Source organism: Actinoallomurus iriomotensis (assembly GCF_030269445.1).
GTDB classification, from domain to species: domain Bacteria; phylum Actinomycetota; class Actinomycetes; order Streptosporangiales; family Streptosporangiaceae; genus Actinoallomurus; species Actinoallomurus iriomotensis.
Map to the genome: position 1 here is coordinate 113,635 of NZ_BSTJ01000014.1, position 57,671 is coordinate 171,305.

The 57,671-nt window shown below is 71.9% G+C and carries 23 protein-coding genes (1 of these 23 running past the window's edge); 7 read left to right on the top strand and 16 right to left on the bottom strand.

From position 1 onward, the window contains the following. The 9 genes from QSK37_RS42735 to eccD all read right to left on the bottom strand — a co-directional run. Positions 1-34,676, bottom strand: partial view of a scabin-related ADP-ribosyltransferase gene (locus tag QSK37_RS42735; RefSeq protein ID WP_285633098.1) — the 5' end (the start) only. 41,854 nt of this gene lie to the left of the window's left edge; 34,676 of the gene's 76,530 nt are visible here — the first part of the coding sequence; its start codon is at positions 34,674-34,676; its stop codon lies beyond the left edge, outside the window. A gap of 16 nt (positions 34,677-34,692) precedes the next feature. Next, positions 34,693-35,055 carry a hypothetical protein gene (locus tag QSK37_RS42740; protein ID WP_285633099.1) on the bottom strand — a complete coding sequence of 121 codons (363 nt, stop codon included), beginning with the start codon at positions 35,053-35,055 and terminating at the stop codon, positions 34,693-34,695. Then, positions 35,048-35,509, bottom strand: coding sequence for a YbaB/EbfC family nucleoid-associated protein (locus tag QSK37_RS42745; protein WP_285633100.1), 462 nt, complete (start codon positions 35,507-35,509; stop codon positions 35,048-35,050). Before QSK37_RS42745 ends, QSK37_RS42740 begins: the two co-directional genes overlap by 8 nt. A gap of 37 nt (positions 35,510-35,546) precedes the next feature. After that, positions 35,547-38,831 carry an AAWKG family protein gene (locus QSK37_RS42750; protein WP_285633101.1) on the bottom strand — a complete coding sequence of 1,095 codons (3,285 nt, stop codon included), beginning with the start codon at positions 38,829-38,831 and terminating at the stop codon, positions 35,547-35,549. Between the two features lie 50 nt (positions 38,832-38,881). After that, positions 38,882-39,349, bottom strand: coding sequence for a type VII secretion system-associated protein (locus QSK37_RS42755; protein WP_285633103.1), 468 nt, complete (start codon positions 39,347-39,349; stop codon positions 38,882-38,884). Between the two features lie 86 nt (positions 39,350-39,435). Next, entirely contained in the window at positions 39,436-39,759 is a 324-nt protein-coding gene (locus tag QSK37_RS42760) for a WXG100 family type VII secretion target (protein WP_285633105.1), read from the bottom strand. A 42-nt stretch (positions 39,760-39,801) separates the two neighbouring features. Continuing rightward, positions 39,802-40,143: a hypothetical protein gene (locus QSK37_RS42765; RefSeq protein WP_285633107.1), complete on the bottom strand. Its 342-nt coding sequence runs from the start codon at positions 40,141-40,143 to the stop codon at positions 39,802-39,804. Between the two features lie 108 nt (positions 40,144-40,251). Beyond that, the gene (eccB, locus tag QSK37_RS42770; RefSeq protein ID WP_285633108.1) at positions 40,252-41,739 is read right to left on the bottom strand and encodes a type VII secretion protein EccB; all 1,488 of its coding nucleotides are present in this window, start codon (positions 41,737-41,739) and stop codon (positions 40,252-40,254) included. Between the two features lie 30 nt (positions 41,740-41,769). After that, on the bottom strand, positions 41,770-43,167 hold the full coding sequence (gene eccD / locus QSK37_RS42775) for a type VII secretion integral membrane protein EccD (RefSeq protein ID WP_285633109.1): 1,398 nt from the start codon (positions 43,165-43,167) through the stop codon (positions 41,770-41,772). 228 nt (positions 43,168-43,395) lie between these two features. Between eccD and eccCa the strand changes: the two genes are divergently transcribed. Further along, positions 43,396-47,346 carry a type VII secretion protein EccCa gene (eccCa, locus tag QSK37_RS42780; protein ID WP_285633110.1) on the top strand — a complete coding sequence of 1,317 codons (3,951 nt, stop codon included), beginning with the start codon at positions 43,396-43,398 and terminating at the stop codon, positions 47,344-47,346. A 23-nt stretch (positions 47,347-47,369) separates the two neighbouring features. Here eccCa and QSK37_RS42785 read toward each other — a convergent pair whose 3' ends face one another. Beyond that, positions 47,370-47,870 (bottom strand): MarR family winged helix-turn-helix transcriptional regulator, encoded by a 501-nt coding sequence (locus QSK37_RS42785; RefSeq protein ID WP_285633111.1) that lies wholly within the window; start codon positions 47,868-47,870, stop codon positions 47,370-47,372. A 110-nt stretch (positions 47,871-47,980) separates the two neighbouring features. Here QSK37_RS42785 and QSK37_RS42790 point away from each other — a divergent pair, with 110 nt between their 5' ends. Both QSK37_RS42790 and QSK37_RS42795 read left to right on the top strand, forming a co-directional pair. Further along, a complete protein-coding gene (locus QSK37_RS42790; RefSeq protein ID WP_285633112.1) occupies positions 47,981-48,901 on the top strand; it encodes an EamA family transporter in 921 nt (306 codons plus the stop codon). An 11-nt stretch (positions 48,902-48,912) separates the two neighbouring features. Then, the gene (locus tag QSK37_RS42795) at positions 48,913-49,341 is read left to right on the top strand and encodes an NAD(P)-dependent oxidoreductase (RefSeq protein WP_285633113.1); all 429 of its coding nucleotides are present in this window, start codon (positions 48,913-48,915) and stop codon (positions 49,339-49,341) included. 5 nt (positions 49,342-49,346) lie between these two features. Here the strand turns inward: QSK37_RS42795 and QSK37_RS42800 are convergent, their stop codons facing one another. After that, positions 49,347-49,682, bottom strand: a complete 336-nt coding sequence (locus QSK37_RS42800; RefSeq protein WP_285633114.1) for a MerR family DNA-binding transcriptional regulator — start codon at positions 49,680-49,682, stop codon at positions 49,347-49,349. Continuing rightward, entirely contained in the window at positions 49,675-50,046 is a 372-nt protein-coding gene (locus QSK37_RS42805) for an ATP-binding protein (protein ID WP_285633115.1), read from the bottom strand. Before QSK37_RS42805 ends, QSK37_RS42800 begins: the two co-directional genes overlap by 8 nt. Positions 50,047-50,214: 168 nt before the next feature. On the opposite strand from QSK37_RS42805, the gene QSK37_RS42810 reads away from it, so the two are divergent. From QSK37_RS42810 to QSK37_RS51940, 3 genes are read left to right on the top strand one after another with little or no spacing between them, the layout of a single operon-like run. After that, positions 50,215-51,024: a helix-turn-helix domain-containing protein gene (locus QSK37_RS42810; RefSeq protein WP_285633116.1), complete on the top strand. Its 810-nt coding sequence runs from the start codon at positions 50,215-50,217 to the stop codon at positions 51,022-51,024. Next, complete coding sequence (locus QSK37_RS42815; RefSeq protein ID WP_285633117.1) at positions 51,021-51,113, top strand: DUF397 domain-containing protein; 93 nt, start codon at positions 51,021-51,023, stop codon at positions 51,111-51,113. Before QSK37_RS42810 ends, QSK37_RS42815 begins: the two co-directional genes overlap by 4 nt. Before the next feature lie 11 nt (positions 51,114-51,124). Then, positions 51,125-51,217, top strand: a complete 93-nt coding sequence (locus tag QSK37_RS51940; protein ID WP_432705655.1) for a DUF397 domain-containing protein — start codon at positions 51,125-51,127, stop codon at positions 51,215-51,217. A gap of 51 nt (positions 51,218-51,268) precedes the next feature. Here the strand turns inward: QSK37_RS51940 and QSK37_RS42820 are convergent, their stop codons facing one another. After that, positions 51,269-52,174 (bottom strand): SDR family oxidoreductase, encoded by a 906-nt coding sequence (locus tag QSK37_RS42820; protein ID WP_285633118.1) that lies wholly within the window; start codon positions 52,172-52,174, stop codon positions 51,269-51,271. An 89-nt stretch (positions 52,175-52,263) separates the two neighbouring features. Between QSK37_RS42820 and QSK37_RS42825 the strand changes: the two genes are divergently transcribed. Continuing rightward, on the top strand, positions 52,264-52,830 hold the full coding sequence (locus tag QSK37_RS42825) for a TetR family transcriptional regulator (RefSeq protein WP_285633120.1): 567 nt from the start codon (positions 52,264-52,266) through the stop codon (positions 52,828-52,830). 218 nt (positions 52,831-53,048) lie between these two features. Here QSK37_RS42825 and QSK37_RS42830 read toward each other — a convergent pair whose 3' ends face one another. The 3 genes from QSK37_RS42830 to QSK37_RS42840 all read right to left on the bottom strand — a co-directional run bounded on the left by QSK37_RS42830 (position 53,049) and on the right by QSK37_RS42840 (position 57,514). Continuing rightward, positions 53,049-53,279 carry a hypothetical protein gene (locus tag QSK37_RS42830; protein ID WP_285575224.1) on the bottom strand — a complete coding sequence of 77 codons (231 nt, stop codon included), beginning with the start codon at positions 53,277-53,279 and terminating at the stop codon, positions 53,049-53,051. A 78-nt stretch (positions 53,280-53,357) separates the two neighbouring features. Then, positions 53,358-54,044, bottom strand: a complete 687-nt coding sequence (locus QSK37_RS42835) for a sigma-70 family RNA polymerase sigma factor (RefSeq protein WP_285633122.1) — start codon at positions 54,042-54,044, stop codon at positions 53,358-53,360. A 155-nt stretch (positions 54,045-54,199) separates the two neighbouring features. After that, positions 54,200-57,514 carry a right-handed parallel beta-helix repeat-containing protein gene (locus QSK37_RS42840; RefSeq protein WP_285633124.1) on the bottom strand — a complete coding sequence of 1,105 codons (3,315 nt, stop codon included), beginning with the start codon at positions 57,512-57,514 and terminating at the stop codon, positions 54,200-54,202. Positions 57,515-57,671: the final 157 nt, after the last annotated feature.

A 57,671-nucleotide genomic window follows, 5' to 3' on the forward strand; every position in this document is an offset into this window, starting at 1 on the left:
GCCTTCAGGTCGCCGGAGCCGGCGCCCTTGCCTCCGCCCGAGGAGAGCTTGGCGAACATCCACGCCTGCGACCCGTCGCGGGACCGGGACTCCGCGCTGCCGATGTACCCGTGGGAGTAGACCTCCAGACCGCGGTTCCGCCGGTAGTCGAGCACCTCGGGCACCGAGACCAGTTCGTCCCGCAGGTTGATCTCCACCACGTCGGTCAGGAGCCAGCCGACCGGGTTGACCAGGTAGAAGGAGTAGCCCTCCTCGCCGAGCAGCTCTCCCCAGATCGCCTGGTCGCGCCCGTGCGCGAAGATCCCCTCCAGCGCGTCCACGCCGCCCTGCATCCGGCCGATCACGCGGCCCTTGCGGTCCCAGACCTCCGCGCCGGCCGCCAGCATGCCCGGCGCCACCTGCTCGACCAGCCGCCGGACGTTCTCGTAGGTGGTCCGACCGTTGTCGTAGGTGAGGTCGTCGATGCCGGCGTGACCGAGGTGCCGCCCGCCCGGGTCGTCCCGGGTGAGGTACTCCGGCAGCACCATCCGGTCGAAGGGCAGCCTCGGATGCGAGAGCTTCTGCTTGAAGGCCGTGTTGAACTGCTCGCGGACCGACAGGGAGGTGATCGGCGTCGCGCCCTCCCCGTGCCGTTCGACCAGGGCGACGACCAGCGGCGCGCGTCGTATCGGCAGCCCGGCGGGCGTCTCGGGGACCTCGTCGTACCAGCGCATCAGGGCCAGCGCGACCACGTTCCCGCTCAGCCGGCGGTCGCCGGCGCGCCACTCCTGGAGCAGCTCGGCCAGCCGTTCGTTCGTCAGCGTGCCCCGGCCCTCGGTGTACGCGAGCAGGTCCGACGGCATCACCGGGGTCTCGAACGGGTCGAACGGGTCGCCGAGGTGCTGCCCGAACGCGTTGTCGAAGTTCGTCCGGACCGTCGGGTCCATGATCTGGGCCTCGCCCGTACGGTGCAGCCGCGCGAGGCTGCGGGCGAACGTCGCCGGGCGGACCCGCACCTCGGGGGTCTCCTCATGACGTCGGATGAGAACGCGCGCCATCAGGTCGTCGCTCAGCGGGAGCCGGCCGCTCTGCCAGCCGTTCAGCACCTCGGTCAGCCGCTGGTTCGTGAGCCGGGCGCCGCCCTCCGCGTACGCCTTGACGTCCGCCGGCGGGGCGGGCGGCGCGGGCGGGGTGTCCGGGACGGTGGCGTGGGCGAGCCCGGTGCCGAAGGCGGCGTTGAACTCGTGCCGCAGCCGGCCGTTCAGGATCGGGGCCACGCCGTCGCCGTGCAGGCGGGCCAGGGTGCGCACCGCCCGCGCCCGCCAGACCTGGAGCTCCTTCGATGGCGCCGGCCGGTCCCGGAACGAGCGCAGCAGCACGCGCGCCACCACGTCTCCGCGCATCCGCAGGTCGCCGTCCAGCCACTGCCGCAGCACCGTGGCGACCTGCTGCTCCGACAGCGGGCGGCGGCCCCGGGTGTACGCGGTGACGTGGGCGGGCGGCCGGGACCACGTGGACGGCTCGTGGGCCGCGCCGAGGTCGTGGCCGAAGACCCGGTTGAAGTCGGCGAGGACCTGGTCGTCCTGGATGCGGGCCGCGCCCAGGCGGTGCCGGCGGGCCAGCGTCTGGGCGAACTTGGCGGTGCGCACCTGGTGTGTCAGGTCCCCCTGCCAGCGCGTCAGCACACTGGCGGCGAGGTTCCCGCTCAGCTTGAGGCTGCCGGTCTGCACGCGGCGGAACATGTCCCGCAGGTAGCGGTCGGACAGCGGCAGGTGCCCCTGGGCGTAGAGCGCGAGCGCCTCGGTCTCGGGCAGCGCGAACGCCATCAGCCGCGGGGTCATGCGCTCCGTGTGGTGCTGCCGGCCGGTGGGCAGCAGCTTGGCGTGCTTCTCCAGGCGGCTGCGGACCTCGAAGTTCACCGTGGTGATGAAGGCCAGCTCGCGCTCGAAGCTGAGCTGGAGGCGCTCGTCGCCGCCGACGCGCCCGCTGGAGCGCGAAAGGTTGTGCTGCCAGTGCCGGTTGAGGTCGTTCTCGCCGGTCAACGAGGCGTTCCCCACCTCGCCGCCCCCGGCGAGGTCGAGCTGGTCCCAGGTCAGGCCGTGGGAGCCGGTGTCGGTGATCTTGGACTCGGCCAGCCCCAGCTTGATCAGGCCCAGGACGGCCGGGTCGTCGGAGATGCCGGCGAACGTGATGTCGCCGAGCGTGCCCCGGATGTCCATCGCGCCGAGCCGGTCGCGGAGGATACCCGACTCGAACGGGCGGTCCGTGGTGTACTCGCCCTTCAGGATCTCCTTCATGTGCGCGCGCATCTCGATGTTGCCCGCGAAGGTGTTCCGGTCGGCCGCGGCCGACCCGGCCGGGTCGGTCAGCCGGCCGAGCGCCTGCACCGCCTCGCGGGCGCCCGTGGTGTCCAGGAAGAAGACGACGCCCTGGTCGAGCACGCTCGCCGGGATGGGGCCCTTCAGCGTGTCGCCGATGTCGGTGCCGAGCGGCAGCACGTACAGCTCGGCGGTGCCGCCCTTGACCTCGATCGGCGCCGGATCGCGCCGGCCCTGGCGGACCCGGCCCTGCCGCCCCGAGTGCTGGAACTTCAGGTGGACCGTGTAGTCGTTGGTGACGCGGGCCACCCGGACGCGTTCGCCGGTCTCCCGCAGGTCGGGCATGTTGGTGAGGTAGTTCAGCGCGTCCGTGGCGCCGACGCTCCGCTGGTACTCGATGCCCATGACGGCGGCCTTGAGCGCCTGGAACAGCCCCCGCGCCTTGAACCCGACGGAGATCTTCCGCGAGTGGCTGAAGGCCATCCCGGCGCTGTCCATGCCCATCGCCAGGTTGACCGTGTGGAAGTTCTTCGTCGTGCGCAGGAAGACCGGCGGGCGCTCGGCGTCCGGCCTCCCCTTGATCGTGATCTCGACGGTGTCGGTGTCCCAGTCGATGCCCACGCCGCCCCGCCGCTTGCGGAGCGTGAAGGTCATGCCGTCCTGCTGGGTCTCGTCATAGTGGGAGTCCAGGCCGCGACTGGAGACCATCTTGTCGAACAGCCCGAGGTTGTCGACCTGGCTGTCGGTCTTGTTGCCGTGGGCGTACCAGGTGTAGTCGGCGAAGGGGTCGTCGTCGTCCTTCGGCAGGAAGCCCTCGCGGCGCAGGATGGGTGAGATCGCGTCCCGGATCCGCTGGACGGTCTCCGGGGACACCATCACCAGGCCGGTGCCGACGCCCTTGCCCTCGTTGACCCACTGCGGGAACCGCCGCTTCAGCGGGTCGCTCTCCGGCCGGTCGGAGCTGCGGACGGCGTCGTCGACGAACGGGACGGTGGTCTCGCCCTTCTTGGGCGCCTGCTTCAGCGCCGAGCGGTCGATGGGGAAGCCGTACTCGAAGGCCGTCCGCTCCGGCATCCGGACCAGCGCGTGCCCCCGTACGGGCCTGGTCGTCCGCGCCGCCCGCGTCTTGGTGCCGCCGCGCACGCTCACGGTGGCGCGGTGGGAGAACCAGACCCGGTACGCGGAGGTCTGCGTGACGTCACGCGGCACGAGGACGTTCAGGCCGGTCCGCGCCCCGGAGATCGTGTTGGTGTTCGTGGAGGTGTAGGTCAGCCCGCCCGAGAAGCCGAGACCGACATCCGGGTTGCCGGGGATCGGCGCCAGGTCGAACTCCACGTACGGCAGGGTCAGGCTGCTCGTGTTGGTGATCGTGTGGCTGCCGCTGATGCCGTCGATGGCGGTCCGGACGTTCTCGATGTGCGACTTGTCGCTGGTCGTGCCGACGCGCCGTACGTCGGCCAGGCGCTCGGACCGGATGGTGATCTTCGCGACCGGCCGCCCGAACCGGTTGTGCAGGTCGAAGTGGTAGCCGGACTTGTTGTTCACGGCCGCGTCCAGATGCATGTTCAGGTTCCACAGCTTCTGGAGCAGCTCGCGGCGCGTCAGGCTGCCGAGCGGTAGCCTCATCCCGCTTGTGCGGAGCGACGCGACGATCTCGTCGAACAGCCGGGGCAGGTTCGTCATCCCGGAGGCGAAGTAGTACGCCGGGATCTCCTTGTCCCGTACGCGCGGTCCGGTCGCGGTGACCTGGTCGGGCGCCTTGTCCAGGTAGTGGTCGGGGATCCACAGCAGCAGCCGCTCGTCGGTCTCGTCGACGGCGAGCTTGTGGACCGGCGTCTTGGTCCAGCTCTGGTCCGGATCGGTCCGTACCTTGAACGACCAGCGCGCGGTGTAGGCGATCAGCTTCGACTCGGACCGGTTGTCCTCGACGTGGCCGCCTTCGGCGTCGGTGATGAGGGTGCTGGAGCGGTTCGACTGGTTGGCGGTCCCGGTCAGCGTGGCGCCGATCTTGACCATCTGCAGCACGAAGGGCGTCGCGCCGATGCCGAAGGTCAGCGCCAGCGCGCCGCGCGTCGCGCCCGTCTGCCCGGACTGGGTCTGGGTGTGCGCGCCGGTCGCGAACACCGAGTTGATCGTGCCGGTGGCCTTGTGGTCGCCCTCGACCAGCGGCAGGTCCGACGCCGCCATCGTGGAGCCCGCCGGGTTGGTCAGCGTGTGCGGGTCCTGGGGGTCGAGGCTGAACAGCAGCTCGGCGTCGCCGATCGGCACCTGCAGGCCCCGCGTGCCGGTGTCGGAGTCGGTGCCGATCAGGTACGGGTAGTTCGACAGCAGCCGGTGCGGGAGCAGGTTGAACTGGCTCTCGGTGTAGTGCGCGCCGGCCTGGTCCAGCTCCTGCCGGACCAGCTTCATCAGCTCGTCCATCTGCGGCAGGCCCGTGCGCGGCACGCCGATCGAGCGGATCATCGGGTCCAGGTCGGCCGGCGTCATCACCGGCAGCGTGCCGGTCTCCGGGGGCTGCGGCGGCTCCTCCGGCTCGGGCGGGCCCTCCGGCTCCAGCTTCTTGGGCGTCGGGTCCGGCACCTTGATCGTCGGCTCGGTCTCCGGGGCGGGCCGCCCTTCCTCCTGGGAGGACCTCTCCTGTTCTCCGGCGAACAGCCCCGGCGAGAACGGCTTGGTCTCCTCCCCGAGGGCGAAGAGCTGGAACCACTCCTCCTGCTCCAGTCGGTCGCCGGGCTCGCCGTCCGGGCGGCGCGGCACCAGGTCGCCGGTCTTCTCGTCCAGCTTCGCCTCGTACCGGGAGGCGATGACCGGCTCGTTCGTGACGTCCGACAGCTCCCTGGCCATCGTCGTGCCGTCCTTCATCAGCAGGAACGGCGACAGACCCGGGGCCTTCTGCATGATCGCCAACGCCACCGCGACGACCGGAACCTCCTGGCCGTCGTGCACGATCCGGCCGTCCTCCATGCTGCCGAAGACGAAGACCGTGTCGTCGAGGCGGAGCTTCGCGAGCCGGGCGAGCGTCTTGGCCTCGAACTCCGGCACACCCGGCAGCCGGATCGCGACGACGCCGCCCTCGTGCGTCTCCGCCGTGGTCTGGTCGATCACTTCGTCGATCGGCATGACCGGCGGGCCGCCGGGCTTCGGGGTGATCTGAGGCGCCTTCTCGGCGAACGAGTCCCCGATGGAGCCGTACGCCGGGAGTTCCTCGCCCTCGGTGACGGGACCGAGGTCGTCGGGTTCGAACTCCTCGAGGACGGACTCGCCCTCCTCGGGGCCGTAGGAGCCGGCTTCGTAGGCGGGCGGGCGCTCGGTCTCGACCTCCGGCAGCGGCTCTGGCTCGGTCTGGAGCGCGGTCGGGGGTTCGGTCTGGTTCTCGGTCGGGAGCTCGACGGTCTCGACAGACCGCTCCTCGTCGGCGAACCGCACCCGCTTCGGCGTCGCCCGGCGAGGCGGGGGCGGCAGAGGAGCGTCCGCGACCAGGCCGCGCGCGAACCTCTCGCCCGCCACCGAGCCGGACCGGGCGATCTCGGCGGCGACGAGCAGCCGCCACTCACGCGGCGCCCGCCCGCGGGCCGGCCCGCTCGACGGATGGGTGATCGCCGTCCGGATGATGTGGTCGGTCTCCTCCAGGAGCTGCCCCACGCGGCCCTCGGAGAGCAGGTCCAGCGTCTGCCGGGCCCGTTCGGGGTCGTGCCGGGCGGCGTTCGCGAGACCGCGCACGAGCCGCGTCGCGGCGCGCGGCCGGAGCGCGCGGGGGATGCCGAGGACGTCGGCGGCGAGCCGCCGGGCCGCCGCGTGCCCGGCCCAGGGGATCTCCGCGGCGATCAACAGCATGGTCGCGGTCAGCAGCCGGGACTGCCCGCGCAGGGCGGTCTGGGACGGGAACGCCCCGGCCAGCTCCTGGACGATCAGCCGGGCCTCGTTGAGCAGCTGCGCGTGGCGCTGCTCGGAGTCCTTCCGGATCGCCGTCAGCGTGGAGCGTGCGACGTCGATCCGGTTCTGGTCGGCGAAGACACGCACGTCCGGCTGGAACGGAACCGTCAGCGTGTCCAGGCGCGGCGCCATGCGGCGTGCGAGCGCCTCACCGGCGGCCCGGCCGGAGTCGGCGATCTCGGCCGCGACCAGCGTCCTGAGCCGCGCCTCCGGCGTGACGTGCTCCCCGTCCCCCTCGGCCGGCCGGGGAAGCCCGATCAGGTCGCCGACCACCGCGTCGGCCTCGTCCAGGACCTGGGCGCGACGGTCGTCCGGCAGCCCGTCCAGGCGTGTCCGGGCGCGGTCGACCGCGGCGTCCGGCCCGAGCCGCAGCACCGGCGCGGCCGGAGCCGGACCGCGCACCGCCGGATCCCGCGCCAACCGCCGCGCCAGGGACTCACCCGCCGCGCGCCCCGCCACCGCCGACTCCGCCGCCACCAGCACCCGCGCCCGCCCCAACGGCGAACCCAGCAGCCCACCCGGCTCCTGCGAAGGCACCCGACCGACCAGTTCCCCCAGCAGCACATCCGCCTGCGCCAGCGCCTCGGCGCGGCGATCCTCCGGCAGCTCGTCCAGCCGCGCCTGAGCCCGGCCGATCATGTCCTCCGGATGGAGTCGCAGCACCGGCGCGGCCGGAGCCGGACCCCGCACCGCCGGATCCCGCGCCAACCGCCGCGCCAGGGACTCGCCCGCCGCGCGCCCCGCCACCGCCGACTCCGCCGCCACCAGCACCCGCGCCCGCCCCAACGGCGAACCCAGCAGCCCACCCGGCTCCTGCGAAGGCACCCGACCGACCAGATCCCCCAGCAGCACATCCGCCTGCGCCAACGCCTCGGCGCGCCGATCCTCCGGCAGGCCGTCCAGCCGCGCCTGCGCCCGCCCGACCGCCGCCTCCGGTCCGAGCCGCAGCACCGGCAGTGACCGCGCGCTGGCCGGGTCCCGTACCGCCGGGTCACGCGCCAGCCACTCCGCCTCCCGGTACCCGGCCGCCCGGCCCGAGCGGGCGATCTCGGCGGCCACCAGCACCCGCGCCCGGCCCAGCGGCGTGTTCATCAGCCCGCCCGGCTCCTGCGAGGGCGCCCGCCCGGTGATGTGGCGCAGGAGGATGTCCGCGTCGCGCATCGCCTGGGTACGGCGCTCCTCCGGCAGCGCGTCCAGCTCGGTACGGGCCCGGCGCAGCGCGTCCGCCGGCCGGGGCCGCACGCGAGGCGCCGGAGCGGGCGGCGCCGTTTCGGGAGGCGCGGTCTCGGGTGCCGCGGTTTCGGAAGGCGCGATGCCGTCCTCGTCCGCACCGTGCGGCTCGGTGACGGACGTCGTGTCCTCCGGCTGCCGGACCGGCTCGGTGACCGACGGCTCGGTGACCGGTGGCTCGGTGAGCGGCCGCTCGACGGCGGGCGTGTGGTCGCCGGGCTCGACGGCCGGTTCGGCGAGGAGGGACTCGGCCGGCCGGGACGTGTCGGTGGGCGGCTCCGTACGGGTCTCGGCGGGAGTGGCGCCGTCGGTGTGCCGTACGGGCTGTTCGAGCAGTGTCGTGCTGCCGCTGCCGGAACGGTTCTGGAGCGTCCCCCCGGACCGGCGGTCGCCTCCACCCGTCCCCGTCGTCGTCTCGGTGACGTCGCGCAGGAAGGTGATCTTGGGCGGGGTCTGCGCCCGGACCGGCTTGACCGCCGGATTCCCGAGCGCCAGACGTTTCGCCCTGGCCGTCGCGCGGTCCTCGTTGCTCAGCCCAGGGATGCCCTGGCCTCGCCCGTCACCGGCGCCGAGCGCCTGCCCGTTCCCGTCGAACGGATGGGTGACCTTCGCCGGTCGCTCGGGGGTCGGCGGGTCGTGGATGGTCATCGGGTCGCTGCCGGTGCCCATGCCCGGCCGTACGCTCGGCGCCTCTCCCTCGGGCAGGTCGTGGATGGTCATGGGGTCGCCGCCGGTACCGACGCCCGGACGCCGCGCCGGGCCCTCGGACTCCCCCTCGGGCAGGTCGTGGATGGTCATCGGCTCGCCGCCGAAGCCCTTGCCGGTGCGCCGCGCCACCGCGGGCGGCACCCGGAACCCGTTCGTGCTGTTCGCGCCGTTCGCCAGAATGCGCTGGCCGTTCTCCGACCAGCGCCACGCGATGCGCGCGGCCGTGGCGGCGGCCGGGTCCGCCAGTGGGAGGTGGACCGCCGGCTCGCCCTCCGCCCAGGTGGGTTTCAGGTAGATGCCCGACTCACCGGCGGCGACCGTGTACGGCACGGTCTCGAGGTCCGGCGACTCCAGCAGGGCCAGCAGCTCGTCGGCGTTGGCCACCTGGCCGATCCAGCCGCTGTCGCCGCGTAGGAACGCGCCGGTCGGGGTGTGCACGAAGTCGTCGCCGAACCGCACCCAGCCGTCGGCGGACAGGAACCGGCCGTCCGGGAGGCTGATCAGCCCCGTCTCGCTGACCTGGTAGCGCAGCGGCGCGGAGCGCCCCGCGGACGTACGCGTGTAGGTGTGCCAGCGCTCGGCGGCCTTGCCGGTGTACGTCGGGACCTCGCTGGCGGACCGGAGGGAGAGGCCGCCGTGGCGGGGTTCCCCGACGGTCAGCTCGTAGCCGATCGGCCGGTTCGCCTCGATCGGGTCGATCCCGGTGTCACGCGACCCGCCGCGCAGCCCACCGCCCCGCAGCCGCAGCGGCTCGGGCTGTCCGTGCAGGAGGGCGGCGGCGATCTGATGGACGGTGTAGCCGCCGTTGAAGAGCGCATGGAGGTTGTCGCTGATCACGGGGTGGAAACCGTGCCGCAGGAGCAGGTCCGGCAACAACACGTAGAGGTTGAGCCGGCCGTTTCCGTCGGCGTACGGGTGCAGGACGTGCAGGGTGCGGACCGTCCGGCTGATCGCGATCAGCCGATCGAGATCCGTGGTCGCCGAGGAGATCTCCGCGCGGTACCGGTCGAAGACCTCGTTGACCAGGGCCGGTGTCTCGGCGGAGTCGTAGAGCGTGTAGATGTACGTCCGACCGGTGAGGTGGCGCTGGTAGACGGTCAGGGCATCGACGTCCTCACCCGCGTCGATCCTCGCCCGGACCTCGTCGTAGGAGGCCATGAGCGGCCGGCCGCCGATGACCTCGTCGTACATGTCCGGCGCGGGCCGGACGGCGCTCAGGGGGAAGCGCCCCATGCTGGTGCCGACGCCGTTGAGCTGGAACTCCCCCCGCACTCCTCCCGTGACCAGGGCGTGCAGGTCGTTGTAGGTGTTCCAGTCGAGGTGAAGCGGGACTTCGCGGTTGAAGACCTCGTTGAACGTGCGATACATCGCCGCCCGGTAGCCGGGCGACCGATCATTGTCATAGAGAGACCCGGGATCCGATGGGTGCAGGGCGAGTGCCTCGGCGTGATGCCGCGCTTCGATGACGTACTTCCATACGTCGTCCGCCGCCACGACGTCGACGAACCGGAGCGGGGGACGCGGCGGCCTCGACCGGACCGCGGACGGATAGCGGGCCGCCAGTTCGGCGACGGGGTCGGTGAGAGGCGAGCGTGCGGCGGTTCGGCGGCCCGGTGTGCCGCTCTCGGCGGCGTACCGGTGTCCGGGGTCCGGAGGGTCGATGACGATTTCCGGCAACCCGCTGGCCAGACGCCTCGAAGGAGCGCCGTGGCGTGTGCTCCGGGACACCGGGAAGGGATCGTCGCCTTCACCGGTGGTCAGGTCCCACTGCCGCAGAGTCCGGTCCTCGTCCGGCACCGTACGGACCTCGCCGACCTCGAACGCCTGCGGCGTGAGGTAGTACAGCCCGTCCTGCCCGGTCTCCTCGGCGAACGCGCCCGGGTCCCGTACGCGGGCGGTCGTGTGGAACACCTCGAACCAGCCGGGGCCGTCGCCCTCATCGGTCTGCGCCAGCGCCTCCTCCGCCGATCCCCACGTGTGCAGGATGTGCGGTACGGCCAGGGCTTCTCCCCGTACGGGCGAGGACAGCGTCTCCTCCTCGCCCGGACGCCAGACCGCCCACCACACCTCCCGGCGCACCTCGGGCAGCCGCTCGATCGCCCGGCGGGCCATCTCCCGGTGGACGATGAACGTCGCGTCCTGGTCCGGGTCGGACTCGTCGTTCTCCCGCGTGGCCTCCAGCTCCGTGTCCCGGATGTCCCGCAGGATCATCAGGGCCGTGGCGTCTCTCGGCGTCAGGCCCTGCTCGGCGGCGGCGCGAAGCTGGTCCTCGCTCAGGGTGGTGTCCAGGAGCCGGTCGTAGCCGCGCAGGTGGGGCGGGGTCAGCGCGTCGTCCGGCCCGCGCTCACCGGGGGGCGCCAGCGACCGGTCGATCCAGTCGTACATGCCGGCCGCTTCGTCGCCGAAGACCGTGTGCGGCGTCTCATCGGCGAGCCCGGCCTCGTGCCAGGCGAGAAGGCTGTCGTACGCCCGCTGCCCCACGTGCTCGCCCGTGGCGAGCACCGCCCGGAGGAACGCCCGCCCGTCACTCCCGGATGACAGTTCCCGGTAGGCCGCGAAGAGCGTTCCGGCGCGGTCGGAGGGCAGGGCGGAGGCGAGGTACCCGCCGATCGTCCGGACCCGTTCGCGCCACTCGTCGTCGCGCGCGCCGTCGTCGCGGGTCGCGACGCCCGTCAGGGTGTTCCAGTGCCGGACCCCGTTCTCGGCCGCCGCCATCGTGGCGAACAGGTCCCACTCCGAGCCGTCCGTGAGGAGGCGGTCCAGCTCCGCCGCCGCGCCGTCCCGGCGGCCGCCGGTGAGGACCGCGGCGGCGGCGTCCTCGTCCATCAGGGTGGAGAGCCGCCCGTGCACAAGCCGCGCGAAGTCGCGGGCGGCGCCCCACGTGGCCGGGTCCGCGGCCAGCGCCCGGGCCAGCGCGGACTCGTACGAGTCGACGAGCCGGGGCCAGTCGGGGCCGTAGACGACGCGGAACGCGGACGGCCGGACCGACCCGGGCGCCTCGGGCGGCGGTGCCAGGCTCCGCAGCTCGGCTCCCGCCGCCTCGACGCTCGCGAGATCCTCGGGGGGCGGCGTGAGCAGGCGCTCGGCGCGGGAGCGCAGCGTGTGCATCGTGTCGGCGAGGACCGCCCGGTGGGCCTGCGCGCTCTCCGCGCTGACCTGCGACTCGCCGTACGCGCGGATCTCCGCCACGGTCATGCCGTCGTGCAGCCCGGGCAGGGCGGTCATCGTGGTCGCGTCGTTCAGCCGTACCTTCGGCGCCCCGGCGACCAGGCCGGAACGCAGGAAGTCCGCGACGGTCCAGCGGAGGTCCTGCACCCGGTACGCGAGCGGCCCCGCCGCAGGCCGGCCCTGCCGGTCCCGGAACCGCTGGTCGGCGTCCGGTATCCGGTCCAGGAACGAGCGCTCGAACATCCCCAGGAACGCGTCGGCGTCGGCGCGCAGGAAGTCCTGCACGTCCTTCGGCAGGGCTGCCAGCAGCACGTCCGGGTCGAGGCGTTCGAGCAGGGCCGCGTTGGACTTGTCCCAGCCGCCGCGGAGCCGGCCGTTGGCCAGCATCGCCCCCTCGACGTACAGCACGGCGGCGTGGTGGCGGAGCTCCTGCACCGCGCGGTCGGGCAGGTCGAGGTAGCGGTTCGCGACCGCCGGGTCCGCCGGGACGTACCCGAGGAAACGCCGGCCGATGTAGCGCGCCGTGACCCGGTCGGCGAAGTTCAGCGCGTCGCCCAGGTGGTCCTTGGTGAAGTACCCGAAGCTCTGGTCGCGCCAGGTGTGTTCGAGCACGTGCGCGAAGAGCGCGTGCCCGACGACCGGGTGGAAGTCGATGTTGAGGTGGTCGTGCGACCCGGCCGGCGCGCCGACCGGCCGTGGCCCGGCGGACCAGCCCCGCCCGAGTTCGGTGAGCGACCAGCCCTCCGGCAGGACGCTTTCGAGCGGGACCTCGGCGGTCAGGCCGTCGAGCGTGGCCCCGAAGCTCCGCTCCACCTCGTGCCCGTGGTCGGGGTCGGCGTGACCCGTCTCGTCCTCGAAGACGCGCAGGATCCCGAACGTGGCCTCGATGACCGCGATCGTCCGCTGCTCGCCCGTGCCGCCGGCCCGGATCGCCTCGTCCCGGTCGACGTACAGGCGGCCGTTCGGGCCGAGGGGGGCGTCCTTGGTCTCGATGGCCAGCCAGGCGCCGTCCGGACCGGTCGCCAGCGCCTTCCCTCGTACGACGGTGAGGTTCGGCGGCGGGTTCGGGTGCGACAGGGTGGCCCAGTACTCCTTCTCCGCAGCCATGCCTCCGCCGCGGACCCGCGGCGCGGATTCGGTGCCGGGCAACCGGGGCGCGCCGTGCGCCGACGAGAGCGCGTTCGGGTCCGGCGCCGAGAGCGAGAGCGGCGAGGGCGGGTCCAGCTCGGCCGCGTCGTCGGCCGTCAGCCCCTCAGGCCCGGAGACCGGGGACGGGTCCGGCGACTGGCCGCCGGTCATCGCCCGGTGCGGCGGCACCAGGTCGGCGAGCACGGCCGGGTCGCCGGTCAGGTCGCGCGGGGCGAAGGTCGTGTCGATCCAGTCGTACAGGTCGGCGGCCTCGCCGTCGAAGATCTCCTCGGGCACCGGGTGGGCGGGATCGTCGCCGAACCCGGTGAACCGCCACGCGGCGAGGGTCTCGTACAAGGTCCCCGAGGTGGCGAGCGCCGCGCGCAGCAACGAGGCGCGGTCGTCCGGCCCGAGGTCGAGGTAGCGGAAGACCCGGAACAGGAACTCCAGCTGCTCGGACCTGCGACGCCCGGGCCGGTAACCGCGGTCGATCATCTCGTCGATCCAGCGCTCCTCGCGGAGCGGCGGGCGCTGGATCAGGTCCCAGCCGAGCCGGTCGCGGTTGGAACCAACGGCCGAGCGGAACGCGGACATGAGGTCGGCGAGGTTCCATCCGGCGTCGTCGTCGATCCGCTGCTCCCACTCCGCGTCGGACAGCTTCCCGAGCGGGTCCAGGTGACTCCGGATGGCCGACTTGTCGGGGGTGGCGACGTTGAGCAGGCGGTCCAGCTTGCGCAGGGCCCGGCGGACGGGGCCGACCAGGCGCGGGTCGCCGGCCAGCGCGGCGGTCAGCGCGCTCTGGTAGCGGCTGACCAGGCGGTCCCAGCTGAGCTCGGCGTACGCCGCGGCGTGCCGGACCCGCCCGCCGTCGGCGAGCAACCGCTCGAACGAGCGCAACCCCTGGTAGGCGTCGTTCTCCGTCTGGGTCCGATTGAACGGGCTGCCGTCGAGCAGGCCCTCCTTCACCGACCCGAAGTACTCCTCCATGAGCTGCACGATCTTCGGGTCGTGCGCGCGGAGCTCCTCCGCGGTGTGGAGGCGCTCCAGCTTGGTGATCACGTCGACGCCGGCGTTCACCTCGAAGAAGACGGCGACCGCCTGCGCGAAGTACTCGTAGGCGTTGCGAGAGGAGTAGTTCTGCCGGTCCGGCCGCTTCGGGTCGAACAGGTCACCGTCGGGCCACTTGCCCGTCCCAGACGTTTTCCGCTCGTCGTAGTACTTCTGGACCCGATCCCAATCTCTGTCGGACAGCCCGTGTTCGTGCAAGAGATGCGCGAACTCGTGCACCACGACGCTGAAGCCGTTTGTGGGGTCGTCGGCGATGAGCGACCTCTCGCCGGTGATGTCCTCCTCGGGCGTCACGGCGACCGTGCCGTCCATCAGCCCCAGGTGGGTCTCAGCGATCCTGCCGCTGATCAGGTGACCGGCCTCTCCCGACCAGGGCGCCCGGACGGTCAGGCTCTCCCCCCTCGGGATGATCACCAGCCGGGCGCCGCGGTCGAGCATCCGCATGGCCGCGTCCGGCGCGAATTTCAGCATCCGGGTCATGACCTTCACGGCCACCTCCCGGATCACCGCCGCCTGCTCGGCCTCCGGCGGCACCTGGAGCATTAGCCGCGCCGCCGCTTCCGCGAACTCCGGGCTGCTGTCCTTCAGCCGGTCGGACAGCCGGAGCACGAACTCCCGGCTCGAGGCCAGCGTCTCCCGCTGCGGCTGCGACAGTGTGTTCAGCTCGTTCGCCCGCTCCTCCGGCGTGAGATCCGCGAGCCGGTTCGCCTCGTCCACGAACGACGCCGGCCAGTCCGGCACCGTCGGGAACCGGTACTGCGGGTTCGCGTGCGTCGACCCCGGCGGGCCGGTCGGCGGAGTCCGCTGCGCCGGTGCGTTGGCGGTCGGCGCGAGCGCTCTGCCGTCGGAGCGCAGGCGCGACGCGTCGGCCGTCGAATCGTCCAGCGGGATGTGGACCGCCTCGGTGGCACCCTCGGTCCGCGTCAGGTAAATGCCGGAGGAGTCCGCGACCAGCGTGTACGGCGCGGCCTCGGTCTCCGGCAGGGCCAGCAGGGCCCGCAGCTCGTCGGCGTTGGCGACCTGGCCGATCCAGCCGCTGTCGCCGCGCAGGAACGCGCCGCTCGGCACGTGCACGAAGTCGTCGCCGAACCGCACCCAGCCCTCGGGGGACAGCAGGCGTCCGTCCGGGAGCCGGATCGTGCCCGAGTCGCCGACCTCGTACCGCAGCGGTTCCGAGGTCGACGCGAGCGAGCGCTGGAAGGAGTGCCACCGCTCGGCGCCCTTGCCGGTGTGCACCGGCACCTCGCCGGCCGGGCGCGTCGTCAGCCCGCCGGACCGGGGCTCGCCGACCGTCAGCTCGTGGCCGATCGGCCAGTGCGCCACCAGCGGATCGATCCCGGTGTCCCGCGACCCGCCGAGCAGACCGCCCTGCTCGCGGTGCGGCGGGAGCAGGTCGGCCAGCACCGCCGGGTCGCTCGTCAGGTCACGCGGCCGGAACGTCGCGTCGACCCAGTCGTACAGGTCGGCCGCCTCGCCGTCGAGGATCTCCTCGGGCACCTCGTGCGCGGGGTCGTCGCCGAGCCCGACGTACCGCCACGCGGCGAGGGTGTCGTACAGGGAGCCGCCGGTGGCCAGCGCCGCGCGCAGGAACAGCGCGCGGTCCTGCGGCCCGAACCCGAAGTAGTGGAAGACCCGGAACACGAACTCCGTCCGGTCGGACAGACGACGGCCGGGCCGGTAGCCGCGGTCGATCATCTCGTCGACCCAGCGGTTCTCGTACAGCGGGAAGGGACGCTTGATCATGTCCCAGCCGAGCAGGTCACGGTTGTTGTTGACGGCCGAGCGGAACGCGGTCATGACGGTGGCGAGCGTCCAGCCGGCGTCGTCGTCGAGCCGCTGCCGGTACTCGGCGTCGGAGAGCTGCTGACCCGGGGCCACGAAGCTGCGGACCGGAGACTTGCCGGGCGCGCTGACCGAGAGCCTGCGATCCAGCTCGCGGAGGGCCCGGCGGACGGGGGCGATCAGACGGGTGTCGTTCCCGAGCGCGGTGCTCAGCGCGTTCTGGTAGTGGCGGATCGCGATGTCCCACTTGGGCTCCGCGTACTTCGCGGCGTGCCGGACCACGCCGCCGTCCGCGAGGTACCGCTCGAACGACCGGAGCGTCGTGAAGCCCGCGTTGTCGAGCTGGGTCCGCGTCAGCGGGCTGCCCTCGAGCCGGTCCCCGGCCTTCCCGAAGTACTTCTCCATCAGCGTCACGATCGTCGGATCGTGCGCGCGCAGTTCCTCGGCGGTGTGGAGGCGCTCCAGCCCGGTGGTCGGGTCCTTGCCCGGGTTGATCTCGAAGAAGGCGGACACCGCCTGCGCGAAGTACTCGTAGACGTTGAAGGAGGAGTAGTTCTGCCGGTGCGGCCGCTTCGGGTCGAACAGGTCGCCGTCGGGCCACTTGCCCGTCCCGGAGTGCTTCCGCTGGTCGAAGTGGGCCTGGAGCAGGTCCCGGTCGGCGTCGGTCAGCCCGTAGACGTGCATGAGATGGGCGAACTCGTGCGCCACGACGTTGCTGCCGCCGGGGTGGTCGGTGTTGAACAGCGCCGGCTCACCGGTGAGGCTCTCCTCCGCGGCCGAGGCGACCGTGCCGTACTGCGCGCCCCGCTGGACCTCCATGGGCGAGCGGTGCATCAGCACGCCGGCGTCCGTCGTCCAGGGTTCGCGTTGGATGATGCTCTCACCGCGCGGGGTGATCAGCAGCCGCGCGCCCCCGTCGAGCATCCGCACCGCCGTGTCCGGCGAGTTCCGCAGCATCCGGGTCATGGTCCGGATGGCCAGGTCCCGGCTCGTCCCCGCCTCGTCGACCTCCGGCGGCACCTGGAGCATCAGCCGGGCCGCCGCCTCCGCGAACTCCTCGTTCTGGTTGCTCAGCCCGTCCTTCAGGCGGAGCACGAAGTCCTGGTTCGAGGCGAGCGTCTCCCGCTCCGGCTGGGTGAAGGCCTCCAGCGTGTTCCGGCGCTCCTGCGGCGTCATGCCCGCGAGCCGGTCGGCCTCGTCCTGGAACGACGCCGGCCAGCCCGACACGGTCGGCAGCCGGTAATTCGGGTTCGCGGGCGTCGACCCCGGCGGCCCGGCGTGAATCTTCGGCTGCTGCGTCGACCCGCCACCCGCGGTCGGAGCGCCCAGGGCGCCTTCGTGACCGCCGCCCACGGCCCAGGCCGGCGCCCGGGAGACGACCGTGAGGTCGGGCCCGAACTCCTCCAGCAGTTCCTCGATCGTGGTGAGCTGCAACGCGCCGGGTGCCTCGGCGCCGGCGTTCGCCTCTCGTTGCGCCGCCAGGTACTGGGAGTGGCTGAGCACCTGCTGACGGCCGAACGCGTCAAGCGTCCCCGTCGCGAGGGCCACATGGTGCGCGTCACCGAACGACACCCAGTGCCCGCGCGGAACCACCGGCCCGACCCTCCCGTCGGCGCCCAGCATGTGCCGGGTGGTGGCGCCCGAGCCGACCAGCTCCATGATCGTGCTGGTGTGGGCCTCGTACGCCTGACCGATCGCGTCCTCCTCGGAGAACCCGGAGGCCATGGCCCGGTCGAACGTCCGGACGGCCGCGTCGGTCGCGGCGTCGTGCACGCCGACCAGCCACTCCTTGTTCACGGCGCCGGCCTGGTGGGCGAGGAGGAGGATCACCTGCCAGCAGTTCATCGACCCGGATGTCGTCGGCTCCGGCCCGGTGCCACGGATCCAGCGGGCGAAGTCGTTGGGCAGCCCGAACATGCCGGTCTCCGACAGGCGGAACCCGTCGTCGGCGTCCGGCCCGGAGTTGCCCCACCACTCGTAGGAGCCGACGGAGTCCTGCCCGAGCCGCACCACCTCATCCACCGGATCGCGGAAGTCGTGCGACGGCGCCATGCCCATCATCGCCGAGCTCGTCTGCGGCCGGCCGTCCTGCCGCGGCTCCGCCATGGCGCCGAAGCCGTTCGGACCGTCCACGTACACCGGCGCGGGGTGGCGGGACGGGTCGGTGGGCCGCCACTCGGCGACCTGGTCCGCCGGCCGCAGGACCGTACCGTCGGGCAGGTACGTCGTCCAGGGCGACGTCCGGCCGTCCGGGCGGACCGGCAGGTGGAGCAGCGCCGGCCCGCCGTCGGCCCCCGGCCCGGGCGCGAACAGCGCGGTGTGGATGCGGATGCCGTGCTCCTGGGCCAGGGACCGCAGGGTCGCCGCCGCCTGCTCGGAGTACTCGGCGCCGGCCAGCATGAGCAGGTCGGTGACCCCGGCCTCGGCCAGCTCCGGCACGGAGCCGGCCGCGAAGAGCTCCGGTGCGCCGACCATGTCGTGGTGGCCCGCGAAGACGAATGTGGTCTCCGGGTCGGCCAGCGGCACGGGGAAGCGCGCCGTGGCCAGGGCGCCGGTCGCCGGGTCCCGGCGCCACGCCACGACTTCTTCGGGAACCTGCTTGAACAGCGGTTCCCACCGCCGCCAATCCGCGTCACGGAAGTACCCGACGCCGTAGGGGGCCTCGTGGCCGGAGCGGTAGATCTCTTGGGGCAGGACGGTCCGCGAGGACCGGACGATGCCGCTGTCCGGGAGGACCGACAGCTCGACATGGCGCGCGCCTGTGGCCGGGTCGGTGACGGTACGGACCGCGCCGACGCCGTACGTTCCGTCCTCGGGCACGAAGGACAGCGTGCCGTGGCCGGACGCCGGCCCGAACCTGCCGGTGGATCTGACCTCCCCGTCGAAGTCGGCCACCACGACCCAGCCCGGCTCCGCGCCCGGTTCGACGCTCGCCATGGCCTCCTCGGCCGAACCCCAGAGGCGCCGCCCCGCGGACAGCGGAATCCGCGTGCCCGCCGCCGTGCCGGGCAGCGCGTGCGGCTCGCCCGGCTGCCACCATGCCGTCCAGACCCGGGCCGTCACCTCGGGAAGGCGAGCGAGACCCCGGTACGCGAACCGCCGTTGCAGATCGGCCAGCGGGTCCGCGCCCTCCGGCGGCAGGTCGTGCAGCGCCAGCAGGGCGGCGGCCTCCTGGGGCATGAGGCCGATCTCCTCCGCGGCGGCCGTGGCGTCCGCGGAGAGAGACCACGAGACCAGGCGGTCGTACACGTCACGGTGCGGCGGCGTCAGCCGGGCCAGCCACAGCGGGTCGGTCACTCCCCTGCGGAGCGCGAACGTACGGCCGACCCACTCGTACAGCTCGAACGCCTCGCTGCTCAGCGCCTGCCGCGCCGTGTCCCGGCCGAACCCGGCGCGATGCCAGGCCTGCACGATGTCGTACAGCGGCTGCCCCAGCGGGACCCGCCACGCGATCATCGCGGCGAGAAGGCCCCGGCCGCTCTCCTCCGGGTTCGCCAGCCACCGATAGTGGGCGAATATCCGCTCCACGTCGGCGGCCGGCTGCTCGGCCAGGCGATAACCCCGTGCCTCCATCCGCGTGCGCCACCAGGCGCTGCGCGGCCCGGGGTCGTGGAAGCCGATCCGGTTCGTCCACGTCTGGGGCAGCCTGCGGGCCGCGCCTTCGAGGGTCCGCATCAGCGCGGCCAGGTCCATGTTCCCGGGGTCGGCCGAGTGCGGGCTCCGGGGCAGCCGGCGGACCGCGGCGCGGGCGGCGGACAGCGTGGCCTCGCGCTGTCCCAGCACGCTCGCGGCGGCCTGCTCGTACTGGGCCCGCTCGTCCGGGAGCTTTCCGGCGTACAGCAGGCCGAAGCGCGGGGGCGGGCCGGGCGGAAGGGGCTCGCCGGGCGGATCCAGGGCTCGCAGCTCCGCGAGATCGTGGTCGAGGCGCGCCACATCCTCGGGGGTGGGGTGATGGAGCCGCTCGGCCGTGGAGTAGAGCTCGACCGCCTTGCCCGTGAGCGCCTTGTGCAGTTCCCGCGACTTCTCCGCGTTCACCTGCGGCTGCCCGAAGACACGTCCCTCGAGCACGTCCTTGCCGAGTGTGCCGCCGGCGGTGTCACGCTCCGTCAGGACGGTGCTGGCGGCGAAGTCGTCCAGGTGGACATCCAGATCGCCGGTCAGCCCGGCGACCAGGTAGTTCTTGACGCCCAGCTCGTCCGGTACGTCGAGGATCGACTTTCCGTCCGCGGGCGGCGTTTTCCCGGCCGCGGCGGCGCGTTGCCGGTAGTCCGGAACACGAGCCAGGTACGACCGTTCGAAGGCCGCCAGGAACGCCGCCTGGTCCTCGCTCAGGAAGGAGCGTGCCCGCTCCGGCAGGTCGCGGAACGCCGACCCCGGGTCGCGACGTACGAGGACGGCGGCGTTGGACTTCGTGTTGCCCGGCTGGAAGTCGCCGGTGAGGCGCATCGCCCCGACGATGTACAGCTGCGCGGCATGGAACCGGATCTCCTGCACCGCGAGGTCGCCGAGATCCAGCCACGGGTACAGCGCGCGGACGTCGTCCGCGATGCGTCCCAGGTACTCCTGGGACAGGAAACGCGCCGCGACGAAGTCGGCGAAGTCCAGCGCGTCGGCCAGGTGATCCTTGGTGAAGTAGCCGTGGCTCTGGTCCCGCCAGGTGCGCTCCAAAAAGTACTTCAGGTACGGGTGGCCCACGGCGGGCACCACGCCGACGTTGATGTGGTCGTGCGAGCCCGCCGGCGCGCCGACCGGCCGGGGCCCGATCAGCCAGCCCTGGCCCTCCTCCGTCACGGTCCAGCCGCGCGGCAGGATGCCGTCGAGGGAGTGCGTGGCCGGCCCGCCGTGCTCGCCGGGAATCGTGTCCAGCACGATCTCCAGCGCCTGCTCGGCTTTGAACGACTCGTCCGGGTCGGCGTACTCGAGCTCCTCCGGAAGGTCCCGCAGTACCCCGAAGATCGGTTCGGGCACCAGGATGACCTGCCTCGTCGCCCTCCCACCGGCCTCGACGGCCTCCGCTTCGGAGATGAAGTAACGCCCGTCCGGCGTCTGGAAGACGTTCTTGTGCTCCACGGTCAGCTCGGCACCGTCCGGGCCCACGGCCAGCACGATGTCGTCCATGCTGTAGAGCGACACGCCTTCGGGAGGCTTGAGGACGGACCAGTACTCCTTCTCCTTGCCCGACCCTCCGCCGCGCAGGCGCATCGGATCGAGCCGCGCGACGAGCTCTCGCGCCAGGTCGGACAAGGGGGCACGCTGCTCCGTCACACCGGCCCAGAACTCTTCGAACGCGTCGGCGATCTCCTCGCTCTCCCGGTCCTCGCCGACGATCAGGGACCCGATCCGGTCGAGCTCATCGGCGTCCACGCGGATGGCCCGCGTGGCGAGATCACCGGACGCGCCGGTCGGCGCCGCACCGTTCTCGGCCAGGTACTCGGTCGCGAGCCGCGTCAGGAGGTCATGCAGGTCGCGGACGGTCTCCGGCGCCATGGACGTCTCGGTCGGCCGGGCCACCGACACTCGCACGCCGCGCAGCCGCAGCGTCTCGGCGACCGCCGGGTCGGCGCCGAGCACCATCGCCAGGATCCCCGTCAGCCGCAGGATATCCAGGTCCGGCTGCGCCGGTGTGTCGACCAAGGAGCCGACGAACTCCTGCCCGCGCCGCATCTCCTCGTCTACCAGGTCGCCGGCCTCGTGCGGCGGCGTCATCGACCGTGGCGTCGTGCTCAGCTCCGCAGAGGTGACCGGCTCCGGCGCCTCGGCCGGGTCGGTCCGCGAGACGCGCTGTTCCGGCGTCTCCGTCGCGAGGTCGGGGACGGGCCGCGTGAGCCGAGGCGGCGGCGCCCAGGGCCCGACGGCCGGGTCGCCGATGTCTCGGACGGGACTGAGCGGCGACTCGTCGTGCTCTCCCAGGCCGGGCGGTGTCAGCCCGGCGAGCACGTCCCGGTCGACGGTACGGTCGCGTAGAGCGAACTCACGGTCGATCCAGGCGTACAGGTCGGTCGCCTCGCCGGCCAGGATCTCGGCGGGCACCGTGAAGCCGAGGTCACCGTGGGACTCGGCCCAGCGCCACGCCCGCACCGTGTCGAACAGCGGCCGGGACATCGCCGCGCCCCAGGCCATCGCCGCCTGGAAGAACAGCCGGTCCTCCTCCGGCCCGAAGCCCAGTTTCCCGTAGACCCGGAAGATCCACTCGGCCTGGTCGGGCGGCAGGAAGTGCACGTTGTAACCACGGGCGCCGCGCATCTCGGCGAACCACTCGCCATCGCGCGGGGCCCGGACGTGGGGAGCCTCGTCCCACAGCGCGCGCAGCGCCGGGTCGTGGTGGGCGACCGCCCGGCTGAGCGCGGTCATGACGTCGTTCAGACCCCACTCCGAGTCACTGCCGAGCAGCCGCTCCAGCTCCTCCGCCGGATACTCGGAGAAGCCCGCCGCGGCCTCCTCCCGCCCCAGGCGCTCCCCGAGCACGGTGAACAGGCGGCCCGCGACCTCGCGCGCCGTCCGGAGCACCTCCGGGTCCGCGGCCGGCACCCGGCCCACGGCCCGCTCGTACGCCAGACGCGCCAAGACCCAGGAGGCGCGGGCGTACACGTGCCCGTACACGACCGGCAGGACGGGTGCGTCGTCGGCGTCCCGTGACGGTTCCCACCCGGCGAGGAGGTCGTCGGTGCCCTCGCTCGTCCGCTGCGGCCAGCCCGGCGGCCGGTACGGCGCGAGCGACGTCTCCTCGACCGGTTCGACCGTCGTCGGGCGTTGAGCCTCGTCCTCCAAGGTGAGGCGCCGGGACACCTGCTCGAAGTACTCACCCGTGCCCTCGATGGCGTCGCGAGCGGGCGCCGGTCCGGCGTTCTCCCGCAGGTGGGGCGGCGTCAGTTCGGGGAGCAGGCGCGGGTCGTCGGTACGGTCGCGCGGGGTGAACTCCGTGTCGATCCAGGCGTGCAGGTCCGTCGTCTGACCGGCCAGGACCTCGGCGGGCACCGCGAAGCCCTGCTCGCCGAGTCCGGCCGCGTGCCACGCCCGCACCGTGTCGAACAGCGGCCGGGACACCGCCGTGCTCCAGGCCATCGCCGCCTGGAAGAACAGCCGGCTCTCCGCCGGGCCGAAGCCGAGTTCCCCGTACACGCGGAACATCCACTCGGTCTGGTCGAGGGGCAGCGGAGCCGGCTCCTCCCGCATCCCGACCAGAGTCTCGTGGTGGTGATGAACCGCCTGGTGGAAGGCGGTCATGACCTCGTGGACGCCCCACTCCGAGTCGCCGCCGAGCAGGCGTTCCAGCTCCTCCGCCGGATACGTGGAGAAGCCGGCCGCTGCCTCCTCGGGCCCGACGCGCCGGGCGAGGGCGTCGAACAGGCGGTGGGCGGCGTCGCGAGCGGCCCGGATCACCTCGGGGTCCGCCGCCGGCACCCGGCCCACGGCACGCTCGTACACCCCGCCTTCGGAGGCCAGGCTGTAGACGGAGGACAGGAGCGCGTCGACCGGCTCGGCCAGGGGGTCACGGGCGGCCTGCTCCTCGAAGGACAGCCGCCGCAGGAGTTCCTCGTGGTAGACGACGGCCTGATCCGGGCCCTGGCCGGCCGAGGCCGGCTCGGTGGACAGCTCCATGGGGCGGGAGCCGGTCAGGGAGATGCGGACCGCGTCTCCGTCGTCTTCCGGCACGAGATACATGTCCGTCGGCCCACCGACGAGGGTGTACGGCGCGGCCTCCGTCTCTGGTACGGCCAGCAGCCCCCGCAGCTCGTCGGCGTTGGCGACCTGGCCGATCCAGCCGCTGTCGCCCCGGAGGAAGGCGCCCGTCGGCTCGTGGAAGAAGTCGTCGCCGAACCGTCGCCAGCCGTCCGCCGAGAGCATCCGGCCGTCGGGGAGCCGGATCCCGCCCAGCTCACCGACCTGGTAGGTCAGCGGCGTCGAACGCGACTCCAACGTCCGCGAGTAGGTGAACCACCGCTCCGCCGACTTGCCCGCCGGGGGCATCGGCACCTCGTGGGCCGGCACGGTCGTGACGTCCCCGAAACGCCGCTCACCGACGGTCAGCTCCCGGCCGATCGGCCAGTGTGCCGCCAGCGGGTCCACGCCGGTGTCGCGCGACCCTCCGCGCAGACCGCCGCCGTGCAACTCGAGGTGGGCCGGGTCCGGATAGGCCTCCGGGCCCGCGTGCGTCCAGGTCTCGATCGCCTCCGCCGGCCGGAACTCGCCGCCCTCCGGCAGGTACGTCACCCAGGGTGCCGACCGGCCCTGCGCGTCGATCGGCAGGTGGAACACCGCCGGTTCGCCGTCGCCGCCGGGTACCAGCGCCAGCGGGGCGGTGTGGATGCGCAGACCGTGGTCCCGCGCCAGTCGCGCCAGCGTGTGCGATTCCAGTGCGGAGTAACGGACGTCGGCCAGCAGTAGCAGATCGGTGTAGCCCTCCTCCGCCAGCCGCTCCGCGTGCTGGGCGGCGTAGACCGCGGGCGATCCGATCGCGTCGCCGTACCCGCCGTACACCCACGTCCTCGCCGGGTCCGCGAACGGCGTCGTGAACCGCGCCGTGAGCAGTTCCCCGTTCGCGTCCTGGTCCCAGGCGACAACGTCGGTGGCCGCGCGCCGGAACAGCGGCGCCAGCCGCACCCAGTCCTCGGTCCGGAGGAAGAGGGTCCCGTACTGTTCCTCGTCCTCGTCCCGTAGCTGCGCCTCCAGGAGCTCGCCCGCCGCGGTGCCGAGCGTCAGCTCGACCGCCAACGTGTCGGCGGCGGTGCGCACCGCGGTGACGTCGAACGTGCCGCCGTCCACGAGGTAGCGCACCCGGCCCTGACCGCTGGCCGGTCCGAACGCGCCCGCGTCGTGGACGGTGTGGCGCACCCGGGCCAGGACCATCCAGCCCGGTCCCTCGGGCCGGACGTGCGCCACGGCCTCCGCCGGGGACCCCCACACGCGCACGATCGGGGGCAACGTCATGGGCAGTCCCGCCGCCGTCCGGGGGAACGACGCCGGGTCTCCTCGCTGCCACATCGCGGTCCAGGCCCACTGTTCCGCGGCGGGGAGGCGCAGGGCAGCCCGGCGGGCGACGACCCACTGAAGATCGGTCAAGGCGGTGCCGTCGCCCTCGGGCGGCAGGCCGCCGAACGCCAGCAGGGCGGCGGCCTCGCGGCGCGTCAGCCGCATCTGCGCGGCCGCCGGAACCAGGCCCTCGGGCACCCGCGGGTTCACCAGCCGGTCGTACCCGAGGAGGTGCGGCGGCGTCAGCGCCTGGAGGGCCTGCGGGTTCGTCACGCCGGCACGGGGGTTGAGCGTACGGTCGGCCCACTCGTACAGCTCCGACGCCTCGCTGAACAGCGCCTCGCGCACCGGCTCGCCGCCGTACCCGGCCCGCCACCAGCCGAGCACGACGTCGAACAGCGACGCGCCCTTCGGCACCTGCCAGGCGATCATCGCGGCGAGGATGCCGCGGCCGTCGTCGGAGGCCGGCGCGAGGCTCCGGTAGACGGAGAACGGCAGTTCGAAGCCCGGTGCCGTGTCGTTCAGCCGGTAGCCGCGCGTCTCCTCCATCCAGCTCCGCCACCAGGCGGGCCGCTCGCCGGGCGAGCGGCGGGAGAAGCCCTCGACGCCCGCCTCGGCGGCGCGCCGGATCGCGGCGGTGAAGGCGTCCATCCGGGCGGCCAGGCCCTCCGCCGACCGGTCCTCGGCCAGGGTCCGCAGGTCGTGCGCCGATCCGAGCGGCCGCTCGCTCGTGCCGAACAGCGGGGTGACGTCACGCCTGAGCTCGCCCGACAGCCGCTGGAACAGCCCGCCGACGGCGGACCGCGTGACCGCGAACGACCCTTGGTGCGCGGCCAGCCGCGCGGCGAGAGTCCGCTCGTACCGCTCGCGCGCCATCGGCCACGCGTCGTCGTGGTAGACGGGGTCGAAGAACTCGGCCGGCTCCAGCTCGGGCTCGTCTCCACGGGGTGGTGCCAGCCGCCGCAGCTCCGCCCGCGCCGCCTCGATCGCCGCCAGGTCCTCGGGCGAGGGGTTGTGCAGCCGCTCGACCCAGGGGCCCAGCTCCCGCACCGCGTCCGTCAGGGCCTGGTGATACTTCTGCGACGTCGCCGCGTCCGTCATCAGCTGCCCGTAGTAACGGATCTCCAGCACGGCCTTGGCGAGCGGCCCGCCGTTCGTGTCGAACTTGTCCAGGACGTTGGTGTTGGCGAAGTCGGCCAGCTTGACGCCCGACTTGCCGAGGATCGCGGTGTCCAGGTAGTCGCCGACGGAGTCGTCGCCCACCGCCATCAGTCCCTCGTCCGGGACGGAGATCTCGTTGAACTCCAGGTACTGCTCGTCGTAGTCCGGGACCCGGTTCCGGAACCTCTCCTCCAGGAGCGCCCGGAAGGCCGCCCGGTCCCGCGGGAGGAACATGTGCGCGCGTTCCGGCAGCTCCTTGAACCGCGCGTCGGTCTCGTGCCGGATGAGGTAGGCGGCGTGGGCCTTCCGGAGTCCGAGGTGGATGTCCCGGTTCAGCGCCATGGCCGCGAGCACGTACTCCGTGAAGGCGTGGGAGCGCAGTTCCTGCAACGCGAGGTCGGGCACGTCCAGGTAGGGGCGGACGACCGACAGGTCCGCGGGGACGTAGCCCAGGGTCTCGAAGGCGAACATCCTGGCCGCGACGTCGTTCGCGAAGTCCCGCGCGTCGTCCAGGTGGTCGCGCGTGAGGTACCCGTCCGTCAGGTCGCGCCAGGTCCTCTCGGCCACGTGTTCGGTCATCAGGCGGTAGATCGCCGACGGCCAGACGCCCACGTTGTACTGGTCGTGCGAGCCACCGGGGGCGCCGACCGGCGGCGGCCCGACCAGCCAGCCCGCGCCCTCCTCGGTGAGCGTCCAGTCCTCCGGGATGAACCGCTCCAGCGGAAGAGAGGGCCGGTCGCCGGGCGTGCCGGTGAGGGCGTTGAACGCGTTCTCGAACGCCACCTCCGTCCGGTACACGTGCTCCGGGTGGGCGTAGCTCTCGCCCGGGTGGTCGCGCATCACCCCGGTGTCGATCTCGACGATCGCGGCGGGCTTGAGGAGGCCGCTGCCCCCCGCCTTCACCGCGTCGTCCTCGAACCGGTAGAGGCGGTCGCCCGGCCCCATGTAGACCTTTTTGAGCTCGACGGACAACGTGGCGCCGTGCGGACCCCTGGCCAGCACCACGCTGCCCATCGTGGTGGCGTCCTCCAGATCCGGATGCGCGAGGACCGCCCAGAACTCCTTCTCCTTCGCCGACCCCGCGCCCATGAGCCCCACCCGCTGGTCGGGCTTCACCAGGCTCTTGAGGTGGTTCAGCACGATCGCCTCAGCGGCCGACCGCGTGTGACTCCGCTCTCTCGGGGACAGCGCCGCGTACTTCTCCGGCAGCTCGGCCCGCAGGGTCCGCGCCGCCTCGTCGTCGACGGGCAGGCGGCGGCCCCTCAGCGCGGTCCGCACGTCGGCCCACAGCACGCGGTCCGGGGCCAGCCCCGTCACCTCGGTGGACGCGGGCGTCTCCGCGGGCGGGGAGGTCTCGTTCAGCGTGGAAGCCTCGGAGAGCGTCACCGTCTCGGCCAGCGTGGACGCCTCGGCCAGCGCGGCGGCCTCGGTGGCGGCCTCCTCGCGGCCGGCCGAGAACGCGTTGGTGGTGGCCGTCTCCTGCTCCGACCAGGACGCGGACAGGTCCCGCGGGGCGAACAGCACGCGGAACTCGTCGAACGCCTCCTCGTGGAACGCCTCGGCGGTGTGGTTCAGCCACACCTCGTCGTCCGTACGGTGGCCCTCGCTGATCGTGTGGAACGACCGGCCCATTCCCTTCAGGGCGGGCGGGGCCACCGCCTCGAAGGAGAGGTGGGCGGGCAGGTCTGCGGTCAGGCGTTCCACGCGCTGGTCCCACACCCACGTGCGGGCGTCCAGTTCCTCCGTCTTCTTCAGCCCGAGACCGAAGACGCCGTCGTAGGCGTTGAGCATGCGCTCCACCAGGCCCGACCGGGCCCGCGCCAGGTCGTCCTCGGACAGCCGCCGGTCCGGGTTCTCAGCCTGCCAGCGCGCGGACTGCTCCGCGAAGATCTGCTCGGCCTTGCCGGTCACGCCCTGGCGCGCCGTCTCCACCGAGAGCCAGACGTTCAGCCGGTCGGCGCCGGCGGCCTCGTCGTACCACGCGCGCCACTCTTCGAGCCGGGCGGACAGGCTCTTGTCCTGCGCCCCGGTGAACAGCGTGCCGAAGTGGTCGTTGACCGAACGGCCGAGGGCGGTCTGCATCGACGACAGCGTCCCCCTGGCCAGCGTGACGCCGTGCTGGAGGCCGAACCGCTCACGGAACTCCTCGGTCAGCCCCGGGTCGTTCTCCCACGCCGCGTGCCGGGTCTCCAGGTCCCGGAAGGAGCGCTGGAGCGCGGCCTCGCGCGCGGTCTGCTCCGCGAGCCGGGACGGCAGGGACTCGACCGTCTTGTCGAAGGTCTCCCGCCACCGCGTCACCGCCTCCTCGGTGACCGGCTCGCCGGCCGGGAAGTGCCGGTCGTAGCCCTTCTGGAGCGTCTCCAGACCGTCGTGCAGCACCTGCCGGCGGCCCGGGTCGGAGGGCGTGGCGTCCCGGGTCGCGAACCCGTCCAGGAGGGCGCGGTCCGCGTCGGACAGGTCGTCCTTGAACGACCCGGCCCGCGCCTCGTACAGCTCGGCGAACCGCTCCTGCTCGGAGGCGAGACCGGCCCGCCGGTCGAACGCGTCGAACAGGTCCTTGGTCAGCTCGTCCAGCCGGAGGGCGGCCTCGCGACGGCGCGCCGCCAGGTCCTCGCGGATGTCGGAGACCTGCCGGAAGACCTCCCGTACGGCGTCGTCCCAGCGCCGTTCGAACTCCACCCACTCCCGCTCGCGTACGGTCTCGGCGACCGAGCCGGTCAGCTCGAACGGCAGGGAGTGCTCCGGAGAGCCGACCCGGCGCTGCCACAGGCCGAACTTCCGGTCGAAGGCGGTCTGGCCGTGGCGGAGCGCGATCTGCCGGGCCGCCTCCAGGTCCAGCTCGCCGGGGAGCTCGTCGATGACCTCCTGCCGCCCCCGGTCGCCGGCCAGGAGCCGGCGTTCGAAGTCCGCCTCCATCCGATCCTTGATCTGGGTGAAGGAGGGGTGGTCCTTCGCCCGCGGATTGGTCAGCAGCCAGGACTCGACCTTCTCCTCGAAGGCCGCCCGGTCCTCGGCGGTCACGGTGGTCTCGGGCAGGCCGGCGAGCTCTTCGTCGTGCTCGGCGAACAGCTCCTCGTACCGGTCGAACAGCCGCGTCTGCGTCGACCGCCACGCGTGCCCGCGCCAGTCGCCGGGCGCGGTCTCCGGCGGCGCGGGGACGAACTCCCGGCCCTGCTCCTCGGCCCCGCGGAGCGCGTTGTCGGCGAGCTGCTCCTCGACGTACGCGCTGCGGATCTGCTCGATCCGCTGGTTCGCCCACGCGACCGTCTGGTGGGAGCGCATCTTCGCCTGCCCGGCCTCCCGCGCGACGGACAGGCCGGCGAACTCCTGACGGGCCAGCTCCCGGCCGCGCGCGACCTCGTTCAGGGCGTTGAGCCTGCGCGTGTAGTCCGACTCCAGCCGGGCGCGCAGCTTCGTGTCGAACGGCCGGTCGCGTACGAGGTCCATCGTCTGCCGGGTGAGCTCGGTCCGCTCGCGCCGGTACCAGGACTGGATCTCCGGCGACCAGTCGGGGGACGGTTCGCGACTCTCCGCGACCTGCTCCAGGCGGCGGCCCAGGTCGGCGATCGGCCGGGCCTGGGCGTTGAGCCGCTGGGCCTCCTGCCGGACGCTCTCGGTCAGCTGGGCCGCCTCGGGCGCGGACGGGTCGGACAGCGCCGCGCGCTCGTCGGTGTAGCGCTCCCGGAGGCGGGTCAGCTCCTCCTCGTGCCAGCGGCGGGTCAGGTTGTCCCATTCGTGCCGGCTCTGGCCCAGGTCGACGCGGCCCTCCGGGCCGTTCACGGTGAGCGCGGCCTCGAAGGCGCGGTTCGCGGCGGTCTGCTGCCGCCATTCGCTCCGCGCCTGCCGATACTCCTCGCGCAGCCGCTCGACCAGCCCGGCACGTTCGGTCTCGCCGAGCGAGGACTCGCTCAGCTCGCGGACGAAGCGTTCGCGCAGCTCCCGCACCTGAGGAGACTGCGTGAAGGCGTCCTCCCGGCCTCCCCACGGCCGCCACCGGCCGCCGCCGGCCACCTCCCGGTCGAACGCCGCACCGGCCTCGACCGCCGCGTGCGCCTGATCCAGTCGCCGGATCAGCTCCTGGCCCAGCGCCGTACGGTCCTCGCCGCCCGCCCACTGGTCGGCGAACCACTCGCGGAGCGCGCCTTCCTCTTCCAGCGGCAGGCGGGCGTCGCCCGGGCGGGCGGCCACACGCCGCTCGAACTCCAGGTACGCCTCGTCGCGGGTGGCGATCTCGGCGCGCAGGGCGGCGAGCTCCTCACGGACCCGGTTCTCCGCCTCGACCATCCGCGCGGAGCGCGACGCGGGAGGCGTCTCGGTCTCGAGGAGCAGAATCTCCGCGTCCTCGCCGGGCAGCGGCGGCTTCTCGCCCTCGTCCGGGGCGTCCTCCACATACGGCCGCCGGTCCTCCGGGTCGCGCGGCGGAGGATCGTGCGGGCCGTCCGACACGGTCTTGGGGCGCGCGCTCTCCGGGGTGACCGGCTCCGGCTCGATCTCGTCCGTCCCGGTCCGGTGCTCGTACGCCTCGACCGGTGTGCGGGTGATGCCGAGCCGCCCGAAGTCCAGCGTCCACTCGGGGTTCTCGCTCCACTCCCGGTAGGCCGCCTCGCGCTCCACGGCCCGCGCGCGGAGCTCGGCGACGCCGGTCCGCGCCGTGTCGACGAGCGCCGCGCGCTCCTCGTCGGTCACCGCGCGGTCCCAGCCGTCGGCGAGGTTCCGCCGGAGCGTCTGGAGCCCCTCCTGGTACTCGTTCCGCGCCGCCGGGAACGTCAGCGGCGGGTGCCCCTCCTCGAACCCGTTCTCCAGGGACTCCAGCACCGAGGCCCGGCGCGTCAGCCGGCCCATCGTCTCGGCGAGCTGCTGCCGCCACGCCTCGTGCTCGGCCTCCGCCTGTGCGCGCAGCCGCGCCACGCGCGGCGCGTCCACCTCGGCCTGGAAGCGCGTCCAGGCGTCCCGCAGGGTGGTGCCGAAGACGTCGCCGGTCTCCTGCTCGCGCGCCAGCATCGCGGGCAGGTCCCGGCCCACGCCGTGGGCCTCGTGGAAGAGCGTCGCCCACTCGGCCCGGAAGTCGTTCGCCATCGACTCGAACGTCCGGTCGGCCATGGCGTACCGTCGCCTCGCCTGGCCGGTCAGCTCGCTCGCCTCGCTGGTCATCTCGTGGAACCGGGACCCGCCGTCGCCCATCGCGCGGTCCAGGCCGGCCTCGAACGCGAGCCGGTCGTTCAGCGACGCGAGGTACGGCTGGAAGTACTCCCGGTCGAACGCGGCCTCCCGCAGGGCCAGCTCCTCCGGCGACCAGACGCCGTCCTCGGGCCGCCCGACCACCGCTTTGTGCGCCTCGGTCACCGCCTCGCGGAAGTCCGCCTCGACCCGCTCGACGTGCTCGGCCGGAGCCTCCAGGCCCGTCAGGGCCTGCTCCACCCGGCGGAGCGCGGCGGCGCGGCCGGCGTACTCGTCGAACCGCGCGGGCATCTCCGCGGCCAGGCGTTCGAACGCCGTGGTCAGCGCGGCGGCGTGTTCGTCCCACTCGCGGGCGGTCAGCTCCCACGTGTCGCGTCCGCCGAGGAGGCGGCGGGACTCCGCGCGCAGGTCGTCGCGCAGCTCCGCGAGCACCGGGGCGTGGTCCACCTCGCCGGTCCGCCCGGACTGTTCCCGCCAGTCGATCTCGTACCGCCCCATGTCCTCTTCCGCGCGGGCGAGCAGGGCGTCCTCGGCGGACTTGGCGCGCAGCCGGGCGGCCCAGCGCTCGTCCAGGTCGCGCAGCTGGGGGTCCAGCTCCGCGGCGCGGCGTTCGTAGTCGTCCAGGCGCAGTGTCCGGGTCTCGGCGCCGCCCGGCAGGGTCCGCGTGCGGGCCGCGAACTCCGCGTCGTACTCCGCGCGGAGCGTACGGGCCTCGGGAGCGGCGCGGTCCAGGCCCGCCTGCTCCAGGAGGCGGCCGAAGTGCTCGTCCGCGGCGGTTTCGAGGGCCATGCGGGTGCGCATGCCCCGTACCAGGTCGTAGACCCGCTGGTCGGCTTCGGCGTGGAACCGATCCCACACCTGCGGGTCGACCCGCTCGCCGCGCATGCCGAGCCGCTCGGCGATCCGGCGAACCTCGGACTCGACGGCGTCGCCGAACCGCGCCCGCAGCCGGGCGGCGGCGACCGGCGAGTGCGACGCGGTGAGGCGGGAAAGGTCGAAGTCGGTCTCCGCGCTGGAGCGGGCCGAGCGCACCGCCGCTTCCAGCTCCAGCTCGTCGTTCAGCCCGTCGACCAGATCGTCGAAGCGCCGCTCGAACTCCAGCCCGGTCAGCTCGCCGTCCAGGTGCCGCTGGAACAGCTCCTGCCAGCGGCCGTCGAACCGCTGCCGGACCTGTTCGGTCCACGGTCGCGACGTGTCGGCGTCGACTCGCGCCTGCTCCCGCACCAGCCCTTCGGCCAGCGTACGGGCGTTCGGACGGGGGCCCGCCTCCGGCTCGGGCAGCCGGGATTCGAGCGCCTCGGTCAGCCGCGTGGTGAAGGCCGCGTCGTTGTCCTCGGTGAGGGTGCCGGACTCGGTGCGGACCGCCCGGTACACCGTGGTGGCGTCGTCGGCGAGGTGCTCGGGCACCCCGGTCGAGCGGACCAGCGCCGCCGGGTCCACGCGCGGGTCGGAGCCGAGGAGGATCTCGGCGGTGCGGGGGGCCGACCCGTCGTGCCCGGTGGCCTCGAACACCGTCTCCAGCTTGCCCGCGAGGCGCTGCTGGAGGGACGGGGGCCCATCCGTGCGACCATCCGTGCCCTCACCGCCGGTCGTCCGCGTGGTGCGGGTGGTGCGCGGGGCGGCCTCGTGCTCGGCGACGGCGTCGCGGTACGCCGACAGGACCAGGGCGTCCAGGTGCGTGGGCAGGCCGGCCGCGCGGACCAGCGTGGCCGGGTCGGGGCGGGGGCCCTCCGGGGGCACGCCGTGCGTGTTGGACGCGCGGTACGCGGAGACGGCGGCGTCGAGACGCTGGTCGGCGTCGCGCTGCCGCCAGTACCGGCGGTCCTCGTTCTCCAGCCGCTCGGTGTAACGGCGTACCTGGTCGTCCCGGCCGGTCTCCAGGCGCTGCTGGGCGGCATGGTCGCCGCCGTCGAAGACGAAGTTCGGCGTGACGTCCTCGTGCCCGGACACCAGGTGCGCCGGCGGGACCGCGTCGTGCGGCGCCGGCGGAGCCTCGTGCGACGTGCCGTCGTGCGAGACGTCGTCATGCGAGGCGTCGTCCTGCGACGTGGTGTCGTGCGGCTGCGGGTCGTGCGACGTCGTATCGGGCGGCGGGTTCTGCGACGTCGTGTCGCGGGGGGCCGGGGGCGGTTCGTGCTCGGTCTCCGGCGGTGTGCCGTCGGAACCCTTCTCGTTCGTCACCGACTCGGTGCGTACGGGCCGCGCGGGCGGCACGGGCCGATCCTGGACCGCGCCATCGCGCCCGGGCACCGGGGCCGACTCCGGCGGCCGGTTCGACGGCAGCGGAGTCGTCGCGGGCTCGGTGCCCCGGGACGTGACGGCCGGGTTCGTGGACGAGGTGACCGGCCGCTCCACGATGGGCACGCCGTGCTCATCCAGCACCGGAGGCTCGACGATGGGCTGGCCGTGCTCATCCAACAGGGGAGGCTCGACGATGGGCCGGCCGTGCTCATCCAGCACGGGAGGCTCGACGATGGGCCGGCCGTGCTCATCCAGCGCCGGAGGCCGCACGATGGGCTGGCCGTTCTCGTCCAGCACCGGCATGTTCTCGGAGAACGGGGTCTCCCCGGGCGGGAGGTTCTCCCGGCCCACCGGTCGGCCCCCCAGGACGCCCGGAGTCCGGGTGGTGCCGGTGAGCGGATCCGTGCTGGGCGTGATCGGCCGCTCTTCCACGATCGGCGGCCCGTTCTCCTCCAGCCTCGGCGGCATCTGGGTGAACGGGACCCGCGACGACGGGACGTTCGGCAGGGCCGGCGGCCTCTCCTCGACGCCGGACGGTGACCGGAAGGGGTTGACGGCGGCCGGGTTCTCCAGGTCGGGGCTGACGGTCGACTCGTCGCCGAGCGTCTCGTGTGGCAGCGGTTCGATCAGGCCCGGTCCGGGACGCTCCGGTCCGGGACGCACCGGCCCGCCGCCCCGTGGCCCGTTGAGCCCCGGAACCGGCCCCTCCGGTGGCGGCTGGTCGATGACCCTCTGCGGGCTGAAGGTGTCGACGGTCCCCCTGGGGCCGCCACCGCCGGGGGAATCGCCCGGACCCCTGCCCGACGGCGGGTCGGTCAGCAGGTCTGACTTGTCGATCGGCCGGATGAGGTTCGGGTCGATGTTCAGCTTCGCCATGCGGTACTTCATGCCGCCCAGCGCGGCGCCCCGTACGGCCGCGCCGAAGGCCACACCGCCGATGCCGCCGCCGACGAACATCATCGGCAGGACCTGCCAGTTGCCGTCGATCAGCCCCTGGGTGAACGTGCCGGCGATCGCGCCGCCGCCGCCCATCTTGACGAAGTCGCCCGTGATGTTCGTCAGCTCGGTGATGAACTTGTTGTCGAGGCTCTTGAGGGCGTTGCCGATGAGGTTGTCGAAGAGACCGCCGATGCCCCGGATGCCGATGTCGGCGAGGGCTCCGCCGAGCGCACCCTCGCCGACCCACTTCCAGTTGATGTGGGGGCCCTGCGGGTCGCCGTCGATCGAGGACGCGACCAGGCTCGCCGCCATCATCAGCAGCGCGCCGATCGCCGCCTGGAGAGCCGTCGGCATGATGAACCGGGTGAGCGACAGGAGCTGCTGCATGATCATCTCGAGGCCGAGACGCGTGGTCTGCTCGGCGACCACCTCCTCGCCGAGCGTCGAGCCGCCGGTGAAGGCGGCCAGCGCCGTCATGATCGCGAGCTGCACCATCAACGCGATCAGCATCGCGATGATCTGGACCTGGGCCTCCAGGAGGCTCCGTGCCCATTCACCGACCTGGTCGCCCATCTGCTGGGCGGCCTCTCTGATCTGGTCGATGTGGTTGATGCCGCCGTTCGCGCCGAGGAACGCGCCGAACGTCTGCTTGAACTGCGCGACGACCTCGTCGGGCAGCGCGCCGTCGATGTCGCTGACGACGCCGGCGTAGTGCTCCGCGAGCGAGCCCAGCTCCTGGTTGAGGTTGTCGAACGGCGTCCTGAGCGCATAGACGTCCTGGGGAGGAGCCTCCGGCGGCTCCGTCCCCATCAGGAACAGGAAGAGCTTGCGTTCGTCCTCGTTGAACGTCAGCCCTTCCGGCGCGTCACCCACGACCCCGTACCCTCGCTTACTTGCCGGTCAGGCCGCCTCTCCCCGGATGGCCCTCACCCTGGTAGGCGCCGTACTCGTTGATGGCGTCGACGATCCCCGCCTGGGTCTTCTTCACGTACTTGCTCTGGTTGTTGAGCGCTTCGTCGAACCCCTCGGGGACCAGGCCGAACGCGGCGAGCACCTGGCTGAACTGGAGCTTCTGTCCGTTGAGCTGCGTGAACGCGGTCCGGCCGAACTCGTCGTGGCCGAGGACCTCCCCGGCGTTGCTCAGCCCGTCCAGGAAGCGCTGGTTGATGCCCTTGATCTCGTCGCCCAGACCCAGGATCTTCTCCCTGGCCGCCTTGGCCCGGTCCGGGTTCGCCTGGAACTTGTCAGACATCGCCATCCTCCACGATCTCGTCGTGCAGTTTCCGGGTCGTCCGGTCCCGGCGCGATGGGGCCCCGCGGCCCCCCGCCTTCAGCGCCGACCCGAAGATCTGTTCCCAGTCGGGGGTGTAGGCGGGCAGGTCCGAGCCGCTCCGGCCCATCCGGCTGATCTCGGAGAAGGTCTCCTTCACCCGGCGGGCCATCACCGCCCGGCCCTTGTCGGCCGCCTCGACGATGGCCGCGGACAGCTGCGCCGGCTCCATCGTCCGGTACTTCTCGTCCAGGAACTTCACCCGCTTCAGCTCGCCCTGCGGGCCGACCGTCACCTCGACGGAGCGGTCCTTGGACCGTACGGTCGTGGACGCCTCGTTCAGCTCGGCGCGTGCGCGCGCCACCGCGGCCTTGGTCGACTCGAGGCGCTCCCGCGCCTCGGCGACCCTCGCCGCCATCTCCTCATTCAGATCCATCCGTGCTGTTCCCTCCCTCGCGTGACCGTGGCGTACGTCATCCGATGACGGCGGGTGAGCCGCCCTCGTCGGTGCCCCAGACGTCCTCCTCCTCGGGCACCCATGACTCGCGCTCCCGCTCGCCGCTCTCGGTCCGCTCGCGTTCGGCGTCTCCCGCGTACGGGTCGTAGCCCGCGGCGGTGGGCGTGCGCCGGCCCGCCGCGGTCTCGGTCTCGTAGGCGGCCGGGCGGCGGCTCCGCCGGCCGAGGGAACCGCCCTCGGCGGTGACGATGTCGTCGTCGTCGTAGACCTGGCGGACGCGCTCGCCGGAGCCCTGCTTGTCGGCTCCCCCCATGCCGCCCATGCCACCCATCCCGCCCATCGGCATCCCGCCCATGGGCGTGCCGCCCGTCATCGGCGTGCCGGCCGGCGGCATCCCACCGGTCGTGCTCCCGTCGATGCGGGTACCCAGCGGCAGGTAGTTCCCGGACTGGCTGACGGAGCTGCCGGGCACCAGCTGCTGGGCCGTCGGCAGGGAGCCCGCGGAGCCCAGCGTCCCGTCGTACGGCACCACGTCGTGCAGCTCGGGCTCGTAGGACGAATTGAGGTTCGGCGTTGAGACGTGCGGCAGTGTGGCCCCGTTGCCCAGCGGCGTGGTGATGGTCTTCCCGTCCGGCTCGTGCGTGGTGGCCATTCCCGTCTGCGGGTTGACCGTGGTGACGCTGCCGTCCGGGAAGTGAGTCGTGAGGGTCCCGTCGTTGTTGACCGTCGTCGAGCTGCCGTCGGGGTTCGTGAAGGAGTGCCCGGGGCTCAGGTGCTCGGTCGTGACGCTGCCGTCCGGGAGGGTCGTCGTCTCCTGTCCCGTGTGCGGGTTGATCGTCGTCGAGCTGCCGTTGCTGTAGTCGGTGGTGACGGTTCCGTCGGGGTTGAGATGGGTCTGGCTGCCGACCTGCCCGCCGTTGTAGGCGTTCTCCAGTTGGTGCTGGAACTGGTCCTGCTGCTGCTGGAGCTGCTGAAGGTGCTGCAACTGCTGCTGTTGGTGCTGCTGCTCGGGGGTCCCGCCGCCCGGCAACTGCTGGTACTGCTGGTGGAGCAGCTTCTGCTGCTGGTCGTACTGCTGCTGGGCCTGCTTCTGCTGCAGGTCGGCCTGCTGCTGGGCCTGCTTCTGCTGCTGGTCGGCCTGTTGCTGGGCCTGCTTCTGCTGCTGGTCGTACTGCTGCTGGGCCTTGTTCTCCTGCTCCTTCTGGAGCTTCTCCTGCCGCGCGACCTCGTCCTGCTGGTCCTTGCGCTGCTGCTCGTACTGCTGCTTGGCCTGCTCTTCCTGCTTCTTCTGGTAGTCGGCCTGGGTCTGCTGCTGCTCCTTGTACTGCTGCTGGGCCAGCTCCTCCTGCTTCTTCTGCTGCTCCTCCTGCTTCTTCTGCTGCTCCTCCTGCTTGGCCTCCTGCTCCTTCTGCAGCTTCTCCTGCTTGGCCTCCTGCTCCTTCTGGAGCTGCTCCTGCTTCTGCTGCGCCTCCTCCTGCTTCTTCTCCTGCTCCTTCTGGAGCTGCTCCTGCTTCTTCTCCTGCTCCTCCTGCTTCTTCTCCTGTTGCTTCTGCATGGCCGTCTGCATGGCCATCTGCTGCTGGTACTGCTGCTCGGCCTTCTGCTCCTGCTCCTTCTGGAGCTCCTCCTGCTTCTTCTCCTGCTCCGCCTGCTTGGCCTCCTGCTCCTTCTGGAGCTGCTCCTGCTTGGCCTCCTGTTCCTTCTGCAGCTGCTCCTGCTTGGCCTCCTGCTCCTTCTGGAGCTGCTCCTGTTTGGCCTGCTGCTCCTTCTGTTCCTTCTCCTGCTCCTCGCGCTCCTTCTCGGCCTTGTCCTCCATCTCCTTCTGGTGCGCGAGGTCGTCGGCCCGCTGCTTGTCGGCCTTGTCCTCCATCTCCTTCTGATGCGCCGCCGCGGCAGCCGCGTCGGCCGCCGCCTTGTCCTCCATCTCCTTCTGGTGCGCGAGGTCCTCGGCCCGCTGCTTGTCGGCCTTGTCCTCCATCTCCTTCTCGTGCGCCGCCGCGTCGGCCGCCGCCTTGTCGGCCTTGTCCTGCTCCGCCGCCGCCTTGTCCGCCTGGTAGTCGGACTGGAGGTTGACACTCTGGGTCGTCAGCTTCTGCAGGGTCTTGCTGAGGTCGACCCAGGCGTTGTTGACCGCGTCGAGCGCCTTGCTGCCGGCCGTACCGAGCTGGTCGACCACGGACTGCTGCCAGCGGCTGACCGCCTCGTCGCCGATGGCCTTCCAGGTGCTCATGTCGTTCAGGTCGCCGTAGCTGCCGCCGTTCTTCTTGTTGGCGCTGGTACGGAAACCCTCGCTGGCCACCTCGTTCGACCACGTGGTGACGTACTCGGAGACGTACGGCACGGCGCGGACCTTGACGAGGTTGTTGTCCCAGATGTCGTCGGTGACCTCGAGCAGGATGTCGTGCAGCCACCGCAGCGGGTTGCCGGTGTAGAGCGCCCAGGTGCTCCAGGTCGAGTGCAGGTTGGTGATGGCGTTGGAGACGCCCTGCTTCGCCCGGCGCAGGTCGTCACCGGCCTTGGAGAAGATGAACTCCAGCGGGAGCGTGTCCGAGTAGTTCTGGTACGTCACGCCGAGCTGGTGGATGATGTCCCAGAAGACACCGGCGGCCTGTCCCCGCCACGCCGCGTCCTCCGCGCCGAGCTGGTCCTCCCAGGTCTGGATCGTGGCGCGGGAGAGATAGAAGAACCGCGCCGCCCGGTCGAACGCCTCGGCGGCCCGCTCGAACCCGGTCAGGTCGACGGCGTTCGCGTCATCGACGTGGATGTCGTTCCAGGAGAAACCCCAGGTGGAGTACGGGTCGTTCATCAACGCCTCAAGCGCGACGCCACCGCCGTAGCTGTAGCTGGCGAGCGGCCCGGAGTCCCACCCCTTGAAGCCGTCGGGCATGAGGTGGCTGCCGTGCTCGGTGAACTGGCCGCCGTGGGTCACGCCGCCGGCCGGAACGTCGTGGCCCGTGGTGCCCAGCAGAGTGATCCGCGCCTTGCGCATGTTCACCGTCGAGCCGACACTCGTCGGTCCGTTGAAGAACGGCACGACGAAGTCGGTGTTCTCGATGCGCCAGCCGGAGTTCTCCGTCCGCCAGTTCATGGCGTTGATGGCGCTCAGCTCGGCCAGGTCCGGCTCGACGTCCCAGTCGCTGATCTCGAGCTTCATCAGCGGGATGTCGTCGTTGCCGTACAGCTTGTCCTTGAAGATCGTGCCGCGCGGGGGCAGCTTGTAGCCGGTGAGCAGGTTGACGGCCTCGGCCCACTTGTCGTTCGCCGAATAGGCCGGCGCCTTGTCGTCGGTGCTGTCCGCCATGGTCCGCTCTCCGGTGGAAGATTTACGTGGGCCGGGATGTCAGCCGGCGCTCAGGTCTGCTGAGAACCGCCGGTCCCCTGGAAGTCGCCGGGCACGGTGCCCAGACCGTCCAGGAAGATCTTTCCGTCGATCTTCACCAGGTTGTCGTGCTGGCCGTCCATCAGCTTGCTGATCGTGGTGTTCAGGTTCGTGTGCAGGTCCTTGAACAGCTTGATCTGCTTGACGTAGACATCCGAGATCGACTGCGCGGTGTCGGTGATGGCCGCGACGACCGCCTTGCCGTGGGTACGCGTGTCGTCGGTCGCCATCTGGCCGATCGACAGCGGATGCTGGATCTTGAAGATCTCCGGCTCGCCCTCGGTGATCTTGCCCTTTCCGAGGAGGCTGTCCATCGTCACCCCCTCGTCGCTGTCCTGATTCGCGATCTTGTCGAGGGAGTCCGAGAAGGGGACGATCTGGTCGTCGACGAAGCTCTTCAGGCCCGCCTTGTCCAAAGTCAGTTTCGGCTTGTCGGCCACTGCTCACCTCTCCTGAGTGCGTGGGATGTCAGGCCGTCCGCGTCGCCTCCGGCCGCCCGTGACCACGAGCGGCCGGAGACGGACGATCAACCGCCGATGCGTACCTCGGACCACATCTGGCTGAGGTTGTTCTCGTTGTACTTGTAGCTGCCGGAGATCTCGTCCAGAAGCTGGGAGTGCTGGGTGAGCATGTTCTCCATCGCCTTGATGGCGTTGTCCCACGCGGTCTGCTTCTGGGTGTAGGTGTCCTTGTCGTCACCGATCCAGCTCTTCTTGAGCTCGGAGAGCTCCATCTCCATGTTGGAGATCGTCTGCGCGATGGCCTTGGTCTGGGAGACCAGGTCGTCGGCGGCGTTGCTCATGTGGGAGTAGTCGACGTAGATGTAACCGTCGGTGAAGTCCTCGCTCATCGATGTCCTCGTTTCTCGTCCGCGGGAGGGAGGGGAACGTGCTCAGCCGTGCAGGGCGTCGAAGACGGACTGCGACTGGTTGTACGCCTGGTTGATCGACTCGTTGCTCGACCCCTGCTGCTGGTGCTGGGAGGTCAGGGTGGTGTTGAGCTTGTCGACCATGTCCCGCAGGTTGCCGAGGATGACGTCACACTGCTGTTCCCAGTTGTTGACGAGCTCACCGAATTTCCCGCCGTCCGAGCCCTTGTAGCCCGAGGCGAGGTTGTAGCGCGTCGACTCGACGTCCTGCCGGATCTTCGTGATGCCGGTGAACGCCTGTTCGAGGGCGTTGATGCCGTTCTTGGTCGCCGATACTTGCGACTGTTGCATTCCGTTGGCTGCCACCGTCCGCCTTCCTCTCTGGTTCGGTGCACGGGATCGGGGGCAGGATGGGAAGCGCCCGTCGAGCCGGCGCGTCCGCCATCCGCATCATCGCCCCATGCCCTCTTCTCCTTATCGGGTGCGACTTGTCGTGGACTTGTCACCGCCTTGCCCGGCGCCTCCGCACGGCTCCGTCGGCGTCGGGGTGGAGCCCGAAGCGGCGGCGGCCGCACTCAGGTCCGGGCCGGCCGGCATCATCGCGAGCAGCGGTGACGGCAGCGCCACCGCCTCTCCGATCGAGTAGCCGAGCGCCGTGAGATCGGCACTGGTCGGCACGCGGTACTTGGTGCCGGTGTCGGTCACGAGGTAGACGGTGGCGCCGCCCGTGCCGCCGTCGGCCGCCAGCGCCCGTACGAGAACCCCGCCGCCCGGCGGAGTGGTGATGCGGTCCACGGGAACACATGCGGCGGAGGTCGCCGCCTGGGCGACCATGCCGAGCGTGCCCGGATCCGCCAGCACCACGCTCACCCGGGGACCCGCGTCGCCCGGCGCGACCCGTACGCACGCGGCCTGGGAGATGCCGCGGCTCACGAGCCGGGGTGGCGTCTCGGGCAGCGTGCCCGGGGACGACGTCTGGTCCGCCGGGGCGAGGTGCGCGTTCAGCACGTCGGGCGACAACGAGGCCGCGGTCGCGCTCCGGTTCGCGTACGCCAGGCGGCGGACGTCCGGGTCGCCCATCAGCAGGTCGGCGACGGTGACGCTGATCTCGGCCAGGCCGTTCTGGCGGAGCTGGTAGTAGCGCGGCTCGGAGCCGATCACACCGACCCGGAAGACCTGGCCGACACGGGTCGCGTGCCCGTCGAGGGCCGGTCCGGCGGTGCCCATGCCGGGCACGGCGGGCGCGGTCAGGTCGGGTCCGGCCGGCAGCGCGTCGAGGAACGCCGCCGAGACCGGAGACGGGGGCCGCCCCGCGTAGCCGAGCGCGGACATCGCACCGCTCTTCTGGTCGATCCGCAGCCGGCTGCCCTGCCACACGAGGTACACGGCGGAGTCGGGCCCGGTGACGAGCATCCCCTCGCCCGCCGTCAGTGGATCGTCGCCCGTGGTGCTCGCGCCCACGGCGAGCGTCGTCGAGGTGGCGGCGGGCCCGGTGTCCCCGGCGCTGGAGCACACCGCCCAGGGGTCCTGGTCGAGGTCCGCCGGCGCCGGCAGCGAGTCGGGCGCCCCGACGATGCCGACCGGCTGCCCGTGCGGCGCGCCGTCCAGCGACTTCGTCCGCACCTTGTGCGTCGTCATCTTGGTGCCGCCGATCAGGCGCGCCGACGCGTAGTTGCGGACCGGCCGCAGCCGGCCGTCCACATACAGGTAGGCGGCGCCGGTGTCCTGGTCGACGATCAGGCTCTGCGGATCGCGCCAGGTGTTCGACCGGCCCGGGGAGATCAGCCCCCAGACGAACGCCGCGGCGCACAGCAGCAGCGCGACGACGATCCCGGCGACCGCGCCGCGGTTCGTCCGGCCCTGCGGGCTCTCCGGCGCGTCCGGGTCGGCCCGCAGCATCCCGGAGGTGATCCGGCCCATGACGAACAGGTGGGCCTGGACCTGGTCACGGCGTGACTGCATCGTCTTCCGCCCGTCCTCTCCTGTCCCGGATCAGCCGATCGCCCGCAACTCGCTGTACACGCCGAGGACCCACAGGGCCAGTGGCAGCAGACTGACCGCCACCAGGCTGTGCAGGATCTCCGCGGCCCGGCCCCAGTACGGCACGAGCCGGCGGCCCGGCACGACCCAGCCGGAGATGAGAAGCGCGGCGGCGGCCGACGCCACCCCGACCGCCGGCAGCGTACGGCCGCCCGGATCGACCCCGGCGACGTGGACGGCGATCATCATGGCGGCGCCCCAGACGCCCGGCGCGACCAGGGACAGGCGCTGCCAGACGTTGCCCAGTCCCCGGCTGTGCAACACCAGGAGCAGGGACAGCGCGAAGGCCATCATCAGCTGGCTGAGCCGGTGGTTGTGGGCCAGCGCCGTCAGGCAGAGGGCGGAGGTCAGGCCGACCGTCGCGTACATGGCGGTCATCCAGGTGTCGGCGATGACCGCGCGAGCGGCCACGGCCGACGGCGAGCGCGGTTCGATGCCCTCCTGGAGCTGCTCGGCGTTGGTCGGCAGCGGCGGCGTCCGCAGCCCCGACAGCCGGAACGACAGCGACGGTACGAACGCGCCGAAGATGACCGCCACGAGGGCCACGATGCTCGCCGCGTGCTCGGGCGGCATGTCCGCGACCATCAGCAGGACGCCGCCGAGCGCGCCCGCGAGCGCGAACACGGTCGCGCCGACGAAGAGTGCCGTGTAGGCCGCCACCACGGCGAGCGCGAGCACCGAGGCGCCCGCCTCCGCCGCGGACGCGGCCAGCAGCCGGGCGCCGAGCGTCTGATAGTGGTCCGGGCCGCTCAGCGAGCCGCCGGGCAGCAGCCAGCCGGCCAGCACGAGGTACGGGCCGACCATCGCGCCCAAGAGCGCGGCCGCGGCCGCGTCGCCCACGGCGCGGCTCGCCGCGGCGGCGCCGGCCAGCAGCAGCAACGCGAACGCGCCCGCCGTGATCTCGCGCTGCACGGCCGAACCGCCCGGCAGCGCGATGATGACGAGCGCGCCGATGAGGGCCACCAGCGTCAGCCCGCGCAGCAGCCGCCGGCTCGCCTGCGGGCTCCAGCCGTGCGGGCTCTCCTTCATCGTGGTCGAGATGCCGTCGACGATGTCGTCCAGCCGTACCTCGGGCAGCGCCTCGGTACGGGGCCGCAAGTAGACCGTGTCGCCGTCGCGCAGCCCGAGCGACTCGAGCGTGGCCTCCTGGTCGAGCGGGGCCTCACCCAGCCGCTGGAGCACCCAGCCCTCGTGTTCGAGGCCCGCCTCGCCGAGGTCGTCTCCGCCGTACCCGAGCACGGCCGGAAGCAGGTCGGCGACCGGGACGTCGGCGGGTACGGCGAGGTCGATGGCCTTCGAGGGCGCGCGTACCGTCAGCCGGCACAGCCCCGCCGCCGTGCCACCGCTCATGGGGCCCTCCTTCTGCGATTAAGGCATGTTCTGTTGTTCTCGTCAGTGCTCTCCGGTTAGGCATACGTAAGCGAAGAGCACCCGGTTCATCCGTGTTCTAACGATCCGGTCGATGGCTGGTCACTGTACGATGCCTGGCAACGAGTCCGCTCGCTTCTCCTCGGCCGCTCTCCGCACACCGCCGACCCATCGCCGCGTGCCGTGCCGCACACGCCCAGGAGGCCCCCGTTGAGTTTCTTGCTTTTCCGCAGGCCCGTGCGCCGACGCGCGCCGGAGATGCCCGACGGGGAGATCAACCTCCAGGAGCCGCCGACCCTCCCCGAAACGGTGCCCGACTCGTCCGCCATCTGGACGTACCTGCCGATGGCGCTGATGTCCGGCGCCATGATGATGATGTACATGACGCGCGGCGGCGGGAGCAGGACCAACGGCTTCCTGCCGATCTCGCTGATCATGATGGTCGCCGCCGCCGGTGCGATGCTGCTGGGCAACGGCATGCGCCGCAGCGGCGAACGCAAGCAGAAGCTCAAGGGCGCGCGCCGCGACTACCTCCGCTATCTCTCCCAGACCCGGCGCAAGGTCCGCAACGCCGTGCGCGACCAACAGAAGTCCCTGGTCTGGCGGCACCCGTCCCCGCTGACGCTGTGGTCCGTGATCGGCACCACCCGCATGTGGGAGCGCCGCCCGTCCGACCCCGACTTCGCCGAGGCGCGGCTCGCCATCGGCGAGCAGAAGCTCGGGCTGCGGCTGTCGCCGACCTCCACCAAGCCGGTCGAGGACCTCGAACCGCTGACCGCCCACGCGCTGCGCAGCTTCATCCGCGCGTACGCCACCGTGCCCGAGCAGCCCACCGCCGTCTACCTGCGGTCCTGGGCCCGGCTGCTGATGCGCGGGGACGAGGAGGCCATCCGCGGCATGGTGCGGGCGATGATCGCTCAGCTCGTCGTCTTCCACTGCCCGGACGACCTGTGGCTCGCGCTGTGCGTCGCGCCCGGCCGCCGGGCCGAGTGGGAGTGGGTCAAGTGGCTGCCGCACAACCACAACCCGCACGACAACGACGGCGCCGGGCCGGTCCGCATGATCGCCACCGACTTCCCGGAACTGGAGGGAATGCTCGGCGCCGAGTTCTGGGAGCGCCCGCAGTACGACCCGGAGGCGCGGACCGGCCGCGAGGAGCCGTACACGCTCATCGTGGTGGACGGCGCCACCATCCCGGCCGGGCACCCGCTGGACGGCCCGGGGATGCGCAATGTCACCGTGCTCGACCTGAGTGGCACGCTCACCTGGCGGCCGGGCCGTACGACCCTGCGTCTCGATGTGCGGGACGGCGAGCTGCGGCTGGTCCGTACCGACCGCGACCGCAAGGAGCAGACGACCCTGCTCGGCCGGCCCGATGACCTGGGCGTGCGGAGCGCGGCCGCGCTGGCCAAGAGGCTCTCGCCGTACCGGCTGGGCGTGGGCGGCGAGACCGCGGAACCGCTGTCGTCCACCATCGATCTGGCCACGCTGCTGGGCATCCCCGACCTGCACCGCCACGACCCCGCGACGCTGTGGCGCAAGCGCACGGCCTCCGAGCGGCTGAAGGTGCCGATCGCGGTCGGCGCCGACGGCACGCCCGTGGAGCTGGACATCAAGGAGTCCGCGCAGGGCGGCACCGGCCCGCACGGCATGCTGATCGGCGCGACCGGCTCGGGCAAGAGCGAGCTGCTGCGCACGCTCGTCCTCGCGATGGCGCTGACCAACTCCTCCGAGACGCTCAACTTCGTCCTCGTCGACTTCAAGGGCGGCGCGACCTTCCTCGGCCTGGACGAGCTGCCGCACGTCTCCGCGGTCATCACGAACCTGGCCGACGAGGCGTCGCTGGTCGCCCGCATGCGCGACGCGATCCACGGTGAGCTGATGCGGCGGCAGGAGCTGCTGCGCGCCGCCGGCAACTACGTGTCCGTGCTGGAGTACGAGCGGGCGCGCGCCTCCGGCACGCCGCTGGAGCCGCTGCCGAGCCTGTTCGTGGTGGTGGACGAGTTCAGCGAGCTGCTCGCCGCACACCGCGACTTCATGGAGCTGTTCGTGATGATCGGCCGGCTCGGCCGCAGCCTCGGCGTGCACCTGCTGCTCGCCTCGCAGCGGCTCGACGAGGGCCGGATGCACCAGCTGGAGAGCCACCTGTCCTACCGCATCGGCCTGCGAACGTTCTCGGCCATGGAGAGCCGCGGCGTGCTCGGCGTCCCGGACGCGCACACGCTCCCGCCGCAGCCCGGCAGCGGCTTCCTCAAGACCGGTGTCGAGGCGCTGACGCGGTTCCGCGCGGCCTACTCCTCCGGCGCATACCGGGCGCGCAGCAAGGCCGACCAGGCGCGGGTCGCGAGCCAGGTGGTGCCGTGGTCCGCCTCGCGGGTCGCGCCGGTCGAGCCGCCCGAGCCCGTGGAGGCCGAGGAGGAGACCGAGGAGACCGGCGAGACGCTGCTGTCGGTCGCGGTCGACCGGATGCGCGACGCCGGTCCGCCCGCCCACCAGGTGTGGCTGCCGCCGCTGGACCTGCCCCCGACGCTCGACCAGATCCTCCCGCCGCTCGAGCCCGACGACGTTCTCGGCCTGACGACCGTCGACTGGGAGCTCCGCGGCGAGCTCACCGTGCCGGTGGGCATCGTCGACCGGCCCTTCGAGCAGATCCGCGACCTGCTGGTCGTCGACCTGCACGGCGCGGGCGGCCACGTCGCCATCGCCGGCGGCCCGCAGAGCGGCAAGAGCACGCTCATCCGCACCATGATCGCCGCGCTGGCGCTCACCCACACGCCGCGCGAGGTGCAGTTCTACTGCCTCGACTTCGGCGGCGGCACGCTGATCGGCCTGGCCGGCCTCCCGCACGTCGCCGGGGTCGCCGCGCGCATGGACGCCGAACGCGTCGGCCGGACGATCGCCGAGGTCACCGCGCTGCTCGCCGACCGCGAGCAGTTCTTCCTCACGCACGAGATCGACTCGATGGCGACCTACCGGCGCCGCCGGGCGGAGGGCGAGTTCGCCGACCAGCCGCACGGGGACGTGTTCCTCATCGTGGACGGATGGTCGACGCTCCGGCAGGACTACGACCGGTACCTCCCGACGTTCAACGCGATCGCCGCCCGCGGCCTCAACTACGGCATCCACCTCATCATCACGACCGCACGCTGGGTCGAGCTGACGGCGGCCGTGCGCGACCAGGCCGCGACCCACCTGGAGCTGCGGATGGGCGATCCGATGGACTCGGAGATCGACGCCCGCCGCGCGGCCTCCGTGCCGCGCGTCCCCGGCCGCGGCATGACCCGCGACAGCAAGCTGCACTACCTCACCGCTCTGCCGCGCATCGACTCGGTGGAGAGCGCCGGCGACCTCGCGGAGGGGGTCGCCGGGCTGGTGGCGGCGGTGAGCGAGAGCTGGTCGGGGCCGCCGGCGCCGCCGGTGCGGATGCTGCCGGCCACGCTGCACGCACGCGAGCTGCCCGCGCCCGAGGGCGACTTCCGCGTGCCCCTGGGGCTGGAGGAAGAACGGCTCTCCACGGTGTGGCACGACTTCGGCGAGAACCCCCACATGATCGTGGTCGGCGACACCGAGTGCGGCAAGACGAACCTGCTGCGGCTCATGGCCAAGGCCATCACCACGCGGTACACGCCCGAGGAGGCCCGCATCATGGTGGTGGACTACCGCCGTGAGCTGGTCGAGGCGGTGCCCGACGAATACCGGCTCGGGCACGCCGTGTCGATTGACGCGCTACGCGACCTCCTGGACGGCGCCGGACGGGCGATCAAGGCGCGCGTGCCGGGCCCGGACATCGCGCCGGCCCGCATGCGGCTGTGCGACTGGTGGAGCGGGCCCCGGCTGTTCATCCTGGTCGACGACTACGACATGGTCGGCGCGGGCCCGATGCAGCATCCGTTCGACCCGCTCATCCCGCATCTCGCCCTCGGCTACGAGGTCGGCCTGCACCTGGTCGTCGCGCGGTCCGCGGCGGGCGCCGGACGCGGGCTGGGCGAGATGATGATGCGGCGGCTCCAGGAGGTCAACACGCCCTCCCTGCTGATGTCGTGCCCACCGGACGAAGGCTTCCTGTTCGGCAACATCAAGGGCCGCATCCTGCCGCCCGGCCGGGCCCTGCGGATCGCCCGGCGCAAGGCGGTGCAGATGCAGACGGCCCTGCTCGACTGAGCCGCGCACGGCGGCCCGTGGTCCTAGTCGAGTGACGTGTCGCCGAGGGACTCCAGGAGGTCGCGCAGCGTGCCCGCCAGCCGGTCGCGCTCGCGTGGGCCCAGTGCGGCCAGGAGGAGCGCCTCGTTCTCGGTGTGCGGGCCGACCAGCTTCTCGACCGTCTCCCAGCCGCGTTCGGTGAGCCGTACGCGCACCGAGCGGCGGTCCGTCTCGTCGGGCACGCGTTCGACGAGTCCCCGCTTGGCCATCCGGTCGATGCGGTTGGTGATCGCACCGGACGTGATCATCGCCGCCCGGTTGAGGGCGCCGGCCGTCAGCTCGTACGGCGGGCCCGACCGGCGCAGGGTGGCCATGACGTCGAACTCCCACCGCTCCAGGTCGTGCTCGGCGAAGAACTCCTTCAACCGGATGTCCAGCAACCGTGACAGGCGGGAGATCCGCCCGACGATCCCCATCGGCCACACGTCGACGTCGGGACGTTCCCGTCCCCACTGGGCCAGCACCAGGTCAACCGCGTCACTCATGGGTCCTCCCTCTCACGATTGACAATCTTAACGTTGAACTACTTGACGTTGAAGGTCTTCGCGTTGCACAGTTATCTCAACGTTGAGATTATCAATGTGGAGAGATCGCCATGCCTCTTTCACGCCTCCCCAACGCGCGGGATCTCGCGCTGACCGGGCTCACCCCGCTCGCCTGGGGATCGACCTACGCGGTCACCACGGAGTTCCTGCCGCCCGGCCGGCCGATGTTCACCGCGCTGATGAGGGCGCTCCCGGCCGGCCTGGCCCTGCTGGCCCTCACCCGTACGCTTCCGCGCGGCGCGTGGATCTGGCGGGCGGCGGTGCTGGGCGTGCTGAACATCGGCGCGTTCTTCCCCCTGCTGTTCCTGGCGGCGTACCGGCTGCCGGGCGGCGTGGCGGCCGTCCTGGGCTCGGTGGGACCGCTCTTCGCGCTGGTCTTCGCGGCCATGCTGCTCGCCGAACGGCCGACCGCCCGCCGCCTGCTCGCCGGCCTCATCGGGGTGCTGGGCGTGAGCCTGGTCGTCCTGCGCTCCGGCGCGCGCCTCGACACCGTCGGCGTACTCGCCGGACTGGCCGGGGCCGCGGCGATGTCGGCCGGAACGGTGCTCACCAAGCGCTGGGGACGTCCGGAGGGCGTCGGAGCGCTCACCCTCACCGGCTGGCAGCTCACCGCCGGCGGGCTCCTGCTCGTCCCCGTCAGCCTGCTCGCGGAGGGCGCCCCGCCCGCCCTCGACGGCCGCGCGGTGGCCGGCTACGTCTACCTCGGCGTCGTCGGCACGGCGATCGGGTACTGGCTGTGGTTCCGCGGCGTGTCCCGGCTGCCCGCCACCTCGGTCGCGTTCCTCACCCTGCTCAGCCCGCTGTCCGCCGCGGTGATCGGCTGGGCCGCGCTCGGCCAGGCGCTCAACGCGCTCCAGGCGCTCGGCATGGCGATCGCCTTCGGCGGCACGCTGCTCGGCCAGACGCGCCGTACGCGCCCCACCCCCACGCCTGAACCCGCACCGGTGCCGGCCCCGGCCCGCGCCTGCTGAAGGAGAGAGACATGCGCATCACCGTGTTCGGCGCGGCCGGAGACACCGGAAGCCGGGTGGTGACCGAAGCGCTCGACCGCGCTCCGGCGCCACGGCTGCTGATCGTCGGCGGCGCGGCGACCCTGACCGTGCCGGGCACCGGCGGCTTCGTGATCGACGACCCGGACTTCCCGGCGGACTGGCGGCCGATCGCGCTGGCGTGCGCCGAACAGCTCACGGTCTGCCGCACCACCGAAACCGACGTGGACTGGGCCTACCTGAGCCCGGCCGCACTGCTCGAACCGGGGAAGCGCACCGGCGTCTACCGGACGGGCACCGACACGCTGCTGACCGACGACGAGGGGAACTCCGCGATCTCCATGGAGGACCTCGCGGTCGCCCTGCTCGACGAGGCGGAGAACCCGGCCCACCACCGCACGAGATTCACCGTCGCCTGGTGAGGCGATCACCGCGCCTTCCCACCGCGGTCCCGTAAGGCCGTCTGTTTCCGCAGGATCCGGCGCATCAAGCCATAGCTGACGCCGAACTCCTGCGCCACGCGTCGGATGGGCCAGCCTTGGTCGTAGAGACGCGCGGCATCCCGTTCGAAGCCCTGCCGCTCGACCACGTTGGCGTCCCGGAGAGCCACCACCTCGCCGCGCCGGTAGCGGCGATGGCCGCCGGGGGTGCGTACGGCGGGCTTGATGAGCCCGTCCCGCGCCCACCGGGCGACCGTGGTGGTCCGTACGCCCAGCAGCGCCGCCGCCTCGCGCGGCGTGAGCAGATCGTCGAAGTCAGGCATCGGGGAGGACCGCCCATACACATTTTCCAGGGGCCACCACGCGGCATCCCCACGTCTCCGAGAAAGCCGCGATCAAATGCATTCCACGTCCGTGTTCGCCGTCGAAGTCGATCGGCAGGACCGTGGGGCGATGTGGAGATGAGTCCCACATCTCAAGGCGGACGGCTCCGCCGTTCCAGTCGACCGCGACGATGTAGTCCCGGCTCGGCGTGTGAATCAGCGCGTTGTTGAACATCTCACCGATGACCTGGACTCCGTCGTCGATCTGACCGGACCGCCCCCACAGACGAAGCCTGGACGCGACGAAGTCTCGCGCTATACCGGCCGACGTGAGGAATGGCGGCAGACGCCGCTCCTGACGCATCGCGTCGCTCCCATCTTTCGCCAACGAGTCGCGGCCTATTGCCGCGATACCGCTAAAGACTGGCCCGAGCGAACTACGATCGGAATGGTTCGACACAGCCACCAGAGCAAGGCCACGGCGAAACACGGTTCACTGAATCAAAAGTGAAATAACCACAAGAGGGAGATTATGGGCAGAACCCCCAGTCCGACGCTGATCACGCTCGGCCGCATCGTGCGGTTCTGTCGGGACGCGGCGGATATCAAGCAGGCCGACCTGGCCAGGACACTCGGCTACTCGGTGGGCTGGCTGAGCAACGTGGAAACGGGCCAGCTCCGCGCGCGGCGCGACCAGGTGGTCGCCATCGAGAAGGCATTAGGCCTGGCGGAGTCGACGCTCACCGACATCTACGACGACCTCCGCCACGACCACCCTGTGGAGCGGTTCGAGAGGTACGAGGAGAGGGAGCGCCGAGCCACGAGAATCCTCGACTACGAGCCCCTGGCCGTACCCGGCCTGCTCCAGACCGAGGAAACGGCACGCGCTCTGCTGGTCGCCGGCCGACCCGCGGACCCGCCGGACGCCATCGACGATCTCGTGGATAGACGCATGGCCCGGCAGCACATCTTTACGCGGGACACTCCGCCGACGCTGTGGGTCATACTCGACGAGACGGTGATCCGACGCCCGGTCGGAGGATCGAAGGTCCACGCCGGCCAACTCGACCACCTGCTGAAAATGGCCGAGCGGCCGGGAATCTCGGTTCAGGTCATACCGTTCGCCACCGGTGCGCACGCGGGCCTCGTCGGCGTATTTCACATCCTCAGCTTCGGGAACGAACCGAGCATCGCGTACACTGAAGATCCAGCGACCGGACATATTCACGAACGACCTGAACTGGTGCGGACGATATCTGATACGTATCACGCGCTTCAGACGTCGGCACTTCCCTCCACAGCATCGCTAGCGATCATCAAGGAGGTGAGAGACGAAATATGACCGTCGAGAATTCCGAATGGCGCAAGTCCAGCCGCTCAGGAGGCAACGGTGGCACATGCGTCGAGGTCACCGTCGTCCAGGCGGACTAGGGGACGAGACCATGATCGTCGAGTATGCCGAATGGCGTAAGGCCAGCCGCTCAGGAGGCAACGGTGGCGCGTGTGTCGAGGTCACCGTTCTCCAGGCCGACTAGGATCCCCTGAGCAGCAGAAAGCCTCTGATCAGTGCGATCAGAGGCTTTCACTTATGCGAAGTAGTGGCCTTGCTCCAGGTCCTCGATGAGTCCCGGATGGGCCGGTTCCCAGCCGAGCACCTTTCGGGTCACCTCACTGGAAGTCGGGTTGTCCACCCCCACGACCGTGCCGAGGAAGGCGAAGCGCTCCCCGGCGTCCTCTGCGGAGATGCTTTCCACGGGCACACCGGCCCCGCGGCCGATGGTGGCCGCGATGTCGCGGAAGGGGATGCCCTCGTCCGCGACCGCGTGCAGGCGGCTCCCGGCCGGGGCGCTCTCCAGGGCCAGCCGGTACACCCGCGCCGCGTCGAGTGTGTGCACCGACGGCCATCGGTTCGCCCCGTCTCCCACGTACGCCGACGCGCCGGTCTGCCGTGCCACGCCGATCAGGATGTGCGCGAAGCCGTGGTGGTCTAGCGAACTGTGCACGATCGGGGGCAGCCGGACGGCGGACGATCGCACGCCGTGTTCGGCGAGTCCGATCACGAAGTTCTCCGCGTCCACCCGGGGACCGCCGGGAGCGAAGTCGGCCTCGGTGCCCGGTCGTCCGGTGATGCCCGCGCCGGCGAGCATGAGCGTGCCGGACGAGGTGACGAGCGGCTTGCCCGTCCCTTCGAGCGCCGAGGCGAGCGCCTTGATGGCGGCGAAGTCGGCGGCGGCCGCACCGGCGAAGTCACCGGCCCCCATCAGGTCGTGCTTGAAGGCGAGGTGGATGACGCCGTCGGCCGCCTCGGCGGCCTCGCGCAGCCCGTCCAGGTCGTCCAGGTCGCCGCGTCGGACCTCGGCGCCGGCGGCCGCGATCGCCTCGGCTGAGCGGTCCGAACGCGCCAGCCCCACGACCTGATGCCCGGCCCGTAGCAGTTCGGGTACGACCGCCGACCCGATGTGCCCGGACGCGCCGGTCACGAGAACACGCATGGGAAACCCTCCCGGAAATGAGTGATGTCACCTGGTGTCATCACACTAGCACGGCGATGACACCGGGTGTCATCAGCTAGTCTTGCCGCATGGGCAGATGGCGGCCGGACGCGCGGGCGCGGCTACAGGAGGCGGCCCTGACCCTCTACGGCGAGCGCGGCTACGAGAAGACGACCGTCGCGGAGATCGCGGAGCGCGCGGGGCTGACGAAGCGCACGTTCTTCCGGTATTTCGCGGACAAGCGCGAGGTGCTGTTCTGGGGCTCGGAACTCCTGGAGCAGCGGATGGTGGCCGCCATCGAGGCCGCCCCGGCGTCCACCTCGGCTCTCGGCCTTATCGGCGCGGCGCTGGACGCCGCCGCCGTCCGGTTCGAGGAGGTCCGCGAGTTCGCCGGCCTGCGGCACCGGATCATCGCCGCCAGCCCCGAACTGCGGGAACGCGAGCTGATCAAGGCGATGTCGCTGACCGGCGCGGTGACACGGGCCCTGCGCGCACGGGGACTCGACGACACCGCCGCCGCCCTCGCCGCCCACACCGGCGCCACCGTCATGCACGTCGCCTTCGAGCAGTGGGTCGACGATCCGAGCCGGACGCCGTTCCAGCAGATCGCCAGGGATTCCCTGGCACAACTCCGGGAGATCGCCTCTACCGGATGATTCACGACCAGGTCGGTCCGACCGCGGAGCGGGTGGGCCACCATCGTTCGCGGGGTTCTCCTGACAGGAGAAAATTCTGCTCACGTAAGAACGCCGCGAACGGCATGCCCCACGCCTTGAGAGCGGAAGGGCGGGTTCAACGACGCGTGGCCCGGCAGTTTCGTCACTGCCGGGCCACGCGTTTCTCCTACCTGTTACGACGGCAGGGCGCCGAGGGCTTAGTAGGTCGGCTGCACCCACAGCTCGTACTGGCCGTAGCCGAGCGACTGGCAGTAGAAGCCCACCCAGCGGCCCTGCGGGAAACCGGCGTTGCCGGCGTCCGAGCACGCCTGGACCGACGGGTAGACGCCTCCGGGGACGAAAGTGGCGGCGGACGCCGAGCCCGCCGTGGCGAGGGCACCGCCCGCCACACCCGCCGCGAGGGCCAGCGACACCAGAGTCTTACGCATCATGTGAAAACTCCCAACCTGATGAGGAATCGACTCGAGCGCGGATTTCGCTCTTTGACACGACCCGGCCTGGATCGCTCAATCCATTACGGCCTGGGCACGCAGTGACGCGCGCAGGGCGCGCATGGCGTAGTGGGCGCGGGACTTGACCGTTCCCGGCGCGAGGCCGAGCGCGGCCGCCGTCTGCTCGACGCTGTAGCCGGCGTAATAGGTGTAGATGAGGACCTCGCGCTGCTGCACGGTGAGCTCGGTCATGGTCTCCAGCACCGCCCGCAGCGTCACGACCCGGTCGGCCGGGTCGGGCACGGCGGGCTCTTCGGGCTCATCGGCGACCTCTTTCGGCCGAGCCTGCCGGGCGCGGTGGTGGTCGATCACCAGCCGGTGCGCGACAGTGAACAGCCAGGTGCGCACCTGGTCCGTCGTCGGGTCGAGGATTCCCCGATGCTGCCAGGCGCGTACGGCGGTCTCCTGGACGACGTCCTCGGCCCGGTACCGGTCGCCGCCGCACAGCTGGACGACGAAGCTGAGCAGGACCGTGCCGTGCCGCTCGTAGAGCGTGCGGGAGAAGGCGTCGTCCCCCAGAGCGTCCGACTCCTGGGCCGGGCCCTGTACCGGCGCGGGCACCGCTCCCCGCGGCGGCACGTCGCCGCCACGTCGCGCGCGCACCGGCGCGTTCGCCCGATCGCGACCGCGCGGTGCGACCACCGGACGGTCGGCGACGGTGGTCCGGTTCAGCGGCCGGTCCAGCACCTGACTGCGCGTCATAAGGAGGCGACCCCATCTGTTCGTCCGGAACAGGTCGCGCCCTCGTGCTTGACGCGACCACTGTCATCGCGCTCCATGCTGGGCAGGCGGTCTTGGTGCCTGCTTGCCGACTCCTTGCCGACGCGGCCGACGCGCCCGCGGGCGCGTCGGCAAGGTCAGTGCGGGCTCGGGGTGTTCGCGGCCGGGATGTCCTCGGGCAGCAGCGAGCGCAGGGCCGACACGTCCGGTGAACGCATGCCGCCGAGCCGCCGGGCCTGGCGGGTCATCATCGTCTCCAGCAGCTGGCGGGCCAGCCGCGCGTTGCCGAACGTACGGTCGCGCGGGATGGCGTCCACGTACGCCCGCAGCGAATGGACCGTCTCGGGGGCGCACTCGTACCCGTTGGCCTCGGCCTGGCTCCTCATGATCGCGACCAGCTCGTCGGTGCTGTAGTCCTCGAACTCCACGTGCCGGGAGAACCGCGAGGCCAGGCCCGGGTTGGAGCCGAGGAATCGCCGCATCTCCTCGGTGTAGCCCGCGACGATGACGACGACCTCGTCGCGGTGGTCCTCCATCAGCTTCAGGAGCGTCTCCACGGCCTCCCGGCCGAAGTCGTTCCCGGAGCCCTCCGGGGTGAGGGTGTAGGCCTCGTCGATGAACAGCACACCGCCCAGCGCGGTCTGGAACACGTCCCGGGTGAGCTGTGCGGTGTGACCGACGTAGCGGCCCACCAGGTCCGCGCGCGCCACCTCCACCAGCTGCCCGCGTGGCAGTACGCCGAGGGCGTGCAGCAGCTCGGCGTAGAGCCGTGCGACCGTCGTCTTGCCGGTGCCGGGCGAGCCGGTGAAGACCAGGTGCCGGCTGATGTTGGGCGCGGGCAGCCCGGCGGCCTCCCGCTGCTTGGCCGCGGTCAGCAGGTCGACCATGTCCTTGACCTCCCGCTTCACGGCACCGAGGCCGATCATGCCGGAGAGCTGGGCCAGGAGGGTCTCGCGGTCGGCGGAGGTCTCGGTCGCCCGCGCGGCGTCGTCGCTGACGTCCTCGGGCAGGAGCAGCGTCAGGTCGCTCTCGGCCGGGTCGGTCATCCCGGCGAGACGGAACGCCTGACGGTCGACCATCTCCTCGAATACGCCCCGCGCGGCCCGGCCGTTGCCGAACGTGGCGCCGCGCGGCATGCGCTCATAGTGTGCGGCGAGCGCCTGCCGGGTGCGCGGGTCCAGCTCGTACCGGTGGTTCCGGCACATGTTCTCGGTGATCGTGACGAGCTCTTCGACCGAGTAGTTGGTGAACTCGATGGTGCGGCTGAACCGCGAGGCCATGCCGGGGTTGGTGGACAGGAACGACTGCATCTCGTCGTTGTAGCCGGCCGCCACCACCACGACGTCGTCGCGGTGGTCCTCCATGAGCTTCACCAGGGTGTCGATGGCCTCCCGGCCGAAGTCGTTCTTGCCCTCCGAGACCAGGGTGTACGCCTCGTCGATGAACAGCACGCCGCCGAGGGCCTCGTTGAACGCCTCCGTGGTCTTGATGGCCGTCGCGCCGACGTACTGGGCGACCAGGTCGGCGCGGGACACCTCGACCAGGTGCCCGCTGCGCAGCACCCCGAGTTCGGTGAGGATCCCGCCGTACAGCCGGGCGACCGTGGTCTTGCCGGTGCCGGGCGGCCCGGCGAAGATCAGGTGTCGGCTCATCGGGGGCACGGGCATGCCGAGCCGGGCCCGGCGCTGCGACATCTGGTTGAGGTTGACCAGCGTGCGCACCTGCCGCTTGACGCCCTCCAGGCCGACGAGGGCGTCCAGCTCCTCCAGCGGCCCCGAGGGCTTGGCCTGCCGGGTCTCCGCGGGCTTGTCGGGCGCCTCGGGGTCGACGTCCTCGCCCACCTCGAGCCCCCAGGAGTCGGCCGCGGCGTTGCCGGAGCTCTCCAGGTCGCGTACGGTCAGCCGCCCGCCGGGGCGGGGCTGACGCAGGCCGGCGCCACGGTTGTCGCGTACGGCGCAGCCGATGACGGAGACCGCCTCGGCGGTGTCGACCCGGATGCCGTCGCCGAGGCTGGTGGACAGCTCACAGGCGTCGAGCGTGGCCCGTGCCCCGGCCGACAGCAGGACGCCGTGCGCGCCGGAGCCGCTGACCCGGGCCCGGGTCATGGTCACGTCGCCGCCCTCGCGTACGACGACGCCCGAGGCCCCGCTGCCGGACACCTCGCAGTCCAGGACGACGCCCATTCCGCCGGACTCGACCGAGATGCCCGCGTCGCCGGCCGACCGGAACGCGCAGTCGCGGAAGGAGACGTTGGCCCCGCCGCCGATGCGCACGGCGACGCCGGTCGCCCGCTCGACGACGCAGTGCTCCAGGCGCCCGCGCCCGTCATCGGCGATCTCCACGCCGTTCCCGCCGGGCGAGGTGACGGTGGCGGACCGGATGAGCGGGGTGGCGCCGGAGCGTACGGCGATCGCGGTGCCGGCGGCGTCCGCCACCTCCAGCCGGTCGAACTCGGGCACCGAGTCCTCGGACAGCAGCACGGACGCCGACGCGTCGGCGCACTCGCGCACCGTCGTCGCGGTGAGCGCCGGCGAGCTGGAGCCGGTGACCTTGATGGCGGAAGCCGTCGAGCCGGTGAACTCGCACTCCTCGAACGTGCCGCGCGAGCGTTCGGTGACGGCCAGCCCGTTGTCTTTCGTACGGGCCGTGCGGCAGCGCCGCAGCAGCGGGTCCGCCCCGCCGGCCAGCACGATGCCGGGACCGGAGGTGATGTCGCTGACCGTGACGTCCTCCAGCACCGGCCGCGAGCCGCTCGTGACGTAGACGCCCACCGCGCAGTCGCGCACGCTGGTGCGCACGATTTTGGTGGCGCTGTCGCCCTCCAGCGCGATGGCCGGCTTGGAGGTCGTGGCGATGTGGCAGTCCTCGATCGTGCCCTGCGCCTCGCCGTTGGCCAGCACGCCGTTGCCGCGCGCGTCGCGCATCCGGCAGCCGCGGATGATGGAGCGGGCGTTCTCGCCCAGGACGACGGCGGAGGTGCCGAGGTTCTCGATCAGGCAGTCCTCGATGACGCTGGCCGTCTCGGCGGTGTCCACGATGCCCGCGCCCTCGGCGTTGGTGATGCGGCAGCCGCGGATCGCCAGCGACCCGGCTCCGCGGGCGAGCACGGCGGTCCACCCGGAGCCGGCCACGGTGCAGCCCTCCATGGCGATCTGACCGTGCGCGGCGTCCACCACGGGTACGTCGTCGCCACCGCCGCGCAGCGTGAGGTCGGTCAGCATCACGGCGTCCGTCAGCAACATCACCGCCGTCCCGCTCCGCGGGCAGATCTCCACGCTCCCCCGCTCGCCTTCGGCCACGATCGTGACCCGGGTGCGGATGACGAGGCTCTCGGCGTACCGGCCCGGCCGGATCCGGACGACCGACCCGGTGCGTGCCGCGGACAGCGCCTCCTGGATCGTCCGGAAACCGCCCGGTCCGTCCGGGGAGACCGTGAGCAACTGCCGAGACACGCTGGACCCTCCTCGGGGGCGGTGTGATGCTGTAGGTCGATGATGTCGTGGGCGGCGCCGTTCATATGCCTTTCGGACCATCATGCCGCTCAGGGGGACCGCTTGACACCCTCCCCGGGCGTCCTGCGGACCAGCAAGGACGAATACCTCCGACGAC

Bases quoted from the DNA above. Each gene is read 5' to 3' on its own strand.
- QSK37_RS42740 (WP_285633099.1), bottom strand. From the start codon at position 35,055: ATGTCTGACAAGTTCCAGGCGAACCCGGACCGGGCCAAGGCGGCCAGG.
- QSK37_RS42745 (WP_285633100.1), bottom strand. From the start codon at position 35,509: ATGGATCTGAATGAGGAGATGGCGGCGAGGGTCGCCGAGGCGCGGGAG.
- QSK37_RS42800 (WP_285633114.1), bottom strand. From the start codon at position 49,682: ATGCCTGACTTCGACGATCTGCTCACGCCGCGCGAGGCGGCGGCGCTG.
- QSK37_RS42750 (WP_285633101.1), bottom strand. From the start codon at position 38,831: ATGGCGGACAGCACCGACGACAAGGCGCCGGCCTATTCGGCGAACGAC.
- QSK37_RS42825 (WP_285633120.1), top strand. From the start codon at position 52,264: ATGGGCAGATGGCGGCCGGACGCGCGGGCGCGGCTACAGGAGGCGGCC.
- QSK37_RS42805 (WP_285633115.1), bottom strand. From the start codon at position 50,046: ATGCGTCAGGAGCGGCGTCTGCCGCCATTCCTCACGTCGGCCGGTATA.
- QSK37_RS42795 (WP_285633113.1), top strand. From the start codon at position 48,913: ATGCGCATCACCGTGTTCGGCGCGGCCGGAGACACCGGAAGCCGGGTG.
- eccB (WP_285633108.1), bottom strand. From the start codon at position 41,739: ATGCAGTCACGCCGTGACCAGGTCCAGGCCCACCTGTTCGTCATGGGC.
- eccD (WP_285633109.1), bottom strand. From the start codon at position 43,167: ATGAGCGGTGGCACGGCGGCGGGGCTGTGCCGGCTGACGGTACGCGCG.
- QSK37_RS42830 (WP_285575224.1), bottom strand. From the start codon at position 53,279: ATGCGTAAGACTCTGGTGTCGCTGGCCCTCGCGGCGGGTGTGGCGGGC.
- QSK37_RS42760 (WP_285633105.1), bottom strand. From the start codon at position 39,759: ATGAGCGAGGACTTCACCGACGGTTACATCTACGTCGACTACTCCCAC.
- QSK37_RS42790 (WP_285633112.1), top strand. From the start codon at position 47,981: ATGCCTCTTTCACGCCTCCCCAACGCGCGGGATCTCGCGCTGACCGGG.
- QSK37_RS42785 (WP_285633111.1), bottom strand. From the start codon at position 47,870: ATGAGTGACGCGGTTGACCTGGTGCTGGCCCAGTGGGGACGGGAACGT.
- QSK37_RS42820 (WP_285633118.1), bottom strand. From the start codon at position 52,174: ATGCGTGTTCTCGTGACCGGCGCGTCCGGGCACATCGGGTCGGCGGTC.
- QSK37_RS42815 (WP_285633117.1), top strand. From the start codon at position 51,021: ATGACCGTCGAGAATTCCGAATGGCGCAAGTCCAGCCGCTCAGGAGGC.
- QSK37_RS42835 (WP_285633122.1), bottom strand. From the start codon at position 54,044: ATGACGCGCAGTCAGGTGCTGGACCGGCCGCTGAACCGGACCACCGTC.
- QSK37_RS51940 (WP_432705655.1), top strand. From the start codon at position 51,125: ATGATCGTCGAGTATGCCGAATGGCGTAAGGCCAGCCGCTCAGGAGGC.
- QSK37_RS42810 (WP_285633116.1), top strand. From the start codon at position 50,215: ATGGGCAGAACCCCCAGTCCGACGCTGATCACGCTCGGCCGCATCGTG.